The organism is Trichloromonas sp. (genome assembly GCF_041583255.1).
GTDB lineage: Bacteria > Desulfobacterota > Desulfuromonadia > Desulfuromonadales > Trichloromonadaceae > Trichloromonas.
The window spans coordinates 1-41,107 of sequence record NZ_JBFHGD010000002.1; the positions used below are offsets into that span (position 1 = coordinate 1).

A 41,107-nucleotide genomic window follows, 5' to 3' on the forward strand; every position below is an offset into this window, starting at 1 on the left:
CATCACCGCCGCTATGCTACGAGGAGAGAGGCGGTGCGGGAGATCACGGAGTACATCGAAATCTTCTACAACCGCCAACGGCGCCAGAAGCGATTGGGCTATCTCTCGCCAGCTGCCTACGAGCGGAAATATTTCAAAGAGCTAAGAGCTGCTCAGGAGTTTGGTGTCCACTATTGACGACCGACCCCACTATACGGACACTACCATTTCATGCAGCTCGCAGCCTGAATCTTTTTTGAGAGAACATCATATTTATAAGTTGGCTTTTTTGAAGACTCGGAGGGTATTTATGAGGAAAGTAGAAGGTTTTGTCGATTATCAGAAAAATGGGTGGGATTCGTTTTTTAAAAGCAAAGGCGATGGCTGGCGGAATAAAGATTACATTGGACTTTCAAGGGTTTTTGACCTGTCGGCCCTCAATGGCTCATTGCTAGATGTTGGATGCGCTCTTGGTGATGGTTTCATGTTTTTGCAAACCCATTGTCCTGATGTGACACATTTGTCAGGATCAGATTTTTCCGAATATGCAATTGATAAGTGCAGAAACAAACCATGCCTCAAATTTGTCGATTTTTTTATCCACAATATTGAGGATTCCTTTACGGGAAAGTATGACAATGTAATTTGCCTTCAAACACTTGAACATGTATCAGATCCGGTTTTGGCGTTGCAAAATCTCATTGCTGCTACAAACCAAGTTTTGATCGTAGCAACACCATACAAGAATAGGAGACCCGATGAAAACCATCTCTGGGTGTTTGACGAGGAAGATTTCGTCGATTTACTTGATGATTACTGTCTTGATAAGAAAAAAAAGAATATTTACTGGATTCTTGATAAACAGAAAAAAGGACTTTCCTTTAGAAAGTCTGGTAAGATCTCGCGTATTTTAAAGGTTTTACGTATACCGGGCTTTTAAGGATGCCTAGCCTCGGATACATTTCGCGGAAAGTTCAGGGGGGGCGCGACCAACGCTATGCTCTTTAATTCTTATATCTATATTTTCCTGTTCTTCCCGGTGGTCGCCGCTGTCTATTTCGCTCTCAACAGGATGCGCCTGGTGCTCGCTGCCAAGGCGTGGCTCGTTCTGGCGTCACTCTTCTTCTACTCCTACTGGAACCCGGTATACCTACCCATTATCTTGGGTTCGATGTTGGTCAATTACGGTATCGGTACCGCGCTCTCCCGTGCCGCTGAGAAGGGGGCGGGGCGCCTGACTGTCTCACCTCAGGGCTTACTTCTTTTCGGGATACTTCTCAACCTGGGTCTGCTCGGGTACTATAAATACGCCGATTTTTTTATCGCCAACCTCAACTGGGCCGGAGCCGGTCTGCCTCTGCTGCACCTGGTCCTTCCCCTTGCGATCAGCTTCTTCACCTTCCAGCAAATTGCTTATCTCGTCGATAGCTACCGGAACGAGACGAGGGAATATGACTTCCTCAACTATTGCTTGTTTGTCTCTTTCTTCCCGCAACTTATCGCTGGTCCCATCGTTCATCACCGGGAGATGATGCCCCAGTTCGCCAGCTTGCGGAACAGCTTGGTTAACTACCGCAACATTGCCGTCGGACTGATGATTTTCTCTCTCGGACTGTTCAAGAAGGTCGGCATAGCTGACAGCTTTGCGGTTTGGGCAACTGCGGGCTTCGATCAGGCTCCGGTTCTCAACCTGGTCGAAGCGTGGGCAGCTTCCATGAGCTATACTCTTCAGCTTTACTTCGATTTCAGTGGCTACACCGACATGGCAATCGGGTCGGCTCTTCTGTTCAATATTCGTCTGCCTCTCAACTTTAATTCCCCCTACAAGGCAGTCAATATTCAGGATTTCTGGCGCCGTTGGCACATGACCCTGAGCCGATGGCTTCGCGACTACCTGTATATTCCCCTTGGGGGGAGCAAGCACGGAGAGACTCGCACCTACGTTAACCTGTTTCTCACATTCCTGCTTGGTGGTTTGTGGCATGGCGCCGGCTGGACCTTTGTGTTGTGGGGGGGGATGCATGGGATCGGTACCAGCGTTCATAGATTCTGGCAATCGATGGGGCTGAAAATGCCCCGTTGGCTGGGATGGTCGGTGACCTTCCTCTTCGTTCATTGTGCATGGGTTTTTTTTCGAGCCACAACCTTCGATGATGCCATGAAGGTTTTTCGCGGCATGGTTGGCCTCACCGGTGTTATGCTGCCAGAAAAGTTGCAGGGGAGCCTCGCCACTTTAGCGCCGGCTGGTGTGACCTTCGGAAAATATCTGGAAAATATCGGTGGCTCAGACCATACCGTTTTTATGGTCCTCATCTTTGCCTTGGTTGCCTTCTTGGGCCCGAATTCCATGGAATTGAAGGAACGTTTTCGTCCTTCATTCCGATACATGATACTTGTCGCGGCGGTACTGATAGCTGGCTTGCTCAATCTCACAAAGATGGCCGAATTCCTCTACTTCAATTTTTAGGTTGACCATGTCCAACTACAGAAAATGGGTACATCGCACACTGATGTTGATTTTGGCCTTACTGCTCGGGATCATGATAAGCAATTTCGTCGTGGACCCGTTTCAACACTTTCGCAAGGCGTCCTTCTATCGCACCTACTTCAAGGAAGAGCGGTACCTTAACCCTGGCATCGCCAAAACCTTCGAGTATGATACGGTGATCGTTGGCTCTTCGATGATCCAAAACTTTCGACCATCGGCGGTTGATTCCATCCTCAATACGGTTTCGGTGAAATTGCCTATCCCAGGGTCAAGTGCCTATGAACAGAGTCTCACGCTCGATACGGCGCTGAGGACCGGCAAGGTCCGTCGCGTTCTGTTCGGGCTCGACCTTTTCTCCTTCAAGGGCGCTCCGAAGCGACTTTCTGGAGGGGAGGGGAGCATTCCATTTTATCTATACGATGACGACCCTTTCAACGATCTAAAATACCTCTTGAGCCTCGATACTCTGATATTCTACAAATACATTATACGATCTACGCTGGCAGGAAGAGATGCCAGGAAGCTGGAGATGGATAACTATGGATACTGGGGGGACCGCTTTGACTTCGGCAGTGTTCAAGTCCTTGAGGATTGGAAGACAGGAAACTTTAACAAAAATGCGGTAACCGCCGATTTTTCCGTGAAGGTGCTAAAGGAGAGTTTTGACGCTAACTTTCTTGATCATTTTCGGGCAAATCCGGAAGTGCGATTCGATCTTTTCTTTCCCCCATATTCGGTTCTCGTGTGGCTCGATTGCCGGGAGAAAGGGCTTCTTGACGATTTTCTTCTTTTCAAGCAGTATGTCGTCTCGGCCGTCGCCAATCTGGATAACGTGCAAGTGTTTGACTTTCAGGCCGAAGAGAAGATCATTGCCGATCTTGGCAACTACAAGGACGTGTCCCATTATTCCCCAGCGATTAACGAACTCATGACCAGGGCTATCGCCGAGAACGAATATCGGGTCGACCCGCGCAGCATCGAGGCAATCAACGACCGCTTGCGGGCCCTGATTGCCGACGCGTCGATCCGTTATTTGCACTGACCCCTGGGGGGGCCATAAGGAGAAGATGTTTAATGGATATAAAGATAGCTGATCACTTTGCCGGGCACGCCCTGGTTCTCGATGCGGTTGCAAAATCGCTATCGGGGTTGATCGAGGTATTCTCCAAGGTGTTGACCGAGTCTTTCGAGAAGGGAAACAAGGTCCTGATCATGGGGAATGGCGGCTCTGCCGCGGATGCTCAGCACTTCGCCGCTGAATTGATCGGTCGTTTTTTGATGGAACGCCGCGCCCTTCCGGCTGTTGCGCTTTCCACCGACACCTCCATTCTTACGGCGGTGGGGAATGACTATGGTTTCGATGAGGTTTTTCGTCGCCAGGTGGAGGCGCTTGTTTGTCCGGGTGACGTGGTGGTAGGGATCTCGACCAGCGGTAACTCCGAAAACGTCTACCGTGCCTTAGAGGCAGCCCGTGAAGGTGGATGTTCCACCGTGGGGCTGCTCGGCCGGGATGGCGGGCGCATTGCCCCTCTGGTTGATATCGCGCTGACCGTTCCCAGTAGCTACACTCCGTACATCCAGGAGGCCCATGTGACCATCATCCACCTGGTGTGCGATCTCGTCGAACAGGGGCTCTTTGCTCGGCCGCAGAGGGGGGATGAAGTGTCTTAACCGAGCAGTTTTGGCTGACTCCGTTCTGCCGGACCGATCGGTTCAGACAATACAACCTCTCCTTCGCCGAAGGGGAAGCCACTGCCGGTAAGGCGCTGCTTCGCAAGTTGGCGAAGCAAGGGCAGTGGCCGGCGACTCGTGACTTAGGCTCGGAAGGAAATTACGCATGAAAGACTATCGACCTGTTGATTTGAAAAACGTCACCACTTATTCAATCGCAACTCGTGACAATAAAGTAAATGTTGGTGAGCATTTTGCCCGGCCGCCACAGGCAAATATGGTTTTTGGCGATTTTTTCGACACGCTGCCTCGCCTGCTTGGCGCCGACTCCCTGCGCGGTGTGGTTGACGCTGTGGTGCAAGCTCGGAGCAAGGGCCGACCGGTGGTGCTGGCCCTGGGGGGCCACGTCATCAAATGTGGCCTGCAGCCGGTGCTGAAAAGGCTTATCGAAGCTGAGGTAATCACTGCCGTGGCCATGAACGGGTCAGCATCGATTCACGACTTCGAAGTCTCTCTGGTCGGTGCCACCTCCGAGGATGTCGGTGCGGTGCTCCATACCGGCGAGTTCGGTTTTTCTGAGGAGACTGGCGGCGGCATAAATCGTGCTCTTAAGGCGGCGATGGCGCAGGGGATCGGCTTCGGCGAGGCGATCGGACGTTGTATCGTCGATGGAGAGCATCCCTACCGTGATTACAGCCTGCTGGCTGCCTGCGTGGAGAAGAGGATTCCGGTTACGGTGCACGTGGCTATCGGCACCGACATCATCCATCAGCATCCGGAGTTCGATGGGGCGGTGACGGGCGAGATGTCGGCCCGCGATTTCCGGCTGCTCACCTCGGTGGTCGCCGACCTTGGCGATGGCGGCGTATGGCTGAATGTCGGTTCCGCGGTTCTGCTCCCCGAGGTTTTCCTCAAAGCTCTGTCCATCGCCCAGAATCTCGGTTATCATGTCGATGGATTCAGTACGGCGAATTTTGACATGATTCAGCACTATCGTCCGCTCCAGAATGTCGTCAAGCGTCCGACTTCGGGGAGTGGCAAGGGGTATACCATCACCGGTCATCATGAGATCAACATTCCTTTTTTTGCCGCCGCCGTTCTTGATCGACTCGGCAATGGGTAAAATTACATTCACTATGGTTTTTAAATGAATCGCATAGAAATTGAAGAATTCCTGGGACGCCTGAAGAATGTCCGGGCTCTGGTTATCGGTGATCTGATGCTCGATGAATACCTGTGGGGTAAAACCGAGCGCATTTCCCCCGAGGCCCCTGTGCAGGTTGTGGATATCGGGCGGGAAGATCTGCGGCTGGGCGGCGCGGGGAATGTGGTCAACAATCTGATTGCCCTCGGCTGCCATGTCCAGGTTGTCAGCGTTCTCGGCGATGACACCGATGGGCGTTGTCTGCGTGCCATGCTGGAGGCCAAGGGGATTGCCATTGATGGGGTCTTCATGGCTTCGGGGCGTGTGACCAGTCGCAAGACGCGGGTTCTGGCCAGCAATCAGCAGATGCTCAGGATTGACCGTGAATCTCGCGAGTCGATCGATTCCGCTCTGACTGAGCAACTGCTGGCTCATATCCGCAGCGTTGCAGACCGGTTCCAGGTCATTCTGGTGTCTGATTACCTTAAGGGGGTTCTGACCGAACCGTTGCTGCAATCGGTGATTGCCATCGGACGCGAAAAAGGGGTTCCGGTGGTGGTCGATCCCAAGGGGGATGATTATGGCAAATATCGCGGAGCGACCCTGCTGACGCCAAACCGTAAAGAAACACAGAAGGCCTCGGGCGTTGCAATCGTGGATGAACCCTCCCTGCTGCAGGCCGGCCGTAGTTTGCGGCAAAATGTCGATCTCGATGCTCTGGTTCTGACCCGCAGCGAAGAAGGGATGAGCCTGTTTCTTCGCGATGGGCGGGAATTGCACATGCCAACCGAGGCCAGGGAGGTGTTCGATGTTTCTGGCGCCGGCGACACCGTGCTGTCGGTGATCGGCGTGGGTCTGGCGGCGGGGCTGAGCCTTGAACAGGCTGCTGTGGTTTCCAATCTGGCCGCCGGAGTAGTGGTCGGCAAGGTCGGCACCTCCACGGTATCTCCGCAGGAAATACTGCAGGCCGCCGGCGATGCTCATCCCGATACCGATCTTAAAATCAAAGGGTGTCAAGTGCTCAAAAACATCCTTGATCGGGAGCGGGAGCGTGGCCGCAGCATCGTCTTCACTAACGGTTGCTTTGATCTGCTGCATGTTGGTCACGTCAAGTATTTGCAAGCGGCTCGGCGCTTGGGAGACCTGCTGGTCCTCGGGCTTAATTCTGACGATTCGATCCGCCGGCTCAAAGGGCCGAATCGCCCGCTTATCGGGGAAAATGAACGGGCCCATATCCTGGCCGCCCTCGATTGCATCGACCACGTGGTGGTCTTCGACGAGGACACACCTCTGGAGTTAATTAGCGCCCTGCGGCCTGACATCCTGGTCAAAGGGGGGGACTATAATCCTGAAGGCGTGGTCGGCAAGGATGTGGTCGAGGGCTACGGTGGACGGGTCGAGCTGATCCAGTTCGTCGACGGCAAGTCGACCACCAATATCATCGAAAAAATCCTCGCCCAGTACGGAGAAAAATAGGCTGTGTACAAGGCTGTTTTTCTCGACCGCGACGGTACGATCAATGTTGAAAAGAATTACCTGTACCGGTCTGAGGATTTCACGTTTATCGATGGCGTTCCGCAGGCCATCCGCCGACTCAACGATGCTGGTTATCTCGTTGTTGTGGTGACCAACCAGTCCGGGGTGGCTCGCGGGTATTTTACCCGCGAGGACGTCGATCTGTTGCACCGACATCTGCAGCGGGAGCTGGAATTGGACGGAGCAACAATCGACGCCTTTTACCTGTGCCCCCATCATCCTCTTGAAGGGGTGGGGGAACTGAAGATCGATTGTGAATGCCGAAAAGGGAAACCGGGCATGCTGCTTCAGGCAGCTGCCGAACTGAAGATCGATCTCAAGCAGTCATACATGATTGGCGATAAACTTGCCGACATCGAGGCGGGGGGCTCGGCCGGCTGTGCCTCGATACTGGTGCTGACCGGATACGGTGCAGGCGAAACCGACAGGGCATTGGCCGCCGGTGCGTTGGCCGTAGTCGATGACTTGCCGAAAGCTGTCGACTATATTCTCCAATACAGCAACCCGGCTGACTGCCGGTGTTGATACCCACTTTTTTTAACTGACCTCTGGAGGTTCTGGTGATGGTTGATTTCAAGGCGATACAATCAGGTAACGCAACAGTTGGCGTAATCGGCCTTGGTTATGTTGGTTTACCTCTGGCGGCAGCATTCGGACATAAAGCCAAGGTAGTCGGTTTCGATATCAGCATTAAAAAGATCAAGCAACTGAGGGACGGTTTTGATGAAACAGGGGAATTGACCGCCGAAGAGCTTGCCTGTACGGCTATTGACTATACTACCAGTGCCGAACGGCTTAAGGACGTCTCCTTTTTTATTGTCACGGTTCCAACTCCCATCGATGACCACAACAAGCCGGATCTGACACCTGTCGTGTCGGCGTCACGTTCCATCGGGCGTAACCTGTCTGCTGGGGCGATAGTTGTTTACGAGTCGACGGTTTATCCCGGCGTTACCGAGGATATCTGTGTGCCGGTGCTGGAGCAGGAATCGGGGCTCAAATGCGGCGTCGATTTCAAGGTCGGTTATTCGCCTGAGCGGATCAATCCCGGTGACAGGGTCCACACGGTTGACAAAATCGTCAAGGTGGTTTCAGGCCAGGATGAAGAAACGTTAGAGACCGTAGCCAAGGTCTACGAGATGGTAGTCACCGCAGGGGTGCACCGGGCTTCCTCGATCAAGGTCGCAGAAGCGGCCAAGGTCATCGAAAACACCCAGCGTGATCTGAATATCGCCCTGATGAACGAGCTTGCTATCATTTTCAACAAAATGGACATCCCGACCAGGGACGTACTGGCTGCGGCCGGAACCAAGTGGAATTTTCTCAAATTCACTCCGGGTTTGGTCGGTGGCCACTGCATCGGGGTCGATCCCTATTATCTCACCTTCAAGGCGGAAGCCGTAGGATACAATCCTCAGGTGATTCTCGCCGGTCGGCGCATCAACGATTCGATGGGTAAATACGTCGCCGAAAACACGGTTAAAAAACTTATTCATGCAGACAAGGCGGTCAAGGGGAGCCGGGTATTGATCCTTGGTTTGACCTTCAAGGAAAATGTTCCCGACATCCGCAACAGCAAGGTAATCGACATCGTCCGCGAGTTACGCGAGTACGGCATCGAGACTCTGGTTCATGATCCGGTGGCTTCCGCCGAGGAAGCACGGGCGGAATACGGTGTCGAGCTCTGCAGTCTGGAACACATTGGCGCCGTTGATGCTTTGGTGCTTGCCGTGGCGCACAAGGCCTATGAGGAGTTGTCGGTGGAGCAGTTGAAAAAACTGTGCTCCAACGGCAATGGGCAGGGGGTGGTCATCGATGTCAAGTCGATCCGTTCCCGGCAGGAAATCGAAAATGCGGAATTGGTTTACTGGAGTCTCTGATATTATGATGCGCACTATTCTGGTCACCGGGGGCTGTGGTTTTATCGGGTCCAATTTCATCCGTTTTGTCCTGGCAGGGAACCGCGACATACGACTGATCAACCTCGACAAACTGACCTATGCCGGCAATCCGCTTAATCTTGCCGATATCGAACAGGACTCTCGCTACCGTTTTGTGCAGGGTGACATCGGCGATGCCGTCTTGCTGGAACAGCTGTTTGCCGAAGAGCAGATCGGTACGGTTATTCATTTTGCAGCCGAGTCCCATGTCGATCGCAGCATTCAAGGCCCGGCTGAGTTCATTCAGACCAACATCGTCGGTACCTTCAGATTGCTTGAGGCCGCCCGCAAGGCATGGCTCTCTGATTCTGACTCGAATCACCGGTCACCGGTCACGAATCACCGTTTTTTACATATAAGCACCGACGAGGTGTATGGGTCCCTCGGCGAAACCGGCTATTTTGTCGAAACGACCCCCTATGCCCCCCGCTCTCCCTATTCGGCCAGCAAGGCGTCTTCCGATCACCTGGTCAGCGCCTACTTCCATACCTACGGACTGCCCGTGGTGACGACCAACTGCTCCAACAATTACGGTCCGTACCAGTTTCCCGAAAAACTGATCCCGCTGGTTTTCAACAATGCCTTGCAGGGAAAGGAACTGCCGGTTTACGGCGATGGGAAAAATGTGCGCGACTGGCTTTATGTCGCCGATCATTGTCAAGCGATTTGGTCTGTTCTTAAGCATGGGCATCTTGGAGAAACCTACAATATCGGTGGCAATAACGAAAAACAGAACATCGAGATCGTGCATGCTGTCTGCGACCTGCTTGACGAGCGGGTCGGCCTGCTGGCGTCCGGCAAACCGCGCCGTACATTGGTCCGTTATGTCAAAGATCGCCCCGGTCATGATCATCGCTATGCGATTGATGCCGCCAAGATCAAGCAGGAATTGGGCTGGCAGCCGGCCATGACCTTCGAACAGGGGATCAGAAAGACCGTTGACTGGTATCTCGAGCATAGCGATTGGATTTCTAACGTTCTCGACGGTTCTTATCAGGACTACTATCAGCGGATGTACGGAGAAAAGTAGATGCCCCCCCAACGAATGGCTCTCATTGGTTCCAAAGGGATGCTGGCGCAGGCTGTCCGCGAGTCTTGCACGTCTTTCTACAGGATTCTGCCTTATGACCTACCCGAATTCGATTTGACTGATCGCGAGCTTGTGCTGCAGGTCCTTGGTTCTGCTCGACCCGATATAATTGTCAACTGTGCGGCTTATACCAATGTTGACCAATGTGAATCTGAACCTGTCCTGGCCCACAAAGTCAACGGGGACGGTCCCGGTTTTCTTGCCGAGGCCGCTAAGATTGTCGGCGCAGTGCTGATTCATTTTTCAACCGATTACGTTTTTGATGGTACCCAGACAACCCCATACCGGGAAGCGGATGCCCCGCGGCCGAAGTCCGAGTACGGTCGCTCAAAACTGCGCGGCGAGATGGCAATTGCCAACAGCGGTCTTGAAGAATATTACATTCTGCGCACCAGCTGGCTCTACGGCCCCGGCGGTAAGAACTTTGTCGAAACGATCGTTCGCTTAGCCGGTGAACGTGAGGAGCTGCGGGTCGTTGCCGATCAGTTCGGAGGGCCTACCTTTACTCGCGATCTGGCTGAGGCCCTGCATCAGTTGATCGACAATCGGGCAAATTACGGAATTTACCACTTTTCCAATGGCGGTGAGTGCTCATGGTACGACTTTGCTGCAGAAATTGTAGCTCAGGCTCATAAACAGGATTTGAATTTGAGTCTTCTCCGCTTGTTGCCAATTCGAACAGAAGAATATCCGTTGCCTGCCCCAAGGCCGGCGTATTCAGTCTTCTGTACCAAAAAATATGTCAACGCAACCAGCGCAGCAGTACCCGTTTGGCAGGATGCTCTGGGCCGTTATTTTGCTGAGCGCAAAAAAGTAGTCTGACTTGTTTAATGATGTCATTTAAGCCCAATAAAGTCTTGTTAGCAATGCAACCTATTCATCTTTGAATTGTGTATCATGGGGTGCTGCCAGCGGGTTAAATGCCGTCCATGGAGATGTCGACGGCTCTCATTTCTTGCCCGAACGGTCGGTCAGGTACCGTACGGATCCGTATCCATTTATACCGGGGGTTTTTTTTATGATTAAAAAAGGGATTGTTCTGGCTGGCGGCGCGGGCAGCCGGCTCTATCCGCTCACCCTGGTGGCGAGCAAGCAGCTGCAGCCGGTGTACGACAAGCCGATGATCTATTACCCGATTTCGACCCTGATGCTGGCTGGCATCAGGGATATCCTGATCATCTCCACGCCGCAGGATACGCCGAGATTCGAGGCCTTGCTTGGCGACGGCAGCCGGTTCGGGGTCAGCTTTCGTTATGCGGTTCAGGCAGAGCCCAAGGGAATTGCCCAGGCATTCATCGTGGGTGAAGAATTCATCGGCAGCGATTCGGTTTGCTTGATCCTCGGCGACAACCTTTTTTATGGTCGGATGGAGCTCAGCAGGATTGTCTCGGAATTTTCCGGCGGGGCCAAGATATTCGGTTATCCGGTCAAAGATCCGGAACGCTACGGAGTGGTCGAATTCGATAAGCAGGGGCGTGCGGTCGGCATCGAAGAAAAACCGCTGAAACCGAAGTCGAATTTTGCGGTTCCGGGGCTGTATCTGTATGACAACAAGGTGGTCCAGATCACCCGTGAGCTCAAGCCGTCGGCTCGCGGTGAATTGGAAATCACCGATGTCAACCTGGAGTACCTGCGGCGGGGCGAACTGATGGTTGAGCAGCTGGAGCGGGGGATTGCCTGGCTGGATACGGGAACCCACATGAGCCTCCTTGAAGCCAGTCACTTCATCGGTACCCTGGAGGCGCGCCAGGGGCTGAAGATTGCCTGCCTGGAGGAGATTGCCTACGAAAAGGGCTTTTTGAATAAAGATCAGTTGGTCAAAATTATTCAGCATACGCCCAAATCGAGCTATCGGGAGTATCTCGAGACACTGCTGCGGGAACAGCTCTAAATGAACGTGGTCGCTACCGAAATTCCTGATGTATTGCTCGTTGAGCCCAAAGTTTTTGGTGACCAGCGCGGTTTTTTCTACGAAAGCTTCAACGAGCGCCTCTGGCAGGAGCAGACCGGGCTGGAAGACCGTTTTGTCCAGGACAATCACAGCCGGTCCGGCCAGGGCGTTCTGCGAGGATTGCATTACCAGATCTGCCGGCCCCAAGGAAAACTGGTCCGCTGTGTCGTGGGGGAAGTCTTCGACGTCGCTGTCGATCTGAGAAGAAAGTCCAATACCTTCGGCCGCTGGGTCGGGGTTCACCTGTCTGCGGAAAACAAGCGTCAGCTATGGGTTCCCGCAGGCTTTGCCCACGGCTTTTTGGTGTTGTCTGAAGTAGCCGAGTTTCTCTACAAAACCACCGAATACTATTATCCTGAACATGAACGTTCCATCGCCTGGGATGACCCGTTTATCGGCATCAAGTGGCCACTGGAGCGCCGCCCGCAGCTTTCGGCAAAAGACAGCGTTGCGCCTTCTTTTGCCGAAGCAGAAAAATACGAGTTGATCTAAAAAAGTTAGTGAGGTTCTGATGGTTGCAAGCATGACCGGGTACGGCAAGGGACAGGCCGAGGTTGAGGGGATTGCCCTTGCCGTGGAAATCAAGACGGTCAATCACCGTTACGGCGATGTGACGGTTAAAAGTCCGAGGTTTCTGTTCCCCTATGAAAATGATATTAAAAAAAGGGTCGCCGAAGTGCTCAAGCGCGGCAAGATCGACGTTTTCGTCAGCCAGGACGCCTCCTCCGAAAAGGGGATGGTTCCCGCGTTGAACCGTCCGCTCGCTGCCGCTTATGTTGAGGTGTTTGAAGAAATGCGCGGGGCCTTCGGTTTGTCCGGTGACGTTCCGATGGCTCTGCTGGCAGCGCAGAAAGACGTGATCACCATTCGCGAGGGGGAGCTGAATGAGTCGGCTCTGCTGAGCTGCCTTGACCAGGCGCTGGGGCAGGCGCTGGAAGCGGTACGCCAGATGCGCTGTGCGGAAGGGGAGGCGACACTGCGGGACATGCAGACCCGGATCGACCTGCTCGAAGAGATGCTGGTCGGCGTTGAGCTGCGGGCGCCGCAAGTCGCTTCTGAATGGCGGGACAAGCTGGAGGCGCGGCTGGCCAAGCTGCAGAAGGACTTCGATTACGAACCTCAGCGGGTCGCCCAGGAAATCGCCATCTTTGCCGACCGCTGTGATATCAGCGAAGAGGTTACCCGTTTCAAGAGTCACCTGGTGCAGTTTCGCGGGCTCTTCGTGCAGGCTGAACCGATTGGACGGCAGATGGACTTTCTGGTGCAGGAACTGAACCGCGAGGTCAACACCATGGGATCCAAATCCAACGATGCCGACCTGACCAGGGTCGTGGTCAGCATGAAGGCCGAGCTCGAAAAGATTCGCGAGCAGGTTCAGAACATCGAGTAATCAGTGAGGTCCGGATCAAGTGAATAGCAGCAGTCAGCGCTCAGGGGGCAACCTGTTTGTCGTTTCGGCTCCATCGGGGGCCGGCAAAACCTCCTTGTGCAAGGAGATCATTGACTTTTTCCCGGGGTTGCGGCATTCTGTCTCGTACACTACGCGAGCGCCCCGTTCCGGAGAAATCGACGGCAAGGACTATCATTTCGTCTCCCGCGACGTTTTCGATGGGATGATAGCCGACGGGGCTTTTGCCGAATGGGCCGAGGTTCACGGCAATGGCTACGGTACGGCGATCAGAACACTCGACGATGCCCAGGCCGCCGGGTACGATATCCTGCTTGAGATCGATTGCCAGGGGGCCGCGCAGATCAAAAACAATTACCGGCAGGGGGTTTTTGTTTTCATTCTGCCTCCAGATTTAGCCGAATTGAAACGACGACTTGAAAGTCGTGGAACCGATTCTGCCGAAGTTATTGCCCGACGCATCGACAACGCCCAGGGCGAAATCCGCGAGGCGATCTGGTATGATTACCTTGTGGTCAATGATGTTTTTGCTGTGGCACTCGATCAATTCAAGGCGATTGTCATTGCCGAAAATTGCCGTACGGCCCGGATTCTCGGCTCGGTTGCCGCTGAATTCGGCTTTTCGGATCTAATAGAAAATACTTAAAGCGATTCCTAAAAGGAGCCAAGATAATGGCACGTATTACCGTTGAAGATTGTCTGCGTCAGATTCCCAATCGTTTTCTTCTGGCCATGGTTGCGGCCAAGCGCGCCAAGCAGCTGTACAAGGGCGGGCAGTCGCTGATTGAAAACAAGGCCAACAACAAAAAAATCGTGCTGGCCCTGCGTGAAGTGGCCGCAGGTAAAATCGAGTACGAGATTCCTGCCCGCAAAAAATAGGCCGATCCGGTTGCTGCCTGTTTTATCACGGCAAAAGTCAACATGCTGCATCAGCCTGAAATAACCCACACGATTGCCGGCGGATATCTGCCGGCAATCGTTTTTGTCGCTGCACCGGGTAAAATGCCGTGATTCGACTCGACGATATCCTCGAAAAAATCCTTTCCTACAATGCCGGAGCCGACCTGGACGCGGTGCGCAAGGCGTATGTTTTCAGCGCCAAGGTCCACCAGGGGCAGATGCGCCTTTCCGGCGAGCCTTACCTGACCCATCCGATGGAAGTGGCGTACATCCTTGCTCAGCTCAAGATGGATGTGCCGACCATCGTTACCGGCCTGCTGCACGACACCATCGAAGACACCCTGACGACCAGCGAAGAACTGCGCACTATTTTCGGCGACGAGGTGGTAGAGCTTGCCGACGGCGTCACCAAGCTCAGCAAGATGACCTTCCGCACCCGCGAAGAGCGCCAGGCCGAGAGTTTTCGCAAGATGCTGCTGGCGATGGCACGGGATATCCGGGTTATCCTTATCAAGTTGGCGGATCGTCTGCACAACATGCGCACCCTCGGTTTTCAGCCGGATGCGCGACAGCAGAAAATCGCCCAGGAAACTCTCGATATCTATGCGCCGCTGGCCAACCGCATGGGTATCAGCTGGATCAAGGGGGAGCTTGAGGACCTGGCCTTCCGCTATCTCGAGCCCGAAGCTTACGCCGATTTGCAGGCAAAAGTCAGTGAAAAGGAAAAGGCTCGCGGCGGTTACATCGAAGAAGTACAGGCGATCATTTTCGAGAAACTTCAGGAAAACGGGATCAAGGGGAGTGTCTCCGGACGTTCCAAGCACCTCTTTTCGATCCACAAGAAAATGGAGCGGCAGGGGGGGGATCTGGATCAGATTTATGACCTGATCGCCTTTCGTATCCTTGTCGATTCGATCCGCGAATGCTATGGCGTTCTCGGCATCATTCATTCGGTGTGGAAGCCGATTCCCGGGCGCTTCAAGGACTACATCGCCATGCCCAAGGCGAACATGTACCAGTCGCTGCATACGACGGTTATCGGTCCGCACGGTGATCGCATGGAAGTCCAGATCCGCACCGAGGAAATGCACCAGATCGCCGAAGAGGGTATCGCCGCTCACTGGAAATACAAGGAAGGCAAGGGAGTCACCGCGACCGGCCGGGATGACAACCGCTTCCGCTGGTTGCGCCAGTTGCTCGAGTGGCAGCAGGAGGTCAAGGACTCCAAGGAATTCATGGACTCGGTCAAGGTCGACCTCTTTCCTGAAGAAGTCTATGTATTTACTCCCAACGGCGACGTCAAGGAGCTGCCCAAGGGGTCGACCCCGATCGATTTCGCCTACAGTATCCATACCGATGTCGGCAGCCGCTGTGTCGGGGCCAAGGTCAACGGCAAGCTGGTCCCTTTGAAGACCACGTTGAAAAACGGCGACATGGTCGAGGTCTCTACCTCGCCCAACCAGACGCCGAGCAAGGACTGGCTGGCGTTTGTCCGCACTTCCAAGGCGCGCAACAAGATCCGCAGCTGGGTCCAGCAGGAACTGCGTGAGAAGAGTGTCGAACTCGGGCGTGGACTGCTGGAAAAGGAGCTGCGTAAGTACGACTGCAGCCTCAAGCGGGTGCTGGCTTCCGGTGAATTGACCGCGGCTGGCGAAGAGCTGGGCTTCCATTCCATCGATGACATGGTCGCTGCGATCGGTTACGGCAAGGTTCCCTTGGGCCAGGTCATCAGCCGGGTCGTGCCGCAGGAAAAACTTAAGGCCGAACGTCCCAAGGTGGGCAAGATCGGCAAGGTTATCGATAAGATCCGCAAGAAGCCCTCGAGCGCCATCAAGATCCATGGGGTGGAGGATATCATGGTGCGCTTCGCCAAGTGCTGCAGTCCGCTTCCCGGCGATCCGGTGATTGGGTTCATCACCCGCGGCCGCGGGGTGACGGTGCATGCGATCGTTTGCCCCCATGTGCGTGAGCTTGACCCTGAACGACGAGTCGAGGTTGAATGGGACCGCAAGAAGAAGGCGACCCGACCGGCCAAAATCCGCGTTCACTGCGTCAACCAGAAGGGGATGCTGGCCGGAATCACCGGCGCCATCACCAACTGTGAGGCCAATATTACCAGTGCCCAGGTTCAGTCAACGCCCGATGACCGCGGTGTCAACATTTTTGAAGTCGATGTTCAGGATCTCGAACACCTGAACCTCGTCATTAATGCGATCATGAAAATCAAGGGTGTTTATAAAGTTGAGCGGATGCGCCATTGAGGCGTTTACCCACGGAGGATTCCATGCCTATCGAAAAGATTGAAACCGCTGCCGCCCCTGCCGCAATCGGACCCTATTCACAGGGGGTGCGGGCTGGAGACTACGTCTACTTTTCCGGTCAGATCCCGCTTGAGCCGAAGAGCGGAACGGTAGTGACCGGTGGTATTGAAGCCCAGGCCGGGCAGGTGATGAAGAACATGGAGGCGGTGCTGAAGGGCGCCGGTCTTTCATTCGCGCAGGTGGTCAAAACGACCATCTACCTGACCGACCTGAATGATTTCGCAGTGGTCAACGATATTTACGGGAGTTTTTTTGCGGGGGTTTATCCGGCGCGGGCAACCGTTCAGGTTGCTGCATTGCCGAAAGGTGTTTCCGTGGAGATCGAATGGGTCGCCTACTGCGGTTAGGGCAGGGGATGGTTGAATCGCATAAACAAAAGAGGGGGAGCCGGTTGGGCTCCCCCTCTTTTGTTTAAAGAGCTTTGGTCACAGCACCGGAGCGAATGCAACGGGTGCAGACCTTGATGGAGCGCACAGTCCCCTTGTCTACGGCTTTAACCTTCTGCAGGTTCGGATACCATACCTTGCGGGTTTTGTTATGTGCATGACTGACGTTGTTGCCGGTCGTCGGTTTTTTTCCACAAATTTCACAGATCTTAGCCATCTTTAATATCCTCCTGGAAGTTTGGAACGCAATTATCTACCATGGTTGCGGCCGTATTGCAACCCTTTTTTATGGAAATTATACGCAGGTGGGGGCTTTTAATCCCGCGGCTTGTCTGCCCGCAACAGATGCCTGGCCAAAGCGAAGCCGGTCATGATTTCACCGGTGCTGCCCAAATGGGGCAGGGCATCCATCCCACTGCCAAGCAGCAGATTCTTCCTCAGCCTTAGCCGCTGTGCGGTGCCCGGAAAAGCACTGCAGGCCGGCCAGCGTGAATCACCGGCGGTTGCTTCGCCGGTGGGCGCAGGAAAGAGATTGAACGATGCAAAGGGCAGAATGCCGGCCAGTTGTGAACGCAGTTCATCGTCGTTTGGCGCGGCCAGGCCGACAGCAGCCCTGGATTCCGTTGTGCAGACCGTACCCGTTGGTGTCGGCGTCAGGGTAACTCGTAGCGGTTGCGGATCGGCCAGAATGACTCGGGATGCCAGCACCGGGGCAATCCCCAGGAGGATGGGCGATGTCTTCCATCGACAGGGGGGCTGCTGCTCCCCGAACAGTTTTTGATCACTTTCCGGCAGTACCTTGGCTGCCAGGGGACTGCCGACAAGGAGAACGTCGGCTGAGCAGGCTTTGTCGCTTTTCAAGAGTATTCTGCCGTCGCTGCCGATCTCTTTGATGGTTTCCAGCGGTTCGCAGCCGCCGTGAAACTGCTCATAGCGGCGCTGCAGCAAGTCATCGAGGGCAGACCTCGAGATCCCCTGGGCCTGGCAGGCGCTGCTCCAGAGCAACGCCCCTTCGGCGATGGTCAGACGGTCTGTCGAAGCCATGGCCAGGCCTGAAAAAAGCGCCTCCAGGCAGGCGCGCGGCGCCGGATCGATGATTTCATCAAGCAGGCTTGCTAACGGTTTTCGCAGGGTCCGCCAGCTAATACGGCTCAGCAGCAATTTTCGGCGGAAACGCAACCGGCCGGCAAGGTCGAACAGGGGAAGTCCGCCACAGTCAAGCAGGAGGGTTTCGAGTCGGGCACCCACGGTGACAAGGGAATCCAGGATGCGCGCGACCTGCTGGTGGGATGAGGGAAATTCGCGGCGCAACTCATCGGCCAGCAATTGTTTGCCATGCAATTCGAGCCGGCTCTCTTTTGTGATGACCTGGAGTCTGCGCGGGGTGGTGAGGCAGTTGCGCCCCCCGAGCTGATCTAATACCTGGCCCAGGTGGATGGAGTTGAACAGCCATGGCGTGACGGGGGAATTGGGCTGGCGGAAGGTCAGAACCTTTTTGCCGGCTTTGGCAAGCAGTACGGCAGCCAGGCGCGCTGCGAGGCTTTCGCCGAGGATGATAATGTCGTAGTGATGATGATGCACGATAATTGATGCTCGAAAAAAGAGGTCCAGGCCCTTTTGCTGGCCGTGCTGTTACAGGTCTTCTTCGCTGCAGACGTGCAGCCCTTCTTGCCTGAGCAGGGCGCAGGCAACCCCCTGGCCTTCGATAATGCTGTCGCCGAGATAGACCTGATGGACGCCGCAGGACGGGCTCCGCTCCTTGAGCAGGGCTTGCGTGCAACCGCAGAGCCGGGCGATTTTCAGGGTTTCGCGCGCACCCTGGATAAAGACATCGGTCATATCATTGTCCGCCGCGTTGACGACAGAACCGGTGCCAGCGAGAACCCTTTCGCCATCACCACAGGCGAAACGGCTTGCGGGCCGCGGGGTAGGCAGGCCGGCAAGCTGTTCCGGACAGACGGGAACCGGTGTCAGGTCATGTTGAGCAAGATATGAAAATACTTTTTCATTTCGCTTGGAACGGCCATCATAGCGGCTCTGAAGGCCGAGCAGGCAGGCGCTGACCAGGATCGGGGGCATAGTCCTCTCGCTATTCGTGCAGCAGCGGGAGTCAGACGCCCGCTGGGATCAACATATGGCAGGGTTGGCCAGGGACTGTGGGCACCAGTCGTCGGGAGGGTCTATGCAGACCCGCCGTCCACTCACCCGCAGGCGGCCTTCGGCGAAAAGCTGGATGGCACGGGGGTAGATCTGGTGCTCCTGTTCGAGAATCCGGGCGGAAAGGGTCGCTTCCGTATCGGAGTCAAGTACCGGCACAGCAGCCTGGATGATGATCGGTCCGGTGTCGGTGCCGGTATCGACGAAATGGACCGTGCAGCCGGAGATGCGGACCCCGTATTCCAGGGCTTTGCGTTGTACGTGCAGTCCGGGAAATGCCGGCAGCAGTGCCGGGTGAATGTTCATGATGCGATTGGGAAACGCCTCGACGAAGATTTCTGAGATGATCCGCATGAAGCCGGCCAGGATCACCAGGTCGACTTTGGCGTTCTGCAGGGCGCTGACCACCCGGTGATCGAACTCTTCGCGGCTGGCATAGCTGCGGTGATCAATGCAGGCAACCGGGATGCCGGCCTTGCTGGCGCGCTCGAGGGCTCCGGCGTCCTGATTGTTGCTGATGACCAGTACGATTTCGGCCGGCAGCGAGCCGTCCTGGCAGCGATCGATGATCGCCTGCAGGTTGGTTCCGCCGCCGGAGGCGAGGGCGCCGATGCGCAGTTTTTTGCTCACGGAAACTCCTTGGTCAGACCAGGACAACGCCTTCTTCATCGGCGCCGCACTTGGCGATTTCACCGATCAGGTACGATTGTTCCTTGAGGCCGGACAGGCGGACCATGATGTCGTCAGCTTCTGCTTCGGGGACCACGATGGCCATGCCGATGCCGTAGTTGAAGGTGCGGTACATCTCGTTTTCAACGATGTTTCCCCCTTCGCGCAGCAGCTCGAAGATCGGCAGCTTGGGCCAGCTGTTCTTTTCGATGACCGCCTGGCAGTGGCGGGGCAGCACTCGCGGAATGTTCTCGGTGAGGCCGCCGCCGGTGATGTGGGCCATTCCCTTGATCTGGAAATCCCGCAGCAGGTTCAGGATGGTTTTGACATAAATCTTGGTCGGGGTCAGCAGTTCGATGCCAAGCGGATTGGCCAGTTCAGGCAGGGTGCTGTCAATCGTCAGTCCCATCCGTTCGAAAAAGACCTTGCGGGCCAGGGAGAACCCGTTGGAGTGCAGGCCGCTCGAACCAATGCCGACGATCTTGTCGCCGACCGTGATGCTGGAGCCGTCGATAATGCGACTGTTATCAACCACGCCGACCGTGAAGCCGGCCAGGTCGTATTCACCATCCCCATACATGCCGGGCATTTCGGCAGTCTCGCCGCCGATCAGCGCGCAGCCGGCCTGGACACACCCTTCGGAGATGCCCTTGACGATTTCCGTCGCTTTTTCCGGCGAAAGTTTGCCGGTGGCCAGGTAATCGAGAAAGAAGAGGGGCTCGGCTCCTTGAACCACGATATCATTGACGCACATGGCGACCAGATCGATACCGACCGTGTCATGCTTATCGGTCATGAAGGCCAGTTTCAGCTTGGTACCGACTCCGTCGGTCGAAGCGACCAGGGTCGGTTTTTTGTATTTTTCGGCATTCAGGGAAAAGAGGCCGCCGAACCCACCGATATCGGTCAGAACTTCTGGCCGGGAGGTTGCTTTGACCAGTGGTTTGATCATCTGCACGAAGCGGTTGCCGGCATCAATGTCGACCCCGGCGTCCTTGTAGGTCGTAGTGTCCTGCTTGTTCAATGGTTTGGCTCCTCGTCTGGAAAAGTGGCTATTTTTTAAAACATTCCGCCTACATTTGTCAACGGCAAAGTCCCCGGCCGCGGCAATTCAAAACGAATAATTTCTTTACAGACAAAAGACCTGTATTTTATGATGCAAAGTCTTTATGGTCAGTTCTGGCCGGTGGCGACGGGCCCGTCATGCGCGCAGCGTGTAACTGTTATAGTGGGAATTTCAGGGGGTGAATTTCCGATTTGGCCAACGATTCAGACGACAGCTTACATTATAACATCCGTCCGATGGAAAAAAAGGATCTGGATGCAATCGTCGCCGCCGAGCGGCTCTGTTATGATTTCCCCTGGTCGGCAGACCAGTTTCTGCGGGAACTCGACAATCCGCTTGCTGCGGTTGACCTCCTTTTTATCGGGCGTCAGCTGGCCGGATATCTCTGCTCCTGGCTTATCTGCGGGGAATTGCATATCCACAACGTGGCGACGCTGCCGCAATTCCGCCGTCTTAAGGTTGCCGCCCGGCTGATGCGCCATGCGATGGCACGTTGCCCTGCCGAAGATCTGGAGAGGGTTTTTCTCGAGGTTCGGATCAGCAATGCCGGGGCGATCGCACTCTATAAATCGCTTGGCTTTTCCGAGGTCGGCATCCGGAAGGATTATTACCCGGGCGGAGAAGACGCGATATTGATGGAACTGAACATTGACCGGTCAAAGCAGGGTTTTTTATACATAAAAGGAGAAAGTTACGACGCATGAATAATTTCAAAACCATCATTCTGTCCAACCACGAGATCTCTCCCGGATATTTCCGGATGCGGATTTTGGCTCCTGAATTCGGCAAGGGGGCACGTCCCGGGCAATTTATCATGTTTCGGGTGCAGACCTCACTCCCCCCCTTGCTGCGCCGACCATTCGGTATTTTTCAGACCGGGTTTCTGCCGGCCGACTGCGATGGCCAGCCACCCAAGGAGTATCTGGAAATCCTCTATAAAGTCGTCGGCAGCGGTACCGCCATCATGAGCGGACTGCACGAAGGCGATCGGGTCGAAGTGCTCGGGCCGCTGGGGCGGGGATTCGACATGGGTACCCCGGGAAGCGAGAAGATCCTGGTCGGCGGCGGCATCGGCCTGGTGCCGCTCTACATGCTCGCCCGTGAACTGGTTAAGACCAGCAAGGTGCGCCTGCTGATGGGCGGACGTCGGCGTGATGACATCATCGTGGTGACCGAGTTCGAGCGACTCGGCGTCGAAACCTACGTGTCCACCGAAGACGGCAGCCTCGGTGAAGAAGGCCTGGTCACCCAGGTGCTGGAGCGCAAGCTGAAGAAATATCCCGAAGCCGATGTCTATGCCTGCGGACCGACGCCGATGCTCGAGGCGGTGCAGCGGATCTGCTCGGCGCACCAGGTCCCCCTCCAGGTATCCCTTGAAGCACTGATGGCTTGCGGGGTCGGCGCCTGTCTCGGCTGCGTGGTCAAGGGGGCCGGACATACGGATCTGACCCCCCGCTACCTGTGCACATGCAAGGAAGGCCCGGTATTCCGGGCCGAGCAGCTCGATTGGCAGAAAATGGGACAGGAAGAAGGCTACTGTGAGGGGTGCAAATCATGACCGGATGTGCGATGAAGACAGAGAAGAACGCCAAACGCCCGAACCTGGCCGTGGAAATCGCCGGGATCAAGCTGAAAAACCCGGTCATGCCGGCTTCGGGCACCTTCGGCTACGGTGAGGAATATGCCCCCTACCTCGATCTTGAGCAGATCGGCGCGATCGTGACCAAGGGCCTGTCGCTGAACCCGAAGGCCGGCAACCCGACGCCGCGCATCGCCGAAACCACCAGCGGCATGCTCAACGCCATCGGCCTGCAGAATGTCGGCGTCGACGATTTCATCAAGCATAAACTGCCCTTCCTGCGGGAAGTCAACACCCCGGTGATCGTCAACTTTTTCGGCAATACCTTAGAAGAATATGGTGAGGTTGCCAAACGGCTGTCCGATATCCCCGAAGTCGCCGGCCTTGAACTGAACATATCCTGCCCCAACGTCAAGCAGGGGGGGATCGTCTTCGGCACCGATCCGAAGGCGGCCGCCGAAGTCGTCAGCCTGGTGCGGAAAAGTTCGAATAAGCCGCTGATCGTCAAGCTGACTCCCAACGTGACCGACATTACCCTGGTCGCAAGAGCGGCGGCGGAAGCCGGAGCCGATGCGCTCTGCTGCATCAACACCCTGACCGGCATGGCGGTGGACGTCAAGACCCGCAAGCCGCGCCTGGCCAACAAGACCGGCGGCCTGTCCGGACCGGCCATCCGCCCGGTGGCTGTGCGTATGGTGCATCAGGTGGTCCAGGCGGTCAATATTCCGGTGATCGGGGTCGGCGGTATCTTCTGCGCCATGGACGCCCTCGAATTCCTGATTGTCGGGGCCACGGCCGTGCAGGTCGGCACCGCCAACTTTGTCGACCCCCGGGCGATGCTGAATGTCGTTGAAGGGCTCGAAAAATTCTGCATCGACGAAGGCATCTCCGACATCCGCGAACTGATCGGCAGCATCAAGCTGTAAAGAGTGAGGCGTGAGGAGTTATCCTCACGCCTCACCTTTTTTTTCTCACTCCTCACGGGCCCTATGGAAGTCATTACAACCCACGTCAATTCAGATTTTGATTGTCTGGGCGCCATGATTGCCGCCAGAAAGCTCTACCCGCAGGCCGAAATGGTCTTTGCCGGCTCCCAGGAGCGCAGCTTGCGGGCTTTTTTTCTTAAAAGCGCTTTTTACGCACATAATTTCAAGCGGGTTCGGGATATCGAACTCGACGCGGTCACCCGCCTGATCCTGGTCGATGTCAGGCAGTCGTCCCGAATCGGCCCCTTTGCCGCCGTTGCCGAGCGCGACGGCGTCGAGCTGCATATTTACGACCATCATCCTTTGGGGGCCGGCGACCTGAGGGGAACGCTCGAATGCATCGAGCCGGTCGGCGCAACGGTGACGGTCTTTGCGCACCTGTTCATAGAGCGGGGCATCGTGCCGAGCCCGGAAGAGGCGACCCTGATGATGCTCGGTCTCTATGAAGATACCGGCAGCCTCCTCTTTTCTTCAACCACGGTTCGGGATTTCCAGGCGGCGGCCTTCCTGCTGTCGCACGGAGCCAACCTCAACACCGTCGCCGACTTTTTAACCCAGGAACTCACGACCGACCAGGTCGCCCTGCTCAACGAGCTGATCAATACCAGCACCCTCCTCAATGTCAACGGCGTCGATGTGACCCTCGCGCACGCCTCGGTCGACCATTTTGTCGGTGACCTTGCCGTTCTCGCCCACAAGCTCAGGGACATGGAAAGCCTCGATGCGCTGATTATCGCCGTCCGCATGGAGGACCGCATCTTCATCGTCGGCCGCTCGCGCATCCCTGAAGTGCCGATGGGGAAAATCCTCGCCGAACTCGGCGGGGGAGGGCACGCCTATGCCGCGTCGGCCACCGTTCGCGACATGACCCTGATCCAGGTGCTTGAACGCTTTCCAACGCTGCTCCTGCATCATGTCAATCCCCGCTGGAAAGCCCGCCACCTGATGTCCGCTCCGGTGAAGACGATTTCCGATCAGGCAACCATCGGCGATGTTCGCCAGATTCTCACCCGCTACGGGTTCAGCGCACTGCCGGTGGTCTCTGCAGAAGGGACTGTGGTCGGGATCATTACCCGGCAGGTTGCCGAAAAGGCGGCCCATCACCAACTGAGCCAGGTTTCCGTGCAGAAGTACATGAGCGGCGAGTTCCAGGTGGTGGCCCCGGATGCCCCGGCGGAGCTGCTGAAAGAACTGATCGTCGGCCATAACCAGAGGTTTGTTCCGGTTATGGACAAGGGTGCGCTGGTGGGGGCGATCACCCGCACGGATCTGCTGCGGCACATGGTCTCAGGGGTACGTTCGGCGCCCATCACCCCGTTTGGTTCTGAACCGGCGACCCACCGTGGAGGGATCAAGCGCCGCCAGGTTCAGCGCCTGCTGCGCGAACAGCTCAGTGACGAGATGCAGGCTATCCTGAAGCAATGCGGGGAGGTCGGCGATGATCTGCAGGTTTCGATCTTCGCCGTCGGCGGATTCGTCCGCGATCTGCTGCTGCGGCAGGACAACCTCGACGTAGATATCGTGGTCGAAGGGGATGGTATTGCCTTCGCCCAGGAATTCGCCCGCCGTTACGACTGCCGGGTCAGGGCTCATCACAAATTCGGCACCGCCATCGTCATCTTCCCGCAGGGGTATAAACTCGACATCGCCTCGGCGCGTATGGAGTATTACCTGGAGCCTGGAGCCCTGCCGACGGTAGAGCATTCGTCCATCAAGCTCGATCTCTATCGGCGCGATTTCACCATCAATACCCTGGCGATCGCCCTCAACGGCAAGGAGTACGGTGAACTGCTCGATTTCTTTAGTGGGCAGCGCGATCTGAACGACAAGGTGTTGAGGGTGCTGCACAACCTCAGCTTCGTCGAAGACCCGACCCGGGTCTTTCGCGCCATCCGCTTCGAACAGCGTCTCGGTTTCCATCTCGGCTCGCATACCGACAGCCTGCTGCGTAGCGCGGTGCAGATGGGCTTTATGGACAAGGTCGGCGGCAGCCGGGTGTTCAATGAATTGACTATTATTTTCAAGGAGGCCAATCCTCTGCCGGCGGTCTTCAGGATGGCGGAACTCGATTTGCTGCAGTGCATCCATCCGTCGTTATCGTTCAATGAGCGCAAACGCCGCATTTTTGAAGCAGCCAGCCAAGCCGTACTCTGGTACGAGTTCCAGCATGCCGATGAGGACCTGCAACGTTGGCAGGTCTATTTTCTGTGCCTGTTCGCCGATCTCGAGCAGGCGGCAATCCACGGAATCAGCAGGCGGCTCGACATCCCGGTCCGGTTTCAGGAACTCTTCCGCAGCCAGCGCAGCCGCGCCCACCAGGTCCTTCGGCAGCTGGCTCGGCGTCACGGCAGCGCTACCCCACCGAAGCCAAGTGAACTGTATCGCTGGCTGCACCCGCTTTCCTCCGAGGCGCTGCTGTATATCATGGCTCGCATCGGAGAAGACGAGGTGCGGCGCTGGGTTTCCCGTTTTGTGACCCACATGCGCCAAGTCAAACCCCTGCTGGATGGCCACGATCTCAGGCGCCTCGGGATACCTCCCGGCCCGTGCTACAAAAAGATTCTCGATGCACTTCTGGAGGCCCGCCTCAACGGCAAGGTGGTATCCTTCGAAGATGAAATTGCCCTGATCGACAAACGTTTTCGTCCTTCGGCCAAACAGGAGTAAGAATGCCTGAAAAATGGTCGGAACGCCTCAAATGTCTCACGTTTCGAGGACGACGGTTCATTGACTTCCGGAGCCGCTTCTGTTACAAAGGCGAAGACATTTTGCGATTGGATTCATGGATTTATGGAACATATACTGGCAAAAATATCCATCATGCTGGTTCCGGCCCTGCTGGCCATCACCCTGCATGAGGTTGCCCATGGGTACATTGCTGAACGGCTTGGCGATCCGACGGCCCGGTTGCTTGGCCGCCTGACCCTGAACCCCTTCAAACACCTCGACCCGATCGGTACGGTGGCGCTGCTCTTCGTCGGCTTCGGCTGGGCCCGCCCGGTTCCGGTCAATTTCAGCAACCTGCGGCACCCCAAGAAAGACATGATCTGGGTGGCCCTGGCGGGCCCGCTGATCAACTTCAGCCTGGCGATCCTGTCTGTGCTTCTGCTCAAGGCGCTGACCTTTCTCGGCGGCATTTTTTCATCGGGCACGGTGGCGGCCGTTCTGCAGCCGCTCTCGCTGATGGCCGCTTTCAGCCTGTATATCAACGTCATCCTGGCGATTTTCAATATGCTGCCCATCCCGCCGCTGGACGGCGGCCGGGTGCTGATCGGCCTGCTCCCCGAAAAGCAGGGTGATTTCCTGGCCCGCTTCGAAGCGTTCGGTTTCGTCATCCTGATCTTCGTCATCTTCGCCACCCCGGTATGGCGGGTTCTCCTGCAGCCGGTGATCTCGTTTATTGTCGGCATGATGGCGGGAAGCGACATTTATGTCGTGGTGCGCGTCGTCAATTTCCTGTTCAGTCACTGAGCGGTTAGATGCCTTACGATATCAAGATCGATAATTTCGAAGGGCCTCTCGATCTGCTATTGCATCTCATTCGCAAGAACGAGATGGATATCTACGATATCCCGATCGCCGAAATTACCGGTCAATACCTGGCGACCATCGACGCCATGAAGAGCCTGAATCTTGATATTGCAGGCGAATTCCTGCTGATGGCGGCGACCCTGGTGCATATCAAGTCGCGTCTGCTGCTGCCGCAATCCGAAGATGAGGTCACCGAAGAAGATGAGGATGATCCCCGGGCTGAACTGATTCGGCGACTGCTCGAATATCAGAAATACAAAGAGGCGGCCACCGAGCTGGATTCACGCCAGGTGCTCGGCCGCGATGTGTTTGCCCGCAAGTTTCCCTCTCCGGAGTTGGCAGAGCTGGAAGAAGATGAGTTTCAGGCCGTCGGTCTTTACGACCTGGTGGATGCCTTGCGCGGGCTGATTCGCAATATTCCCGAAGCGACCTACCACGAGGTGACCTTCGAGCAATTGTCGGTCACTGAACGGATTAACCAGATACTGTCCCAGTTGGCCGGCAAGGAGAATCTGTCCTTTGCCGACCTGTTCACCCCGTCACCGAGTCGTCACGAGATTGTGGTGTCCTTCCTGGCCATGCTGGAACTGGTGAAACTAAGAATGGTTCGCCTTCTGCAGAATTCCCGTTTCGGCACCATCTGGCTCTTTCCGGCGGTCGCTGATGACTCTGCAGCCGGTCTTGACTTTGACGAGGATGCCCTTGGATATGGTTGATCTGAAACCGATTGTCGAGGCCCTGATTTTCGTTTCCGAATCCCCGGTAAGGGCGGATCAGATCGCCGAGGCGCTGGATGTGGAAAAACAGGTGGTGGCTCCCCTGCTGCGTCAGTTGTGCAGCGACTACGCAGACGGCAGCCGCGGGATTATCCTTGAAGAAACCGCCGGCGGCTTTCAGTTTCGGACCCGCCCCGAGTATGCCGAATGGGTTCGCCGTCTGAGTCGCAACAAGCCGTTCCGTTTTTCCCGGGCGGCGCTGGAAGCTTTGGCGATCATTGCCTATCGCCAGCCGATCACCCGGGCCGAAATCGAATATCTGCGTGGCGTCGATTCCGGCGGGGTGCTGAAAACCCTGCTCGACAAACACCTGGTACGAATCCTTGGCAAGAAGGATGTGCCGGGTCGCCCAATGATATACGGAACCTCCCGCGATTTCCTTGAACTCTTCGGTCTCAAGGACCTGTCGGGCCTGCCCACTTTGAAGGAATTCAGCGAATTGGCTCTCGAAGCTCCGCCATCCGCTGATGACGCTCTCTGATTTTATGCCGCCGTGACCGCTTTTGTAGGCGGTCACCCTTTTTTCAGGTCAACCATGAAACAACGGATCCAGAAGATTATTGCCAGCGCCGGCCTGGCTTCCCGCAGGCAGGCCGAAAAATGGATTGAAGAAGGGAGGGTCAGGATCAACGGCTGTCTCGCGACTCTAGGCGATAGTGCGGACCCCGACAATGACCGGATCGAAGTGGATGGCAAGCCGATCGAGGTTGAATCGGAAAAATACTGCATTCTGCTGCACAAGCCGGTTGGTTACGTGACTACGGCTAAAGATCCCCAGGGAAGACCGGTCGTGGTCGACCTGGTGCAGAACCTTCCGGTTCGACTCTACCCGGTCGGGCGTCTTGACCTCAACACCAGCGGGTTGCTGCTGTTGACCAATGACGGCGACCTGGCGCAGCATCTGGCCCACCCCCGCCATGGTGTCGAAAAGACCTACCTGGCCCGGGTTCGCGGTGCCGTTTCACCACAGACCGTGCAACAGCTCGCTTCCGGGGTGAAGCTCGAGGATGGCTTGACCGCGCCGGCACGGGTCGAGGTCACCCGTCAGCAGGGAACGAACAGCTGGGTCAAGATTACCATTCGAGAGGGGCGCAACCGGCAGGTGCGGCGGATGTTCGAGGCGCTTGGTCACGCGGTGAGCCGCCTGCAGAGAATTGAATTCGGCTTTCTGACCCTCGAAAACCTGGCTCCCGGCCAGTATCGGCGTCTATCGAAGGCTGAAGTTGCGAGACTGAAGCAGCTTTAAGGGGGGCGGGCATTTCATCGCTAGCATGAAGGGTTGATCTGGCTGGCGCGGCGGCGGCCTTCTGTTCCCTGTCTGGTCTCTTTGGTTTAACTTGACACTCTTGCCGGTGATGGTTTAGATTTCAATAATATTCTTTATTTTTCAGCGGGATGGTCACATTGACAAAAAAAGAAAAACTTCTTGCTTCAGCTCAAAAAAGCCTGCAGAAGGGTCAGATATCCAAGGCCATTAAAGACTACCAGAAATTGGTGGAACTTGAACCCAACGACCTTCGCAACCGTCAGAAGCTCGCCGAACTCTATAATCGCTCCAAGATGCCCGCACTGGCGATCGAAGAATTTCAAAAAGTAGGCAAGCATTACACGGATAACGGCTTTTTCCTGAAGGCCATCGCTGTTTACAAGCAGATCCAGCGGATCGATGCGGGACGTGACGAAGTTTATCTCAAACTAGCAGAATTGAACGAAAAGCAGGGGCTGATCGGCAACGCCCTGGCGGAATACCGGAGCCTGATCGCTCTCTATGAAAAATCCGGGGATTCGGAAGGGGCTGTCAAGGTTCTGCAGAAAATGAAGAGCCTTGACCCGGAAAACTTGAATATCCGGGTCAAGTTGGCCGAAACTTTTGCCAAAAAGGGCAGGCAGGACGAAGCGCTGGAAGATTTCCAGGATGTCCTTAAGGTTCTGCAGGCCAAAAAGGATAGTGTCAAGATCCTCAAGCTGCATGAGATTTTCGTCGGCTTTTTCCCTGAGCAGGAATCCATCAAGGCTGGACTGGGACAGGCGCTTATCCAGAAGGGGGATGTCGACAAAGGCATTTCTCTGCTGGAGCCGCTGCTCGAAGCCGACCCTGCCCACCAGGGGATTCTGCGCTCCCTGGCTGAAGGGTATCGGAAAAAGGGCGAACACGTCAAAGCGGCGACGCTTTATTCCCGTCTTGTCGCCAGTTATCCCGGCGATCTTGATCTTCGCGAACTACAGGTTCAGGCCTGCCTCGACGGCGGCACCCTTGACCAGGCGCTGAAGATTCTCGAAGAAACCAAAGCCGCCTTTTTCGAAGCCGACAGAGTTCCCAGGCTGAAAGAATATTATGAGCAACTCCGTGATCTTCTGCCTGGTGAAGAGCGTGTCGTGGCGACCCTGCATTCCATTTACGAAGTCAGCGGAGAAGGCGGCAAGCTGTTTGATATGCTCTCGGCAGGAAAGTCTGATGCAGCCTCGGCAGGGACAGCGGTAAAGCCCCCGTTTGAAGCGGCGGATGAATTTGAAGAGCTTGATTTCGGCGATAATTCCGTCGCAACTGCCGACGAAGTCCCTTTAGCGGAACCGGAACCCGAGGTTGAAGAACTGGAAGAAATTCCCCTGGAATTTCTGCAGGAGGTAGACGGGGAAGCCGCAGTCGGGGAGGTTGATACATCAGGGGAGGAAGAAGAGCTTTCCCTTGAACTGGAAGTCGATGATGCTTTCGGTGACCTTCAGTTCGATTCCCCCGAAGAGCCTGTGGCCGCTGGCCCTTTAAAAGGTGAGACACTTGAGCTGAACGATGAAGAACTGTCCTTCTCTTTCGATGACGAAGAGACCAGCGACGCTCCTGCCGAAACAGAGAGCTTGCCCGACTTTGACTCGACCGGCAGTGCCGTTGCCGGTGATGTCACCGCGCAGATCGAAGAGGCGGGCTTTTACCTGACCCAGGGGTTGTTCAGCGATGCGGAACGGGTTTGCACGGAACTGCTGGCCGCTCAACCGGAATGCCGGGAGGCCGAAGAACTGCTCGCCGATATCCGTTCCCGGCGGGAACAGGGCGCTGCGGGTCTGACGTCGGGCGAAGATGACTTCTTCAACTTTTCGGCCGAGGTGATGGCCGAGGTGGAGGATGCAGTAGAAATCCCCGCTCCCGCCGCGGTCAAAAAGAGCCGCTATGCGATGGAAGGGGAATTCTCCCAATTCAAGAAGGGCGTCGAAGAACAGATCGGTTCCGAGGATGCCGAGTCCCATTTCAACCTGGGTATTGCCTATCGTGAAATGGGGCTGATCGATGACGCCATTGGCGAGTTCAATCATGCGATGAAGGACCCTGCGAGGCGATTCGATTGCCTGACCCTCAAGGGCATCTGCCTGCTGGATAAGAAAGACTTCGAAGGGGCCGAAACCTCGTTCAAGCTCGGCCTGTCGACTTCCGGCCTGGCCGAAAACCAGCGAATCAGTCTCTTTTACGAACTCGGACTCCTGTATGAAGCCTGGGACCGCCCCCTCGACGCCCTGGACAGCTTCCAGAGCGCCGCGGATGTCGACCTCTTTTTCCGCAACGTGCGGGACAAAATCCAAGGGCTCAGAAACCGCCTGGGGATGGAAGATGGCGATGACGGCGATTCGAACGAAGGTGGTGGGGGTAAAGACCGGGTATCCTATGTTTGATGGTTTTGAATCCTGACGAAGGGGGCGTTGTGGCATACACGGAATATTTCGGATTGACTCGGGAGCCATTTTCCAACGCGCCGGATGCCCGTTTTTATTTTAACAGCGAACAGCACAGCCAGGCCTTGGTCCGGTTGATGTACGCAGTCGACTCCAACCAGGGGCTGGCGGTCACCATCGGCGGAGTGGGGACGGGTAAAACCACCCTGGCTCGCCGGATGCTCGACAACCTGCCGGAAGACCGTTACGAATCGTCCCTGCTGGTGATGGTTCATTCGGGGATTACGCCGGACTGGATTCTGACCCGGATCGCCATGCAGCTGGGCGTCGAATCCCCGGATGAAGACCGTCTGCCCCTGCTCAAGCAATTGTATGATCGACTGCTTGAAATCGACAAGGCCGGGAAGAGGGCAGTTGTCCTTATCGATGAAGCGCAGATGCTGCAAACCCGTGAATTGATGGAAGAGTTCCGCGGGCTGCTGAATCTCGAAATCCCCGGCAAGAAACTGCTCAATATCGTTTTTTTCGGTCTGCCTGAAGTAGAAGACTGTCTGCGCCTGGACGAACCTCTGGCCCAGAGAGTGGCGGTCAAGTACCACCTGCAGTCCCTTTCTCTCGCGACGACCAAGTCGTATATCAAGCATCGCCTGCAGATTGCCGGTGCCGGTCGCATGCTGTTCGCCCCCGAAGTTATTCCTGTTATTCACCGCTATGCCGGCGGGGTGCCAAGGCTCATCAACACCATCTGTGACAACTGCCTGTTTGAGGCGTTCATGCGCAAACTGTCTGAGGTCGATTTGAAGACCGTGCACAGCGTCGCCGGCGACCTCGGCCTGTTGAGCCAGCCTCTTTCATCCGGCAGCCAGGGGGAAGCGCATGGCGACCTGGATGAAATCGAAAGCATGCTCGACCGTCTCGAACAGCAGATCTGACCGCAGCTCAAATTCACTACTAATTCAGAGGCCGGTTAATCCGGCCTCTGTTATTTTAAGCTGGTACCCATTCCCGTTTCGGAGTTCCATGAAGCAGACGATACAAATTCTTCCTGAACAGCTTTGCAACCAGATCGCAGCCGGCGAAGTCGTGGAACGCCCCGCCTCGGTGGTGAAGGAACTGCTGGAAAATTCGCTGGATGCCGGGGCTTCCGAGATCTGCATCGAGGTCGAGAAGGGCGGGAAACGGCTGATCAGGATCATCGATGATGGCTGCGGGATGGGGCGGGACGATGCCTTCCTCAGCCTGGAACGTCACGCCACCAGCAAGATCCGCAGCGAGTCCGACCTGTTCGCTTTGAACACCCTGGGCTTTCGCGGTGAAGCCCTGCCATCGATTGCCTCGGTCTGCCGGATGCTGCTGCAGACCTGCGCCCAGGACGGGGAAGAAGGCTGGGAAATCTATGCCGAGGGGGGGCAGGTCAAGCGGGCCGGGGCGGTCGGCATTCCGCCGGGAACCAGTATCGAAGTGCGCGACCTGTTTTTTAACACCCCGGCCAGGCGCAAGTTCCTGCGCAAGGACGAAACGGAATTCGGTCACATTGCCGACATTGTCACCCGGCTGGCACTGGCTTCTCCTGAAGTTCAGTTCCGGCTGCTGCACAACGGTCGTCCGCTGATCGAAGTCTACCGGCAAAACGGGCTGGCGGAACGGATCGGGGCACTGCTCGGTCGGCCGCTGCTGCCCGATCTGCTGCCGGTGGCCGCCGATGGCGGCAGCGATCTTAAGTTGCGGGGCTTTGTTTCCCAGCCATCGGTCCACCGTTCGACCACCGGGGCTATGTACACCTTCATCAATGGCCGCTACATTCGTGACCGAGTGGTGCAGCACGCCCTGCTCGAGGGGTATCGCAATGTTCTGGTCAAGGGGCGCTACCCGGTCGTGATCCTTTTTCTCGAAATCGACCCGGCGCTGGTGGATGTCAATGTCCACCCGACCAAGCACGAAGTCCGTTTTCGCGATCAGCGACTGGTCCATGATTTCATTACCAGTGCCGTGCGCGATGTGCTGCGACCTTCGGGCTGGCTGAAAGAAGCGGGGGGCCATCTCGAACCGTCGGCGGCCTTGGCCCCTCCGCCCAATGAAAGCTCCCCCCCCTCCGCTGCTCTGGTGCTCGATCCGGTGCGGAATAGCCGTAAAGAAGTGCAGGAGTCGCTCCAGCTGTACACGCGCGCCGAGCCGCCAGCGATCGATCGTGCCTTCAATCCGCCGCAGTCCCGTCCTCAGCCGGCGGCAGAGGCTGGCGATACGCCGGGGTTTTTCAGCTCGCTGCGGATTATCGGTCAGTACCGCAACAGCTACATCGTCTGCCAGGATGGCAACGACCTGGTTCTGGTCGATCAGCACGCGGCCCATGAGCGGATCGGGTTCGAGCGGTTGCGCAAACAGTTCAGTTCCGGAAACATCGAGCGCCAGTCGCTGCTCTTCCCGGTGGTGATTGAGCTCGATTTCCGTGAGGCCGATCAGTTTGCCGGCCAGATTGAAAAGCTCGATCGACTCGGTTTTGAGATCGAGCACTTCGGCGGCAAGTCGTTCGTACTTAAGGGCGTGCCGCAATGTCTCGAACAGGGCGGCGCCGAACAGCTGGTGAGGGACATCGCGGCCGAAACAACGCTGATCGGCAAAAGCGTCCTCGCGGAAGAATCGCTCGACAAGGTCTTTATCCTGATGGCCTGCCACGGGGTGATCCGCGCCAACCAGGCGCTTTCGATGCCTGAAATGAAAGCCTTGCTTAAGGAAATCGATGCCGTCGACTTCGGAGCGCATTGTCCTCACGGTCGGCCGGTGATGATCCGCCAGAGCCTGTCCGATATCGAAAAAATGTTCAAGAGAAGCTGATGGCAAGCCCGAAACTGCATATGGAACCACGTCCATTGCTGGTCATCTGCGGCCCGACGGCTTCTGGTAAAACCGCCTTGGCCATCGACCTCTGTCGTCATTTCGACATTGAGGTAGTTTCCGCCGACTCCCGGCAAGTCTATCGCGGCCTCGATATCGGCACCGCCAAGGCGACCGCTGAAGAACGCCGCAAGGTGCCCCACCATCTGATTGACGTGGTCGATCCGGATGAAGACTTTTCCGTGGCCGATTTTGTTGGTCTGGCCACAGACGCCGTTGACCAGATTCATGAACGGGGACGCCTGCCGGCCGTGGTCGGCGGTACCGGACTTTACATCAAGGGATTGACTGAAGGCCTGCTGGCGGCACCAGGCGGTGACCGCGCTGTCCGTGACGAATTGCTGGCTATTGAACGTGAGCAGGGGAGCGGCACCCTCTATCGGCGTCTGGGCGATGTTGACCCGCAGCTTGCGGCGAAACTCTTTCCCGGTGACTTGTTGCGGATAGTACGGGCGCTGGAAGTGCATGCCCTTTCCGGCCGCCGGCTTTCCGACTATCAGCAGGAGCACGGTTTCGATGAACGGCCCTATGAGACCCTGAAAATCGCCCTGACCCCTCAGCGGGAGATCCTGTACCGGCGGATCAATCAGCGGGTCGAGCAGATGTTTAACGATGGCTTGCTGGATGAAGTCAGGCAGCTTCTCGACAGGGGATATGCGCCCGAGCTCAAGTCGATGCGGACCATCGGCTACCGCGAATCGATTCTCCATCTACAGGGGCACTTATCCCTCGATGAGGCCATCGCTTTAATCCAGCGCGACAGCCGCCGTTATGCCAAACGGCAGCTGACGTGGTTTCGTCGTGACAATTCGATAATTTGGGTTGATTCCTTTGCGGAGTCTGCTAAAATCCAAAAGTTCATTGAACATTTTATGCATCGTACAAGGAGCGGATATGGCCAAGACCCCTTTTAACATTCAGGATCAGTACCTCAACCAGGCGCGCAAGGAGCGGGTTCGCGTAACCGTCGTGATGATGTCGGGTGAAAAGCTCGAAGGATATATCAAGTCCTTCGACAGCTTTTGCCTCCTCATCGAAAGCGGTGGCGACATTCTGCTGTACAAGCATGCCATTTCTTCGATCACCTCTACGGATGGCTCTTTCCGTCTGCATGGCGGTAAAGACTGAGATCCTCTGAGCTTTCAGCGGGTTTCGAATGATTCACAGGTCCCGGCATGGCGCAGCAAGCGTCATTGTCCGGGACCCTCGTCTTTTAAGCCTGTCGATTTCATCCGCGTCGGATGAAACCAATCTGAAAAGTCCGTGTTTGCTCCTGAAAAGCCGAGCAGGACAGGAATTTTGATACCACGGGGGAGGGGAGTCGTCCCAATGAACCGGAAAATATGGATCACGGCTGGATTCGTATTCAGCCTGCTGCTTTTGACCGGATTCTTTTACCTGATCCGGTCCATTTTCATTCCCTTTCTGCTGGCCCTGATCCTGGCGTATTTTCTCGACCCGGCGGTTGACTGGCTGGAAGAGCGGCGGTTTTCCCGCACCCTCGCGGTAAGCCTGGTCTTCGCCGCATTTCTGACCATCGCCGGAGCGCTGCTCGGCTTTCTCGTCCCTACGGTCAAATCTGAACTTTCCTTTTTGCATAAAGCTTTGCCGGGTTACGTCGACAACCTCTACAATATGGTTCCCTCATCGGTTTTCGAGTGGTTCGGGATTGCCGAGGAGCGGGACCTGCAAAGCCTGATCAACAGGGCCCTGGCCGGGGCAAAAAACCTCTCTTTCGACCTGGTCAACCAGGTGGCCGTATTTCTGTCCCATGCGTTCACCTCGACCTTGAGATTTTTCCTGGCCCTGCTCGGGTATTTCATCATCCCGATCTATCTCTTTTACCTGCTGCGCGATTTCGACCGGATGAAGGATGCCATGGTCGACCTGGTTCCGTTTCGCTGGCGCCAATCGACCATTTCGGTCGGCCTTGAGATTAACGATGTGCTGGGCGGATTTATCCGCGGGCAATTGACGGTCTGTATGCTGCTGGCGGTCTTTTACAGCCTCGGCCTGCTGATTATCGGCATCGATATGCCTTTTGTTATCGGCATCATGTCCGGTGCGGCCTTCATCATCCCGTATCTCGGCACGCTGCTCGGCATTGTCGTAGCCGGAACCATGGCCGTGGTCAAGTACCACGACTTATTGCATCCGGTTCTGGTTGTCGGCCTGTTCGGGCTGGTTCAGGCCCTCGAAGGAGCCGTCATCACCCCGCGCATCGTCGGCGACCGGGTCGGGCTGCATCCCCTCGGGACCATCATCGCAGTGCTGGTCGGCGGCGAACTCTTTGGTTTTCTCGGCCTACTGCTGGCGGTTCCGGTGGCGGCTTCGGTCAACGTCTTGTTCAGGCATGCCCTGAACCGCTATCATCGTTCCGAGTTCCGAGGCTGCGCGCCCGAGCTCGAGGAAGAACCGAATGCTTGAAATACTTTCTGTGGAACCCGGGAGCATCGCCGCCGAGCTTGAGCTGGAAGCAGGCGACAAAATTCTCTCGATCAATAATCAGGTACTCAATGATCTGCTCGATTTTGAGATAGCCTGCCGAGTCGAAGAACTGAGTGTCGAGGTCCTGAAGAAGGATGGCGAACGCTGGCAGCTAGATTTCGAAAAGGATGCCGAAGATACTCTGGGATTGCAGCTCCCCCATCCCGAACCCGCTCAGTGCGGCAATAACTGCATCTTCTGCTTTGTCCATCAGCTGCCTCAGGGGCTGCGCAAATCCCTCTACGTCAAGGATGAGGATTACCGCTTTTCCTATCTGTACGGCGCCTATGTCACCCTGACCAACATCGGCGAGGAGGAGATCCGGAGGATCATCGATCAGCAGCTCTCCCCCCTCTATGTGTCGGTCCATGCTACCGACGAAGACCTGCGCCGGCAACTGCTCGGCCGCAGCGGACCGCCGATCCTCGACCTGCTGCGGCGCCTGACCGCTGCCGGCATCGAGATCCATACCCAGATCGTGGTCTGTCCGGAAGTCAATGACGGCAAGGCGCTGATCCGCACCATCGAGGATCTGTACGCGCTGGCCCCTGGGATTCGCTCACTGGCGGTCGTGCCGGTGGGGTTGACCGGCTTTCGCCAGAACCTTCCCACACTGAGACCGCCGACCGTCGACGAGGCTGGCAACTTGCTGGAGCTGCTGCACGGCTACCAGCGCCGCTTTATCGAAGCGGGCGGGTCCCGGTTTGTCTTTGCCGCCGACGAATTCTACCTGAAAGCCGGGCTGGACTTCCCGGATCTCGATGACTACGAAGATCTCAGCCAGCTCGAAAACGGCGTCGGCATGATCCCCCTGTTCCGGGAAGAGGCCCAGCAGGTTCTGGAAGAAGAAGGAACGCCTGCCGCGCTGGCCTCGCTGACCGTTTCGACGGTTACCGGCCAATCCGCCGCGCCCGAACTGCAGGCTTTTGTCGATGCGCTTGAAAAAAAGACCGGCGCCAGAATTTTTCTGCACGTGATACGGAACGATTTTTTCGGCGGCCATGTTTCGGTGACCGGCCTGATTGCCGGCGCCGATCTCGTCAAGCAGCTTCCTGGCCGGCCGCTGGGGGATGTCCTGTTGATCCCGGACGTGATGCTCAGAGAGGGAGCCGACGTTTTCCTCGATGACCTGTCCTTGGCCGATCTTGAACGGGAACTTAAAGTCCGGGTGGTTAAGATCGACAGTTCTCCCTGGGGGCTGCTCGAAGGCCTTGAAACGTTGTCCTGATTCTGCTCGGGAGTAGCTATGGATGAGCATCTGCGTTGGCAGCAACGTCAGCTGATGGAAAAGTCGGCCGTTGCCCTGGAGAAAAACGGCTTTTCGACGGTTTTATTCAACCACAGGGACGAGGCGGTTCCTTTTCTTCTGAGCTGCGCCGCCGAGGCCGAATCGGTTGGTTTCGGCGGATCCATGACCCTCTCCGAGCTTGACCTGTCCGGCCGCCTTGCTGCCCTCGGAAAAAGAACGCTGGTTCATGGCCTTCCCGAGCTCAGCGCCGAAGAGCGGCGCGTCATCATGCAGCAGCAGCAGAACTGTGACCTGTTTTTCACCAGCACCAATGCCTTGACCCTGAATGGTCAACTGGTGAATATCGATGCTACCGGAAACCGGGTCGGCGCGATGCTGTTTGGTCCGAAGAGGGTCGTCGTGGTGGCCGGCGCCAATAAAATCGCCGTGGATCTCGACAGCGCCCTGGCCAGGGTGAAAAATGTTGCGGCCCCTGCCAACGCCCGCCGGCTAGGATTTGCCACTCCCTGCTCCAAATCCGGTCTGTGCAGCGACTGCGACTCGCCGCAACGGATCTGCCGTATTACCACTATCCTCGACCGGTGTCCCCGCGCCACGGAGATGCTGGTCTGCCTGATCAATCAATCGCTTGGTTACTGAACTTTAAAAGGAATCCGATATGCAGGAACTCGAACTATTGTTAGTCAAAGGGCGGCAGGCCATGGAAAACAACGAATTCGGACAAGCGGTCCGGGCTTTTCGCCAGGCGCTCAAGGGCCACCCCGAGAATGTCGAATGTCTGCAGCTTCTCGGTGAGGCCCTGGCCGAGGACGGCAAACTGTCCGAGGCGATTACCGCGCTTGAAAAAGCGGCCGAACTTGACAGTACGGATCTTGATACCCTGTACACGCTGGGCGATGTCTTGTTCGAATCACGCCAGCCTGACAAGGCTATTCTCACCTATCAACGCATTCTTGAGTTGGACAGCGAAGAAGCCGAAGCGCTGGTGAGCATGGGGCTGGTTTTTTACAGCCAGGACCGGATGGACGAGGCTGAAGCCTGCTACCGCAAAGCACTCAAGCTCGAGCCGGATTCGGTCTTCGCCTTGAACTCGATGGGGGATGTCGCTTATGCCAGCGGGCGCGAGCAGGAAGCCATCGATCTCTATCGTCAGGTTATTGCCCTTGAGCCAGAAGATCCCCAGGGGCACTACAACCTCGCCGAAGTCTATTATGACACCGGTGAGCTGGCGGCGGCGGAAAAGGCCTGTCGCGAGGCATTGCGACTCGACCCGAAATTCGCCTTTGCGTATCTGACTCTCGGCAACCTTTGCCTTGATGAAGAGGAACCCGAAGAGGCCATCAAGCAGTTTCAGGAGTTTTTGCGCCTGGAGCAGTCTGCCGACGCCGAGGATATCCGCAACGAAGTCAAGGCGGTAATCGCGGGACTCAAGGACGAGCTCTAGGGAGACGGGATGGTTCGCGGTTTTGCCATATTGCTGCTGCTGCAATTTCTTGGCGAGTTGATTTCGACTGGCTTGAATCTGCCGATCCCCGGCAACGTTCTCGGCATGGGCCTGCTGTTGCTGGCGCTGAATCTGAAGCTGGTGCGCACCGAGTGGGTTGAAGAGGCGGTGGAGCTGCTGCTGTCGCACCTGGCCCTCTTTTTTGTGCCGGCCGGGGTCGGGGTAATGGTTTATTTTGACCTGATCGCCGCTGAATGGCTGCCGATAGTGGTCTCCACTGTGCTCAGCACCTTTGTGGTGATGGCGGTTACCGGCTGGGTGGCCAGGCTGCTGGAAAAACGGGGAGCACCAGGTGATGCGTGAATTGCTGGGGACGCCCCTGTTCGGCATCGGCCTGACTTTGCTCAGCTACGCCCTGGCCCAGCTGCTCTACCGGCGCACCGGTAGTATTATTTTCAATCCGGTCGCCGTCAGTATTACCGCCATCATCGTTTTTCTTTTGGCCCTGGACATCCCTTATGCTGATTATGCCGTGGGCGGTCGATTTGTCCTCTTTCTGCTCGGCCCTTCGGTGGTCGCCCTCGGGTTTCCGCTGTACACCCGCCGAAAAGAGATCCTGGTCAGAAAAGCGCCGATTCTTATCGGCATACTGGCCGGGGCGCTGACCTCGATCCTGTCTGCTTCGGGGCTGGCCTGGCTGCTCGGCGGAAGCCGCGACGTCGTGCTCTCCCTGGCGCCTAAATCTGTCACCACCCCCATTGCCATCAGCATCGTGGAGAAGATCGGCGGGGTCGCTCCGCTTACGGCCGCACTGGTCGTAGTTACCGGCTGCCTCGGCGCCATGTGCGGCCCCGAGTTCTGTCGTTTGATCGGCGTGAAGGATGCCGCGTCGATGGGCCTTGCCGTGGGAACGGCAGCACACGGCATCGGCACGGCCAGGATGCTTGAGGTCGATCGGCTCGGTGGGGCTATTGCCGGGCTGGCGATCGGCTTGAATGGACTGATCACGGCATTTATCCTGCCGCTGCTGTTTCTGTTGTTTCGATAATCCGATTATCACAAATAAGCACGGGCCGGATGACAATCATCCGGCCCGTGCTGGTTCCTGCGGTACTGCGGCTGAAGATTACTTTTTCTTCTTGCCGGCTGCAGCTTTCTTCGAAGCTTTGAGCGGGTTGACCTTGGCTTCAATGCTGGCGATTTCGACCTTCTGGTGCGTGGCGAAGTTGCAGAGGCCGCTCTTCCATTTCTGCTTCGGGGAAGGGGCAACGGAGCAAACCTGCCCGATGCTTCCGTCTACGATGCGCTCGCAACCCTGGCACGCTTCAACGACGAGTTGACAGCTGTTGCCTTCGAAGATACATCCTTGTTTAGACCAAAAGGTACACTCGGCACCGGGAAGTACAGTCTGACACTGCATGGGTGTTGCCTCCTTGCGTTTGCGTTTTGTCTTTAAGTAAAGGCTACATATAAGGCGTTCTGGGGATTTTGTCAACGTTTTTTTGTTGCGGGTCCAGGTAATCTTCTTGACCCGATGCGGCTCTTTCGCTAGGGTGACGGTTCAAGTCAAGGTGCTGAATGCCGGGAGGTTAAGGTCGTGCCACAAAGTGAATCTACCGCGATTGCGTGGGAAAACAAATGTCGTCGCTGCGGCCGCTGCTGCTATGAAAAAATTGAGTTTGAAGGGGAAGTCTATTATACCGCCACGCCCTGCGAAATGCTTGATCTCGCGACCCGTCTCTGTACCGTCTACGAGAACCACATTTCGGCGCGGCCCGGGTGCACTCCGCTGACGCC

The 41,107-nt window shown here is 56.3% G+C and carries 43 protein-coding genes and 1 pseudogene; 38 read left to right on the top strand and 6 right to left on the bottom strand.

The window, feature by feature from the left end:
- The 18 genes from ABYV89_RS00215 to ABYV89_RS00300 form a co-directional block, all read left to right on the top strand.
- The coding region (locus tag ABYV89_RS00215; protein ID WP_432820935.1) for an IS3 family transposase at nucleotides 1-177 on the top strand (177 nt) is incomplete at its 5' end.
- A gap of 112 nt (nucleotides 178-289) precedes the next feature.
- Complete coding sequence (locus ABYV89_RS00220) at nucleotides 290-919, top strand: class I SAM-dependent methyltransferase (protein WP_432820895.1); 630 nt, start codon at nucleotides 290-292, stop codon at nucleotides 917-919.
- 57 nt (nucleotides 920-976) lie between these two features.
- The gene (locus ABYV89_RS00225; protein WP_432820896.1) at nucleotides 977-2,446 is read left to right on the top strand and encodes an MBOAT family O-acyltransferase; all 1,470 of its coding nucleotides are present in this window, start codon (nucleotides 977-979) and stop codon (nucleotides 2,444-2,446) included.
- Between the two features lie 7 nt (nucleotides 2,447-2,453).
- Entirely contained in the window at nucleotides 2,454-3,509 is a 1,056-nt protein-coding gene (locus tag ABYV89_RS00230; protein WP_432820897.1) for a hypothetical protein, read from the top strand.
- A gap of 32 nt (nucleotides 3,510-3,541) precedes the next feature.
- Nucleotides 3,542-4,138 carry a D-sedoheptulose 7-phosphate isomerase gene (gene gmhA / locus ABYV89_RS00235; RefSeq protein ID WP_432820898.1) on the top strand — a complete coding sequence of 199 codons (597 nt, stop codon included), beginning with the start codon at nucleotides 3,542-3,544 and terminating at the stop codon, nucleotides 4,136-4,138.
- A 166-nt stretch (nucleotides 4,139-4,304) separates the two neighbouring features.
- A complete protein-coding gene (locus ABYV89_RS00240) occupies nucleotides 4,305-5,261 on the top strand; it encodes a hypothetical protein (RefSeq protein ID WP_432820899.1) in 957 nt (318 codons plus the stop codon).
- A gap of 24 nt (nucleotides 5,262-5,285) precedes the next feature.
- Nucleotides 5,286-6,758: a bifunctional D-glycero-beta-D-manno-heptose-7-phosphate kinase/D-glycero-beta-D-manno-heptose 1-phosphate adenylyltransferase HldE gene (gene hldE / locus ABYV89_RS00245; RefSeq protein WP_432820900.1), complete on the top strand. Its 1,473-nt coding sequence runs from the start codon at nucleotides 5,286-5,288 to the stop codon at nucleotides 6,756-6,758.
- 3 nt (nucleotides 6,759-6,761) lie between these two features.
- Complete coding sequence (gene gmhB / locus ABYV89_RS00250) at nucleotides 6,762-7,343, top strand: D-glycero-beta-D-manno-heptose 1,7-bisphosphate 7-phosphatase (RefSeq protein WP_432820901.1); 582 nt, start codon at nucleotides 6,762-6,764, stop codon at nucleotides 7,341-7,343.
- 38 nt (nucleotides 7,344-7,381) lie between these two features.
- Nucleotides 7,382-8,698 (top strand): nucleotide sugar dehydrogenase, encoded by a 1,317-nt coding sequence (locus tag ABYV89_RS00255; RefSeq protein ID WP_432820936.1) that lies wholly within the window; start codon nucleotides 7,382-7,384, stop codon nucleotides 8,696-8,698.
- A 7-nt stretch (nucleotides 8,699-8,705) separates the two neighbouring features.
- Nucleotides 8,706-9,788, top strand: a complete 1,083-nt coding sequence (gene rfbB, locus ABYV89_RS00260) for a dTDP-glucose 4,6-dehydratase (protein ID WP_432820937.1) — start codon at nucleotides 8,706-8,708, stop codon at nucleotides 9,786-9,788.
- On the top strand, nucleotides 9,789-10,670 hold the full coding sequence (rfbD, locus tag ABYV89_RS00265) for a dTDP-4-dehydrorhamnose reductase (RefSeq protein WP_432820902.1): 882 nt from the start codon (nucleotides 9,789-9,791) through the stop codon (nucleotides 10,668-10,670).
- Between the two features lie 196 nt (nucleotides 10,671-10,866).
- Nucleotides 10,867-11,739 carry a glucose-1-phosphate thymidylyltransferase RfbA gene (gene rfbA, locus ABYV89_RS00270; RefSeq protein ID WP_432820903.1) on the top strand — a complete coding sequence of 291 codons (873 nt, stop codon included), beginning with the start codon at nucleotides 10,867-10,869 and terminating at the stop codon, nucleotides 11,737-11,739.
- Nucleotides 11,740-12,291, top strand: coding sequence for a dTDP-4-dehydrorhamnose 3,5-epimerase (gene rfbC, locus ABYV89_RS00275; protein ID WP_432820904.1), 552 nt, complete (start codon nucleotides 11,740-11,742; stop codon nucleotides 12,289-12,291). It abuts the gene before it with no gap.
- Between the two features lie 19 nt (nucleotides 12,292-12,310).
- Nucleotides 12,311-13,189, top strand: coding sequence for a YicC/YloC family endoribonuclease (locus ABYV89_RS00280; RefSeq protein WP_432820905.1), 879 nt, complete (start codon nucleotides 12,311-12,313; stop codon nucleotides 13,187-13,189).
- A gap of 19 nt (nucleotides 13,190-13,208) precedes the next feature.
- Nucleotides 13,209-13,853 (top strand): guanylate kinase, encoded by a 645-nt coding sequence (gene gmk / locus ABYV89_RS00285; RefSeq protein WP_432820906.1) that lies wholly within the window; start codon nucleotides 13,209-13,211, stop codon nucleotides 13,851-13,853.
- A gap of 26 nt (nucleotides 13,854-13,879) precedes the next feature.
- The gene (rpoZ, locus tag ABYV89_RS00290; protein ID WP_432820907.1) at nucleotides 13,880-14,086 is read left to right on the top strand and encodes a DNA-directed RNA polymerase subunit omega; all 207 of its coding nucleotides are present in this window, start codon (nucleotides 13,880-13,882) and stop codon (nucleotides 14,084-14,086) included.
- 128 nt (nucleotides 14,087-14,214) lie between these two features.
- Nucleotides 14,215-16,368 (top strand): RelA/SpoT family protein, encoded by a 2,154-nt coding sequence (locus ABYV89_RS00295; RefSeq protein ID WP_432820908.1) that lies wholly within the window; start codon nucleotides 14,215-14,217, stop codon nucleotides 16,366-16,368.
- 23 nt (nucleotides 16,369-16,391) lie between these two features.
- Nucleotides 16,392-16,775: a RidA family protein gene (locus ABYV89_RS00300; RefSeq protein WP_432820909.1), complete on the top strand. Its 384-nt coding sequence runs from the start codon at nucleotides 16,392-16,394 to the stop codon at nucleotides 16,773-16,775.
- A gap of 64 nt (nucleotides 16,776-16,839) precedes the next feature.
- Here the strand turns inward: ABYV89_RS00300 and rpmB are convergent, their stop codons facing one another.
- The 5 genes from rpmB to purM all read right to left on the bottom strand — a co-directional run bounded on the left by rpmB (nucleotide 16,840) and on the right by purM (nucleotide 20,664).
- Nucleotides 16,840-17,031, bottom strand: coding sequence for a 50S ribosomal protein L28 (gene rpmB / locus ABYV89_RS00305; protein WP_432820910.1), 192 nt, complete (start codon nucleotides 17,029-17,031; stop codon nucleotides 16,840-16,842).
- Between the two features lie 98 nt (nucleotides 17,032-17,129).
- Nucleotides 17,130-18,395, bottom strand: a complete 1,266-nt coding sequence (locus ABYV89_RS00310; RefSeq protein ID WP_432820911.1) for a hypothetical protein — start codon at nucleotides 18,393-18,395, stop codon at nucleotides 17,130-17,132.
- Nucleotides 18,396-18,446: 51 nt separating this feature from the next.
- Complete coding sequence (locus ABYV89_RS00315; RefSeq protein ID WP_432820912.1) at nucleotides 18,447-18,893, bottom strand: DUF523 domain-containing protein; 447 nt, start codon at nucleotides 18,891-18,893, stop codon at nucleotides 18,447-18,449.
- 48 nt (nucleotides 18,894-18,941) lie between these two features.
- Complete coding sequence (gene purN / locus ABYV89_RS00320) at nucleotides 18,942-19,601, bottom strand: phosphoribosylglycinamide formyltransferase (RefSeq protein WP_432820913.1); 660 nt, start codon at nucleotides 19,599-19,601, stop codon at nucleotides 18,942-18,944.
- Between the two features lie 13 nt (nucleotides 19,602-19,614).
- Entirely contained in the window at nucleotides 19,615-20,664 is a 1,050-nt protein-coding gene (gene purM, locus ABYV89_RS00325; RefSeq protein WP_432820914.1) for a phosphoribosylformylglycinamidine cyclo-ligase, read from the bottom strand.
- A gap of 278 nt (nucleotides 20,665-20,942) precedes the next feature.
- Between purM and rimI the strand changes: the two genes are divergently transcribed.
- From rimI to ABYV89_RS00420, 19 genes are all read left to right on the top strand, one after another.
- Nucleotides 20,943-21,410, top strand: coding sequence for a ribosomal protein S18-alanine N-acetyltransferase (gene rimI / locus ABYV89_RS00330; RefSeq protein WP_432820915.1), 468 nt, complete (start codon nucleotides 20,943-20,945; stop codon nucleotides 21,408-21,410).
- The gene (locus ABYV89_RS00335) at nucleotides 21,407-22,264 is read left to right on the top strand and encodes a dihydroorotate dehydrogenase electron transfer subunit (protein ID WP_432820916.1); all 858 of its coding nucleotides are present in this window, start codon (nucleotides 21,407-21,409) and stop codon (nucleotides 22,262-22,264) included. Before rimI ends, ABYV89_RS00335 begins: the two co-directional genes overlap by 4 nt.
- Before the next feature lie 11 nt (nucleotides 22,265-22,275).
- Nucleotides 22,276-23,211: a dihydroorotate dehydrogenase gene (locus tag ABYV89_RS00340; protein WP_432820917.1), complete on the top strand. Its 936-nt coding sequence runs from the start codon at nucleotides 22,276-22,278 to the stop codon at nucleotides 23,209-23,211.
- Nucleotides 23,212-23,274: 63 nt separating this feature from the next.
- On the top strand, nucleotides 23,275-25,938 hold the full coding sequence (locus tag ABYV89_RS00345; RefSeq protein WP_432820918.1) for a CBS domain-containing protein: 2,664 nt from the start codon (nucleotides 23,275-23,277) through the stop codon (nucleotides 25,936-25,938).
- A gap of 123 nt (nucleotides 25,939-26,061) precedes the next feature.
- The gene (locus ABYV89_RS00350; protein WP_432820919.1) at nucleotides 26,062-26,742 is read left to right on the top strand and encodes a site-2 protease family protein; all 681 of its coding nucleotides are present in this window, start codon (nucleotides 26,062-26,064) and stop codon (nucleotides 26,740-26,742) included.
- An 8-nt stretch (nucleotides 26,743-26,750) separates the two neighbouring features.
- A complete protein-coding gene (locus ABYV89_RS00355; RefSeq protein ID WP_432820920.1) occupies nucleotides 26,751-27,518 on the top strand; it encodes a segregation and condensation protein A in 768 nt (255 codons plus the stop codon).
- Nucleotides 27,511-28,059, top strand: coding sequence for an SMC-Scp complex subunit ScpB (gene scpB, locus ABYV89_RS00360; RefSeq protein WP_432820921.1), 549 nt, complete (start codon nucleotides 27,511-27,513; stop codon nucleotides 28,057-28,059). The genes ABYV89_RS00355 and scpB overlap by 8 nt, the downstream gene beginning before the upstream one ends.
- Before the next feature lie 54 nt (nucleotides 28,060-28,113).
- Complete coding sequence (locus tag ABYV89_RS00365; protein ID WP_432820922.1) at nucleotides 28,114-28,824, top strand: pseudouridine synthase; 711 nt, start codon at nucleotides 28,114-28,116, stop codon at nucleotides 28,822-28,824.
- A 158-nt stretch (nucleotides 28,825-28,982) separates the two neighbouring features.
- Entirely contained in the window at nucleotides 28,983-31,238 is a 2,256-nt protein-coding gene (locus ABYV89_RS00370) for a tetratricopeptide repeat protein (RefSeq protein WP_432820923.1), read from the top strand.
- Nucleotides 31,238-32,170, top strand: a complete 933-nt coding sequence (locus ABYV89_RS00375) for an ExeA family protein (RefSeq protein ID WP_432820924.1) — start codon at nucleotides 31,238-31,240, stop codon at nucleotides 32,168-32,170. The genes ABYV89_RS00370 and ABYV89_RS00375 overlap by 1 nt, the downstream gene beginning before the upstream one ends.
- Nucleotides 32,171-32,258: 88 nt before the next feature.
- Nucleotides 32,259-34,070: a DNA mismatch repair endonuclease MutL gene (gene mutL / locus ABYV89_RS00380; protein WP_432820925.1), complete on the top strand. Its 1,812-nt coding sequence runs from the start codon at nucleotides 32,259-32,261 to the stop codon at nucleotides 34,068-34,070.
- Complete coding sequence (gene miaA / locus ABYV89_RS00385) at nucleotides 34,070-35,044, top strand: tRNA (adenosine(37)-N6)-dimethylallyltransferase MiaA (protein WP_432820926.1); 975 nt, start codon at nucleotides 34,070-34,072, stop codon at nucleotides 35,042-35,044. The genes mutL and miaA overlap by 1 nt, the downstream gene beginning before the upstream one ends.
- Complete coding sequence (hfq, locus tag ABYV89_RS00390) at nucleotides 35,025-35,258, top strand: RNA chaperone Hfq (RefSeq protein WP_432820927.1); 234 nt, start codon at nucleotides 35,025-35,027, stop codon at nucleotides 35,256-35,258. The genes miaA and hfq overlap by 20 nt, the downstream gene beginning before the upstream one ends.
- 201 nt (nucleotides 35,259-35,459) lie before the next feature.
- The gene (locus tag ABYV89_RS00395; protein ID WP_432820928.1) at nucleotides 35,460-36,557 is read left to right on the top strand and encodes an AI-2E family transporter; all 1,098 of its coding nucleotides are present in this window, start codon (nucleotides 35,460-35,462) and stop codon (nucleotides 36,555-36,557) included.
- Nucleotides 36,550-37,845, top strand: coding sequence for a DUF512 domain-containing protein (locus ABYV89_RS00400; RefSeq protein WP_432820929.1), 1,296 nt, complete (start codon nucleotides 36,550-36,552; stop codon nucleotides 37,843-37,845). Before ABYV89_RS00395 ends, ABYV89_RS00400 begins: the two co-directional genes overlap by 8 nt.
- An 18-nt stretch (nucleotides 37,846-37,863) precedes the next feature.
- On the top strand, nucleotides 37,864-38,505 hold the full coding sequence (locus ABYV89_RS00405) for a lactate utilization protein (protein ID WP_432820930.1): 642 nt from the start codon (nucleotides 37,864-37,866) through the stop codon (nucleotides 38,503-38,505).
- A 19-nt stretch (nucleotides 38,506-38,524) separates the two neighbouring features.
- The gene (locus ABYV89_RS00410) at nucleotides 38,525-39,310 is read left to right on the top strand and encodes a tetratricopeptide repeat protein (RefSeq protein WP_432820931.1); all 786 of its coding nucleotides are present in this window, start codon (nucleotides 38,525-38,527) and stop codon (nucleotides 39,308-39,310) included.
- A gap of 9 nt (nucleotides 39,311-39,319) precedes the next feature.
- Nucleotides 39,320-39,673: a CidA/LrgA family protein gene (locus tag ABYV89_RS00415; protein WP_432820932.1), complete on the top strand. Its 354-nt coding sequence runs from the start codon at nucleotides 39,320-39,322 to the stop codon at nucleotides 39,671-39,673.
- Nucleotides 39,666-40,358, top strand: a complete 693-nt coding sequence (locus tag ABYV89_RS00420; protein ID WP_432820933.1) for an LrgB family protein — start codon at nucleotides 39,666-39,668, stop codon at nucleotides 40,356-40,358. Before ABYV89_RS00415 ends, ABYV89_RS00420 begins: the two co-directional genes overlap by 8 nt.
- Nucleotides 40,359-40,436: 78 nt before the next feature.
- Here ABYV89_RS00420 and ABYV89_RS00425 read toward each other — a convergent pair whose 3' ends face one another.
- Nucleotides 40,437-40,730 (bottom strand): PxxKW family cysteine-rich protein, encoded by a 294-nt coding sequence (locus ABYV89_RS00425; RefSeq protein ID WP_432820934.1) that lies wholly within the window; start codon nucleotides 40,728-40,730, stop codon nucleotides 40,437-40,439.
- Nucleotides 40,731-40,907: 177 nt separating this feature from the next.
- Here ABYV89_RS00425 and ABYV89_RS00430 point away from each other — a divergent pair.
- Nucleotides 40,908-41,107 (top strand): annotated as a pseudogene (locus tag ABYV89_RS00430) (hypothetical protein); the annotation flags it as partial.

Excerpts from the sequence above, each read along its gene's own strand:
- ABYV89_RS00400 (WP_432820929.1), top strand. The coding sequence starts at position 36,550 with ATGCTTGAAATACTTTCTGTGGAACCCGGGAGCATCGCCGCCGAGCTT.
- ABYV89_RS00365 (WP_432820922.1), top strand. The coding sequence starts at position 28,114 with ATGAAACAACGGATCCAGAAGATTATTGCCAGCGCCGGCCTGGCTTCC.
- ABYV89_RS00395 (WP_432820928.1), top strand. The coding sequence starts at position 35,460 with ATGAACCGGAAAATATGGATCACGGCTGGATTCGTATTCAGCCTGCTG.
- rpoZ (WP_432820907.1), top strand. The coding sequence starts at position 13,880 with ATGGCACGTATTACCGTTGAAGATTGTCTGCGTCAGATTCCCAATCGT.
- gmhA (WP_432820898.1), top strand. The coding sequence starts at position 3,542 with ATGGATATAAAGATAGCTGATCACTTTGCCGGGCACGCCCTGGTTCTC.
- ABYV89_RS00230 (WP_432820897.1), top strand. The coding sequence starts at position 2,454 with ATGTCCAACTACAGAAAATGGGTACATCGCACACTGATGTTGATTTTG.
- rfbB (WP_432820937.1), top strand. The coding sequence starts at position 8,706 with ATGCGCACTATTCTGGTCACCGGGGGCTGTGGTTTTATCGGGTCCAAT.
- ABYV89_RS00415 (WP_432820932.1), top strand. The coding sequence starts at position 39,320 with ATGGTTCGCGGTTTTGCCATATTGCTGCTGCTGCAATTTCTTGGCGAG.
- miaA (WP_432820926.1), top strand. The coding sequence starts at position 34,070 with ATGGCAAGCCCGAAACTGCATATGGAACCACGTCCATTGCTGGTCATC.
- ABYV89_RS00255 (WP_432820936.1), top strand. The coding sequence starts at position 7,382 with ATGGTTGATTTCAAGGCGATACAATCAGGTAACGCAACAGTTGGCGTA.
- ABYV89_RS00345 (WP_432820918.1), top strand. The coding sequence starts at position 23,275 with ATGGAAGTCATTACAACCCACGTCAATTCAGATTTTGATTGTCTGGGC.
- rfbC (WP_432820904.1), top strand. The coding sequence starts at position 11,740 with ATGAACGTGGTCGCTACCGAAATTCCTGATGTATTGCTCGTTGAGCCC.
- ABYV89_RS00375 (WP_432820924.1), top strand. The coding sequence starts at position 31,238 with ATGGTTTTGAATCCTGACGAAGGGGGCGTTGTGGCATACACGGAATAT.
- scpB (WP_432820921.1), top strand. The coding sequence starts at position 27,511 with ATGGTTGATCTGAAACCGATTGTCGAGGCCCTGATTTTCGTTTCCGAA.
- ABYV89_RS00280 (WP_432820905.1), top strand. The coding sequence starts at position 12,311 with ATGGTTGCAAGCATGACCGGGTACGGCAAGGGACAGGCCGAGGTTGAG.
- rfbA (WP_432820903.1), top strand. The coding sequence starts at position 10,867 with ATGATTAAAAAAGGGATTGTTCTGGCTGGCGGCGCGGGCAGCCGGCTC.
- hfq (WP_432820927.1), top strand. The coding sequence starts at position 35,025 with ATGGCCAAGACCCCTTTTAACATTCAGGATCAGTACCTCAACCAGGCG.
- ABYV89_RS00240 (WP_432820899.1), top strand. The coding sequence starts at position 4,305 with ATGAAAGACTATCGACCTGTTGATTTGAAAAACGTCACCACTTATTCA.
- ABYV89_RS00340 (WP_432820917.1), top strand. The coding sequence starts at position 22,276 with ATGAAGACAGAGAAGAACGCCAAACGCCCGAACCTGGCCGTGGAAATC.
- ABYV89_RS00355 (WP_432820920.1), top strand. The coding sequence starts at position 26,751 with ATGCCTTACGATATCAAGATCGATAATTTCGAAGGGCCTCTCGATCTG.
- ABYV89_RS00225 (WP_432820896.1), top strand. The coding sequence starts at position 977 with ATGCTCTTTAATTCTTATATCTATATTTTCCTGTTCTTCCCGGTGGTC.
- ABYV89_RS00315 (WP_432820912.1), bottom strand. The coding sequence starts at position 18,893 with ATGCCCCCGATCCTGGTCAGCGCCTGCCTGCTCGGCCTTCAGAGCCGC.
- hldE (WP_432820900.1), top strand. The coding sequence starts at position 5,286 with ATGAATCGCATAGAAATTGAAGAATTCCTGGGACGCCTGAAGAATGTC.
- ABYV89_RS00410 (WP_432820931.1), top strand. The coding sequence starts at position 38,525 with ATGCAGGAACTCGAACTATTGTTAGTCAAAGGGCGGCAGGCCATGGAA.
- rimI (WP_432820915.1), top strand. The coding sequence starts at position 20,943 with ATGGAAAAAAAGGATCTGGATGCAATCGTCGCCGCCGAGCGGCTCTGT.
- rfbD (WP_432820902.1), top strand. The coding sequence starts at position 9,789 with ATGCCCCCCCAACGAATGGCTCTCATTGGTTCCAAAGGGATGCTGGCG.
- ABYV89_RS00425 (WP_432820934.1), bottom strand. The coding sequence starts at position 40,730 with ATGCAGTGTCAGACTGTACTTCCCGGTGCCGAGTGTACCTTTTGGTCT.
- ABYV89_RS00300 (WP_432820909.1), top strand. The coding sequence starts at position 16,392 with ATGCCTATCGAAAAGATTGAAACCGCTGCCGCCCCTGCCGCAATCGGA.
- ABYV89_RS00405 (WP_432820930.1), top strand. The coding sequence starts at position 37,864 with ATGGATGAGCATCTGCGTTGGCAGCAACGTCAGCTGATGGAAAAGTCG.
- ABYV89_RS00350 (WP_432820919.1), top strand. The coding sequence starts at position 26,062 with ATGGAACATATACTGGCAAAAATATCCATCATGCTGGTTCCGGCCCTG.
- rpmB (WP_432820910.1), bottom strand. The coding sequence starts at position 17,031 with ATGGCTAAGATCTGTGAAATTTGTGGAAAAAAACCGACGACCGGCAAC.
- ABYV89_RS00220 (WP_432820895.1), top strand. The coding sequence starts at position 290 with ATGAGGAAAGTAGAAGGTTTTGTCGATTATCAGAAAAATGGGTGGGAT.
- mutL (WP_432820925.1), top strand. The coding sequence starts at position 32,259 with ATGAAGCAGACGATACAAATTCTTCCTGAACAGCTTTGCAACCAGATC.
- ABYV89_RS00420 (WP_432820933.1), top strand. The coding sequence starts at position 39,666 with ATGCGTGAATTGCTGGGGACGCCCCTGTTCGGCATCGGCCTGACTTTG.
- ABYV89_RS00335 (WP_432820916.1), top strand. The coding sequence starts at position 21,407 with ATGAATAATTTCAAAACCATCATTCTGTCCAACCACGAGATCTCTCCC.